We start from the raw sequence: 55958 nt of genomic DNA on the forward strand, positions 1-55958 counted from the left end.
GACAACATCGCCGTCGCGAACATCCCGACCGTGAGCACCGCGGGAATCGTGTCGGGCGCGAAGATCTCGACGATCACCAAGCGTGGCATCGCGGATCTGAAGATCAAGGCGCGGGGGCCGCGCCAGCACGTCGGCGAGCTGTCGGGCGGGAACCAGCAGAAGGTGGTCCTCGCGAAGATGCTCGCCCGCAAGCCGAAGGTTCTGCTCATGGACGAGCCGACCCGAGGCATCGATGTCGGCACCAAGGCAGAGATCTACCGGCTCATCCGGCAGCTCGCTGCCGAGGGCACCGCGATCATCGTGGTCAGCTCGGAGCTTCCCGAGCTGATCGGGATGAGCGATCGGATCATCATCCTCCACGAAGGCCAGATCAGCGGAACCGTGCCCGCCGAGAACGCCGACGACGAACTCCTCCTCTCTTACTGCTACGGGAAGCCACAGTCATGACCTCGACAGACAACCAGAAGTCACCGACGACCACATCGATCGTGGTCGGGCACGCCAGCAATGCGGGGCGATGGATGCTCCAGGGCGGCACCATCGTCGCTCTCGTGCTGCTCGTGCTCTTCTTCTTCCTCATGCGCCCCGACGTGTTCCTCACGTTCGTGAACGTGAAGAACATCCTCTATCAGGTCTCGATCCTCGCGATCATCGCGGGAGCCCAGACCGTGGTCATGGTCGTCGGTGACTTCGACCTGTCCGTGGGCGCGACGTCGGCGCTCGCCGGCGCAACGGCAGGCGCGGCAATGCTCGGCGGATGGCCCGTGCCCGCGGCCATCGCGCTCGCGCTGATCGTGGGCCTGCTGATCGGGCTCCTCAACGGGGTACTCGTCGCGTATCTGAACCTGTCCGCCTTCATCGCGACCCTGGCCATGATGACGTCGGTCGTCGGGTTGGCGTTCCTGGTGACCCAGGGGACGACACTGTTCAACTTCCCCGCGGAGTTCAACGAGCTCGGCCAGGGCAAGCTGCTCGAGATCCCGCTTCCGGTCTACTTCGCGATCGTCATCTCGGTGATCCTGTGGTTCGTGCTCCGCTACACGACTCTTGGTCGGCGGTGGCACGCGATCGGCGGCAGCGTCGAGGTGTCGCGGCTGTCGGGTGTCAACGTGCGCCGGGCGCGCTTGCTCGCCTTCACGATCGCCGGTTTCGTGTCGGCCATCGGAGGCATCCTGTTGGCGGCCCGACTCGGCAGCGCAAGCGCCGTCCAGGGCGAGGACAACATGATGTTCTCGGTCGCCGCGGTGTTCCTCGGCATGACGATCCTCCGCTCCGGCGCCGCGAACCTCGTCGGCACGATGGTGGGCGTCGCGATCATCGGCGTCATGAGCAACGGGCTCAACATCCTCGGCGTGAACGCCTACGTCCAGCAGGTCGTCACCGGCATCATCATCATCGCCGCCGTGACGCTGTCCTCCCTCAAGCATCGGGAGCGGTGACCCCGCCGCTCCCGTGACCCCGAGTCCCGACTCGGATCCCCATCCGGGGAAGCACACAGAGAAAACGCAATACACAACGCAATACACAAAGGAGTAGATAGTGCGTACTTCCATCAAGGCCTTTGCGGCCGCGACCGCGGTCGCTGCTCTCGCCCTCGCCGGGTGCTCGTCAGGTGGCGGCGACAACGGCGGCGGCGACAACACGGAGCCCACGAAGGTCGTGGCGTTCACCTCCGGAAACCAGACGCCGATCGGCGCATGGTGGGTCAAGGACATCGAGGCGAAGGCTGCCGAGTTCGGCTGGGACCTCACGATGATCCAGGGTGACTTCGACTTCCAGAAGATGAACCCCGCGGTCGAGAGCGCCATCGGACAGGGCGCCGACCTCGTCTACAACGGCTACACCGACGTCGCCTCCATCGGGTCGATCGTCACCGCCGCCAAGGACGCCGGCATCCCGATGTTCGCCATCGACTCTGGTGTCGAGCCGACCGATGCCTACGCCCTGAACATCACCACCGACCAGCAGGGCATCGTCGACCAGACGATGGGCGCCATCGCCGACGCTCTCGGCGGCAGCATCGAGGGCAAGAACATCATGGTGATCGGGCACGACCCGCACGCCGGCATCCGCACCCGTGCGGCGCTTGCCGCCGAGGCCGTCGAGGCCGGTGGAGCGACCCTCGCCGGTGGCGAGATCCAGCAGGTGGTCTCGCCCGCGACCGGCCGCACCGAGGCGCTCGCGCTGGTGGCCGACTACCTTTCGGCCAACCCCGGTGGCCTGGACGCTGTCTGGGTCGGATGGGATGACGCTGCTCTGGGTGCGGTCCAGGCCGTGACCGAAGCGGGCGCGACCGTTGCCGTCACCGGAGTCGACGCCACCAGCGAGGCGATCGCCGCCGTCAAGGCCGGCACCATGCTGGCGACGGTCGAGCAGCCGTGGCCGCTCATCAACGACGCGGTGCTCGAGGCGATCCAGGCCTGGATCGAGACCGGCACCATGCCGGCGAGCAACTTCGAGGAGGAAGCGACGACGCTCGTCACGAAGGCGAACGCCGACGACATCACTCCGTCCGACAAGCTCGGCTGATCCACTGAAACCCCGGTGGGGGCGGGAACGCTGCGGCCCCGCCCCCACCGGCACCACCCCCGTCTCCTGTGCGGCTCGCGCCGCTGAGATCGACTGACAGAAAGACATCACTATGCGTTTGGCAGGCAAGGTCGCCCTCATCACCGGCGGCGCGAGCGGAATCGGACTCGCCACCGTCAAGAAGTTCATCGCGGAGGGCGCGCGCGTCGCCGTCGCCGACATCAACGCGCAGCGCGCCCAGGAGGTCGTGGACACGCTGCCCGAGGGCTCGGCCATCGCTGTCGGTGTGGACGTCTCGGTCTACGACGAGGTCGAAGCGGCGGTCAACAGTGCCGTCGATGCATTCGGCAAGCTCGACGTCATCTTCAACAACGCCGGTATCGCCGGCGGCAAGCCGCTCCTCGACCACGATCCCGCTGTCGACTACCACCCCATGATCCGGATCGATCAGGACGGCGTGTACTACGGCATCCTCGCGGCAGGCCGCCAGTTCAAGAAGCAGGGCACCGGCGGCGTCATCATCTCCACCTCCTCGATCTACGGTGAGCAGGCTGCTGAGCTCGCGTTCAGCTACAGCGCGGCAAAGGCCGCCGTGATCTCGTTCACCCGGTCGGCCGCGTACGAACTCGCCGAGTACGGCGTGCGCGCCGTCGCGATCACCCCCGGCCGTGTCGGCACGCCGATGATCAACCAGTTCTCGGACGAGCTGAAGGCGCTCTTCGCATCCGAGCAGATGCGCAACAAGATGACGGAGCCGGAGGAGATCGCGAACGTCGTCGCATTCCTCGCCTCGGACGAGGCCAACGTCATCAACGGCACCGTTGTGCACGTCGACGACGGGTACTCGGCGTTCAAGCAGCGTTTCGACCTCCCGACGTTCTGAGCGATGGTCATGGATCTCGACGTCGCCTGCCACATCAACGTCTTGGTCGACGGACCGGACTCCTCGGCCACGCCCGACGCTCTTCGTCGCGTGGCCGAGGCGGGGTACCGGCGAATCGTGCTGGCTCCGTTCGACCCTGCCGCAACCGACCTTGCGAGCCTGCGTCGGGTCTTCGAGGATGCGGGCCTGACGCCGATCCCGATCGCCGGGCAGATGCCCGGAGCGGATGTGTCGTCGGCGGATGAGGACGAGCGCCGGGCAGGCGAGGCGGCGCTGTACGCCATGGTCGACGCGACAGCCGCCCTCGGCGGCGACCAGCTCAACGGCGTGCCCTACGGCGTCTTCGGACACCCGATGGCTCCGGTGGATCACGCTGCGCGGGAGCGCTCGGCGACCGCTGTGGGCCGTGTCGCGGACTACGCCCACGAGCACGGCATCACGATGACCTTCGAGGTCGTCAACCGGTATGAGACCGCGATGGTCAATACCGCGGCCCAGGCGATGGAGTACGCCGAGCTCAGTGGCTCGGAGCACCTTCGCATCCATCTCGACTCTTTCCACATGGGCGTCGAAGAGGCGGACGCGGCGCAGGCCATCCGTCTGGCGATGCCGCGGCTCGCGTACCTCGAGCTCGGTCAGTCCGGACGGGGGATGCTCTCTACCGGCGCAGTCGACATACCCAAGCTCGTTCAGGGCGCGCTCGACGACGGCTACCAAGGCCGGTGGGGCGTCGAGGCATTCTCGCGGTCGGTCATCCCCGAGTTCGTTGCCGACATGCTCGCGATATGGCGCGAGCCCTACACGGACGGCATCGCACTCGCCGAAGACGCCATGCGGGTCATCCGCGCGGGATGGTCGTCGAGCAGTGTCGGCCGACGGGCACAGCGTCTTGCGCGCGGTGCCGCAGACACGGGTACTATCGTCCGTCCCGCCTGATCCGGGAGCCCGGATCCGAGCGGTCACGACGTCAACGGAATCAAGGAGGAACCATGACGATCGCACAAGCCACCGATCTACTCATCGACCCCGCGACATTCGCAGGAAAGATCTACATCGACGGCGAATGGACCGCCGGTGAAGGAGGACAGATCGACTCGGTCGCTCCCGCGACCGGAGAGGTGCTGACCGCCGTCGGTATGGCCGGGCCCGGGGACGTGGCCCGCGCGGCGAAGTCGGCCGCCGCAGCGCAGAAGGAGTGGGCCGCGATGCCGCATCCAGCCCGCGCGGCTGTGCTTCGCAAGGCCGGGATGCTGTGGGAGCAGTACGCCGACGAGATCGGGAGCTGGAACGTGCGGGAAGTGGGCGCGATCCCGCCGTTGGCCGGCTTCGCCCTCCATGTCACCGCCGCCGAATGCTACGAGGCGTCGGCCTTGCCGTCGGCGCCCAAGGGTGCGGTCCTCTCGTCCGAGGAGCCGCGACTGTCGATGACCGAGCAGGTGCCGGTCGGTGTCGTGGGCGTCATCTCGCCGTTCAATGTTCCGCTGATCCTCGGCATCCGTGCCGTCGCACCGGCATTGGCGCTCGGAAACGCCGTGATCCTCAAGCCGGACCCCCGCACCGTTGTGACGGGCGGCGTGTCGTTCGTGCGCATCTTCGAGGAGGCGGGGCTTCCCAAGGGTCTGCTGCAGTTGCTGCCCGGCGGTGCCGATGTCGGTCAGGCGATGATCGAGGACCCGCACGTCCGGGTGATCGCGTTCACCGGGTCGACTCGGGCCGGGCGTGTCGTCGGGGAACAGGCCGGCCGCCACCTCAAGCGCGCTCACCTCGAGCTCGGGGGCAACTCGGCGTTCATCATCCGTGAGGATGCCGATGTCGACCAGGCCGTCAACCTCGCGACGTGGGGATCGTTCCTGCACCAGGGCCAGATCTGCATGACCGTGGGGCGGCACATCGTGCACGAGGCAGTCTTCGACGAGTACGTGGAAAAGCTCGCCGCCAAGGCCGAGTCGATGCACGTCGGTGACCCGGCCGCCGGACCCGTGCATCTGGGTCCCCTCATCGACGAGGTGCAGCGCGACCGCGTGCACGCCCTGGTGATGGACGCCGTCGCAGCGGGCGCCGAGCTGCGCGCGGGCGGCACGTACGAGGGGCTGTTCTATCGCCCGACCGTTCTCGCGAACACGCCAGCAGAGGCTCCCGCCTACTGCGAGGAGGTCTTCGGGCCCGTCGCGTCAGTCGTGAAGTTCTCGACCGACGAGGAGGCCGTCGCGCTTGCCTCGGCGACGGAGTACGGCCTCTCCCTGGGGATCGTCACCAAGGACGCCCTGGCGGGGTGGGACCTCGCGCAGCAGATCCCCACGGGGATCGTGCACATCAACGATCAGACCGTCAACGACGAGGCCAACACCCCCTTCGGCGGCACCGGATCCTCCGGCACGGGGTCCCGTCACGGTGGTGCTCAGGCCAACATCGATGCGTTCACCGAGACCCGGTGGATCACGATGCGGCGCGAGCCCGGTCAGTACCCGCTCTGACGCGACCGGTACGTCCTCGAGCCCCGGTCAGCGCGGCTCGAGGACGTACCGGTCTCTGCCCGCGAACAGACCCGACACGCTCTGACCGATGAGGATGGCTGCCACCAACAGCAGCGGCAGGGCCCAGGCATCTGTGGCATCATGCAGGGCGCCGAAGAGCACGGGCCCGGATGCTGCCATGAGATAGCCGACCGACTGCGCCATGCCCGACAGGGCAGCTGAAGCGTGGTGGTCGCGTGCGCGCTCGGCCATGAGTGTCAGGGATGTGCCGAGCGACGCGCCGGAGGCCGGCCCCAGTAACGCGATCCACAGGAGGATTGCCGACGGCGCGAGCATGAGCCCCACCGCACCGACCAGGGCCACGAGAGGAAGTGCGCCCGGAACCCAGCGCGCGGCGGGTCCACGGAACAGGAACGGGACGACGAGTGCGCCGACGACCGCTCCCACTTGGTAGAGCATGACGTCGATCCCCGCAGTCACCGGGGACAGTCCCGTCGAGACGGCGATCGTCGCGAGCCAGGTCACGAGGATGTAGAACACCGCCGATTGGAAGCCCATGTACGCGGCCACGAGCCACGCCATGGAGTCGCCCCAGATGCCGGTCGAGTGACGGATGCCGCCCGCGGCCCTGCGGGGTTCTCGCCGTCCCCGGTACGCGACGATCCACGCCACGATCGCGATCGGGAGCAGGATGCCGCCCGTGATCAGCAGTGACAGCCGCCAGCCCTCGGTGCCGGTCACCGCTGCGGCCCATTGCGAGGTCGGCACCGCGACCCCGGATGCGACGGCGCCCGCGCCGCCCAGAAGTGCGGTGTAGACGGCCATCATGGCGGGGACGCGGCCGGGGAAGTCGCGCTTGACTACGGCGGGCATCAGGACGTTCGCCACGGCCAGCGCGACGCCGATCAGCGCCGTGCCGATCCACACGCTCGCGAGTGGACCGGGGAGGGAGCGCACGAGCGTGCCGATCGTGAGGAGCAGCAGCGAACCGAGCACGACCCGGCTCATCCCGAACCGGTTGCTCAACTCGTGGGCGAACGGCGAAACGATCGCCCACGCCGCCAGTGGCACCGCCGCGAGGAGGCCGAGGATGCTGGTCGCCAGTCCGGTATCGCCAGCGATCTGCTCCAGCAACGGGCCGATCGAGGTGATCGTTGGGCGCATGTTGACGGCGACGAGACACACCGCGACGACGAGGGCGACGCGGGCGTGTGGCATCGTTGCGCGCTCATCGCCCATAGAGTTCGGACTATACCTCAGTCCATAGGTATCTGAGGCGGCATTGCCGCTGAGTCGAATCCGAGGCTCCGGCGACTGTACGCGGTGTCGCCGACGACAGTCGCCATGCTCCCTCGCCTCGCCGGAACGACAACGCCCGCGCACCGATGGTGGCGCGGGCGTTGTCTCGAGCAGAGTAGCGGTCAGCCGTTGCCGAACCGGGCGCGCAAATCGGCCTTTCGCACCTTCCCCGACGCGGTGCGGGGGAGTTCATCGACGATGACGACGTTCTTGGGCAGCTTGTAGCGCGCGAGCTTGCCATCGAGGTGCGCTCGCACGCTGGCGGTGTCGAGATCGACGCCTTCCTTGACGGTGATGATCGCCCACGGGACTTCGCCCCACTGATCATCGGGGATGCCGATCACCCCCACTCCGGTGACGCCCTCGATGCTCGAGATGTGGTTCTCCACTTCGGCAGGGTAGATGTTCTCCCCACCCGAGATGATCATGTCCTTCAGCCGGTCAGAGATGTAGAGGTACCCGTCGCGATCGAGGTAGCCGAGGTCGCCCGACCGAAACCAGCCGTCCGCGGTGAACGCGTTCGCCGTCGCCTCGGGCAGGTTCAGATACCCCGCGAAAACGTTCGGGCCGGATATCTCGATCTCGCCCACCGTGCCGCGGGGGACCATTGCGCCGTTCTCGTCCGCGATCCGCACCTCGGTGAAGAAGTGCGCAAGCCCGACGCTTCCCTGCTTAGCCCGGGTCATCGCCGGGGAGAGTGACGTCGCGCCCGGCGAGGTCTCGGTCATCCCGTAGCCCTGAGAGAACGACAGGCCCCGGGACTCGTAGGCGTCGAGGATGCGGGTCGGTACCGCCGAGCCGCCGCAGGTGAGCTTGGCCAGACTTGACAGGTCGGTGCTCGCCCAGTTCGGGTGGTCGGCCATCATCTGGTAGGTGGTCGGGACGCCGCTGAGCATGGTGACCCGGTACTCCTGAATCAGCTCGAGTGCGCGACCGGCCTCGAAGCCCTTCTCCAGCACCATCGTGCCGCCCTTGAGCAGGATGGGCAGTGCGCCCATCCCGAGTGAGGCGACGTGGAACAACGGCGAGATCATCAAGGCGATGTCGGTCGAGACCACGTCGTAGTCCACCACGCAGTTGATGGCGGTCCAGATGAGGTTGCCGTGCGTGAGGACCGCGCCCTTGGGCTTGCCTGTCGTCCCAGAGGTGTAGATGATGGCCGCCGGATCGTTGTGCCCGACCGCGGCGTCGGCGTGGCCGAACGGCGTGCCGCGCAGCAGCGGTGACAGGCCGGGGTGCTCGGGTGTGCCCTCGCCTGTCTGAATCACATGGCTGATGCGGGCCGCTGCCACCCCCTCCGCCGCGCGCTCGAGCAGGGCCGGGTCGACGATGAGCGCGCGCGCTCCAGAGTCGGTGAGCACGTGCGCGACCTCGGGTGGCGCTAGCCGCGTGTTGACCGGGACGAAGACGGCGCCCAGCTGCGCGCACGCGAACATCACCGAGAGGAACTCCGGACTGTTCTCCCCCAGGAACGCGACCGGGTCTCCGATACGTATCCCGCGATGCCACAGGACGGCCGAGATGCGATCAGTGTCGTCGGCCAGTGCGCGGTAGGTCATGGTCTGGCCGCCCTGGAAGATCAGCGCGGTCTTGTCGGGTGTCTTCTGGCGCCGGGTGGTCATCCAGGCGCCCAGTCCGTGGTTGTGCATCGGAGATCTCTTCTTCGAGGAGGTGGATTCGTCGGTGAATCACGCGATGCGGGTGAGGGAAGCGAGGTTCCCCCACCACGTCACGCGTACAGGCGCTGAAGGCTTCGCAGGACGACCGCGGGCTTCGTGCCGCCCTCGATCTCGATCGTTCCGTCGACGACGAGCTGGACTCCCCCGCCGACCTCGTTCGCTTCGGCGATCGTCGCCGTCAGCCGGACCCGGGATCCGGCGGCCACCGGAGAGACGAAGCGCACCTTGTCGAGGCCGTAGTTCACCTTCGTGCCTGCGCCCTGAACATCCAGCAGATCGACCCACATCGGAATGAACAGGGAGAGCGTGAGGAACCCGTGCGCGATCGGTGCTCCGAACGGTCCATCCTTCGCCCGCTCGGGGTCGACGTGGATCCACTGGTGGTCGTCGGTCGCGTCGGCAAACGTGTTAATACGGTCCTGCGTCACGTCGAACCACTCGGAATAACCGAGATCGGTGCCGACGAGGGTATGCAGGTCGGTGAACGCAACGGTTGTGGTCATGATGTCTCCTTGCGGGTGGTACCGGGCGGGGGGTCAGGCGGGCGTGGACAGTCCGAGCAGCCGAGCGGCGTTGTTCTTCAGGATGCCGGGCATGACCTCGGGCTTCAGAGCGGTCTTCTCGGCATCCGCGAGCCAGCGCTCCGGCGTCAGGAGCGGGAAATCGCTTCCGAACAGGACGCGGTTCTTCAGGTACGAGTTCGCGGCGCGCACCAGGGACTCGGGGAAGTACTTCGGACTCCAGCCGGACAGATCGATCCACGTGTTGTGCTTGTGGGTGGCCACCGAGAGCGCCTCGTCCTGCCACGGTACGGACGGGTGGGCCATGATGATCTGCAGCCGCGGGAAATCTGCGGCGACGCCATCCAGCAGCATCGGGTTGGACAGCGCGAGCCGGAAGCCGCGCCCTCCCGGCATCCCTGCCCCGATTCCCGTCTGGCCGGTATGGAACAGAGCGACGACCCCCGACTCCTCAAGGACGGAGTACAGCGGCGCGTAGGCGGGATCGCTCGGGTCGAAGCCCTGCACCGTCGGGTGGAACTTGAACCCGCGGACTCCGTGATCGTCGATCAGTCGCCGGGCCGTGTCGACGGCTGCCGTTCCCTTGCGGGGATCGACCGAGCCGAACGGGATCAGCACGTCGTTGTTGCGGGCCGCGCCCTCGGCGATCTCGACGCTGGAGATCGGAGCGTGCCCCAGCGCGGTCTCAGAATCCACGGTGAACACGACCGCCGCCATCGACCGCTCGCGGTAGTACTGCGCGATCGAGTCGAGGTCGGGACGGGGCCCGTCGGTGCGGAAGTACTTCGAGGCCGCCTCGGCGAGGTCGCTCGGAAGGGAGGAGTGGCCGTGCGCGTCGATCTCGATGTGCACATGCACATCGATTGCGGTGAGGGCGTCGAGGTCGATCGCCGGCTCGTAGCGGGTGCTCACCGCTGCAGCTCCTCCGGAAGCGGAGGGAAGGTCTCGCCGACGGACTGCAGCTTCGCATCGAACAGCTCGTGCGCTTCAGCCTGCAGGGTCTCGCTGCTCCAGCCGCCCTCGTGGTAGGCGGTGACGACGGGCTCGGGGTGCGACCACAACTGGATGCGGTCACCACCCACCCCGATCGCCTGACCGGTGATGTGCGCTGCCTCGTCGGAGGCGAGGTAGGCGATCACGCCGGCGACGTCTTCCGACGTTCCGAAGCCCAAGTCGTGCCGGAAGAACGCAGGCATCGATTCGCCGCGCTCGGTCGCCTCCACGGCGGCGGCGAAGTAGGGGATCGTCGCCGTCATGGCCGTGGCTGCCACGGGGATCACCGCGTTCGCCGTGATCCCTGCCTTCTTCAGTTCGAGGGCCCACGTGCGCACCATCCCGACGATGCCCGCCTTGGCTGCCGCGTAATTGGTCTGACCGAAGTTCCCTCGCTGACCGGTCGGGGAGCCGATGCAGATGATGCGCCCGGGCGTGCCGGTCTCGCGCAGATGGGTCGCCACCTCCCGAACACAGGTGAAGGTGCCGCGAAGGTGCACATTGATGACGGTGTCGAAGTCGTCGTCGGTCATCTTCCAGAGCGTCTTATCGCGCAGGACTCCGGCGTTGGTGACGAGGATGTCGACGCGCCCGAACGCATCGAGCGCGGCGGCGAGGAGCTTCTGCGCTGTCTCTGTGGGGCCCACGGGGGCGACGACGGCGGTCGCGCGTCCGCCTTCGGTCTCGATCGCCGTGACCGCGTCCTTGGCAGTCTGCTCATCGACGTCGTTGATCACGACGGCCGCTCCCTGCCTTGCCAACTCCTGCGCATAGGCGAGGCCGAGACCGCGGCCGGATCCGGTGACGATGGCGACTTTGCCCTGCAGCGACATGGGGGCTCCCTTACTCCTCGAGGCACACTCTCGGCCCTGGCCGAGTACACCTAGTCAAGCCGGTTCAATTGCAAATGTCAACGATTGACGTTTGCCAGGGTGGTGGAGGGAGGGTCAGTCCTCGCGCGTCAGCCGGCGCCCGATGATCTCCTTCATGATCTCCGTCGTGCCGCCGTAGATCGTCGCCACCCGGGAGTCCATGTAGTCGTGGGCGACCGGGTATTCGCGGGTGTACCCGTAGCCGCCGTGCAACTGGAGTGCGCGGTCGATGACCTTCTGATGCAACTCGGTGACCCACCACTTGGCCATGGCGGCGGTGACGGCGTCGAGCCGGCCCGTCGCGGCGTCCAGGATGCAGCGATCGACGAAGACCTGCGCCACCTCGATCTGCGTGGCCAGCTCGGCGAGATAGAAACGATTCGCCTGGAAGTCTGCGATTCGCTGCCCGAAGGCCGTGCGCTCCATCGAGTAGGACAGGGCTTGGTCGAAGGTCGCACGCATCCGCGCCATTGACGTTGTCGCGATGTGGAGACGTTCGATCGGCAGGTTCCGGCGGAGCTGTGTCCAGCCGTCGCCGGGGCTTCCGAGAACATTCGCACGCGGGACGCGCACATCGGCAAACGACAGCTCGGCGGTGTCCTGAGCGCCGAGGCCGATCTTCTTGACCGGGCCGCTGCGAGTGAACCCGGGCATCCCGTCCTCAACCACGAGAAGGCTGAAGCCGCCGCGGCCGGCGGCAGCATCCGTGCGTGCCACGACGATGACGACGTCGGCCAGCAGGCCGTTGGAGATGAAGGTCTTCGAGCCGTTGAGCACGAAGTCGTCGCCGTCCGGCCGAGCGGTCGTCGCGATCGCCGCAAGGTCAGACCCGGTCCCCGGTTCCGTCATAGCGATCGCGCCGATCCGCTCCCCGGCGACCATGGGAGCCAGCCATCGTCGATTCTGTTCGTCCGAACCGAAGTCGATGAAGTACGGCGCGATGAGGTCGTTGAATCCGCACAGCGACATCGAGACGGCCGTGGCGCCGGCGCGCGCGAGCTCCTCGATCACGATGGCGTTGTATCGAAAGTCGTCGACGTCGCCGCCGCCGTAGCGAGCCGGCGCCGATATCCCCAGGAGACCGGTCGCTCCCGCTCTCTCGAACAGCGACCGGTCGACCCGGCCCGCTTCCGTCCAGGCGTCGAGATGGGGCGTGACCTCGCGCTCGACGAATCGGCGCACGATGTCGCGGAAGTCGTTGTGGGACTCGTCGAAGATCGTGCGGGGGAGGGCGACACTGCTCATAGTGAGGATTGTGTCCATCTCGACGATAGTTGTCAAGTTCAACGATTGTGTTCCGCAGTGAATGACTACAATGGCCGGGTGTCCACCGCAAACGATCAGGCCCGGGCGACGGAAACCCCCGTTCGCGCCGAGCGACTCTGGCGCACGACGGTCGCAGACGACCTCGCGTTCCTGCTCGCACAGGCCAACGCGGTCTCAGTTGCCCGTGCTCACTCCGCTCTGCAGTCGGTGGGGCTGCGCGTTCGTCCCTACGCCGTGCTCGCCATCGCGGCCAGTGACGCGCGGCCGTCTCAGCGGGAGCTGTCGGAGTTCCTGCGCCTCGATCCGAGCCAGATCGTCGCGCTCATCGACGACCTGCAGTCACGCGGACTTGTCGAAAGAGAACCCGACCCGAACGACCGACGGGCTAACGTCGTGGTCGCGACGCCTGCGGGTCGTGAACTCTTTGCCCGCGCACTCGAACTGGCGAGGCAGGCGGAGGACGAGATGTTCGCCGCACTCGCTCCCTCGGAGCGCGAAGCTCTCGCGCACGCCCTGCGGGTGATGGCGGGCGCCGTCACTGGTCCCGACAAACGCTGAACCGCGTCTCACGCGATCCCGCGAGGGAAAGCCGCGCGGCGGCGAAGGCGACAGCTCAGGCGAAGGGCCACCCGGTGTACGCCTCGGCGAGGTAGGTCTGGCCTGCCTCGGACTCGACGACCGAGCGCAGCTCCCCGATCTGGCGGCGACGGTCGAATTCGGATGCCTCGGGAGTGAGGTGGAGCATGCTCGTCATCCACCAGGAGAAGTGCTGCGCCTTCCAGATGCGCTTCAGCGCCGTCTCGGCGTAGGCATCCAGCAGCCGCTCGTCGCCGTCGTTCAACAGCGCGCCCAGTGCCCGGTCCAGCAGCACGACATCCGCGACCGCGAGGTTCATTCCCTTCGCGCCGGTCGGGGGAACGGTGTGGGCGGCGTCCCCGACGAGGGCGGCGCGTCCGCGTCGCAGTTCGTAGGCCACGAAGCTGCGGAAGCGCAGGACGTCGCGCTGGAAGATCGGCCCCTCCTGCAGCGTGGTCCCGGGAACGCAGGACTGCAGCTTCTCCCAGATCTCCGCCTCGCTCAAGGCTTGGGGGTCGGTCTCGGGGTCGCACTGGAAGTACATGCGCTGCACGGTGGCGCTGCGCTGACTGATCAGGGCGAATCCGTGTGGCGAGTTGCTGTAGATGAGCTCATCGGAGCTGGGCGGCGCTTCGCACAGGATGCCGAACCAGGCGAACGGGTACTCGCGGAAATCGCCGCCTGTCGAGGAACCGGTGACGGCTGCGCGCACGAGACTGCGCGATCCGTCACCGCCGACGACGAAATCCGCCTCGATCTCGAGGGGGGAGCCATCGGGGTTGGTTGCGATGACCCGCGGCCGGTCCGTCTCGATGTCTTCGACACGGTCGACCGTGACGCCGAAGCGCAGGTCCTGGCCGGCCGCCAATCGCACCCCGATGAGGTCGATGAGGACCTCGTGCTGGGGGAAGAGCCACACACTCCGGCCGGTGAGAGCGGGGAAGTCGATGCGGTGTCCTTCGCCCTCGAAGCGCAGCTCGATTCCGTCGTGGCGCTGCCCGACGGTCTTCACGCGTGGCGAGGCCCCCGTCTGGTCGAGGAGCTCGACGGTGGGATGCTCGAGGATGCCGGCGCGGATCGTCTTCTCGATCTCCTCGCGGCTGCGCTGATCGAGCACGATCGACTCGATCCCCCGGGCGGCGAGCAGGTGGGACAGGAGCAGGCCGGCGGGGCCGGCTCCGACGATGGCTACCTGGGTGCGGACGGCGGACATGGCGTCTCCTTCGACGGATGCGGGTCTTCGCCGAGTCTGCAGCATCTCGACCATCCTCCCGTCAAGATTCCCATTGAATGGGCAGCGGCGAGGAGTGCGCCCGTTCGAGGCGGGCGTCAGTTCGGGTGGCTAGAGACGCTGTCGCCGCAGATCGCGCTCGGTCGCCGTGGCCGCGTCGCGCAGTGCGGCGACGGCCGCCGCCGGGTCGGTGTCCCGGGGCAGGACGACCGAGAGGGCGGCCACGACCTCACCCTCGTGGCGGAGGGGAACGGCGACGCCGGTCGAGACGGACTGAATCGACCCGGGGGCGATCGCGACCCCGTCGCGTCTGATCGTCGCGATCATGCGCTCGAGCGTCCGCGGGTCGGTCACCGTCTCGGCGGACACAGCGCGCAACGGCCGGCTGAGAATCCCGGCGCGGAGATTGGCGGGCGCGTAGGCGAGGAGGATGAGCCCCGACGAGGATGCGTGCAGGGGGAGCCGCCCGGCGATGCGCGTGATGTTGGCGCCGGCATCCGGGTGCGACAGGCGTTCGATGAACAGCGCCTCGTCCTTCTCTCGAACGGCAAGCTGCGTGTGCTCACGGATGACGGACTGCACGGTTTCCATGTGCGGCAGCGCCGCCGTGCGCAGGCGCAGCGCCGACGAACCCCGCAGCGCGAGCTCCCACAGTCGCATGCCGAGCCTGACCTGCGCGTCCTCGTCGCGATCGAGCAGCCCCGCCGAGACGAGATCGTCAACGATGCGGTGAGCGCTCGATGACGGCAGTGCGGCGCGTCGACCGATCTCGGATGCCGATTGCACGGTCCGCTCCGAGGTGAACGTCTCGAGAACGCGGACGATCCGCTCGGTCATCGAGTCACCCGTGGGCGAGTTCGCCATGCTGACAGCTTGGCATGCACGCACGACGGACGCTGTGCGCGGGTCGTGTCGGCGAGCACCGGCCGCGGCCCTCGGCCGGAAGGGCGTCGCTACGCTCGAGGTATGAGCCGCGCAGCGATGTACAACGAGACCGGGGGCCCCGATGTCCTGTTCGTGACGGAGGTCCAGGAGGCGTCACCGGGTGCCGGCAAGGTACTCGTCGCCGTCGAGGCGGCGGGACTGAACCCGTACGACGCCAAAGCCAGGAGCGGGTTCATCCCTTCCAGCGCTCCTTTCCCGCGTCGGATCGGTGGGGACTTCGCAGGGTCGGTCATCGCCGTCGGCGAGGGCGCCGCGTACACCGACGGCACCCCCGTGTCAGTCGGCGATGCCGTCATGGGCCGCGCGTCCGGCGCGGTGGCCGAGCAGGTCATCGCGAACGCCGCGGAGATCGCACTCCGCCCGGAGGCGCTCGCGGTCGAGGTCGCGGGTGGTCTCCACGTCGCCGGACTCACGGCGGTCTCGTGTCTTGCGACCGTCCCGGTAGGCGCGGATGACGTCGTGCTCGTCGGGGGCGCCAGTGGCGCGGTCGGGCTCGTCGCCGCTCAGCTGGCGATCGCGCGCGGGGCGCGGGTCATCGGTTCGGCATCCGTGACCAACCACGAGTTCCTCCGGTCCCTCGGTGTCGAGCCCGTCGCATACGGCGAGGGGCTTGCCGACCGCGTGCGCGAACACGGGGTCCCCACGGCTGTCATGGACTGCCACGGGCGCGAAGCGCTGGATGCGGGTATCGACCTCGGTGTGCCCGCCGACCGGATGGTCGCGATCGCCGCCTACGCGGCGCTGGACGAGCTTGGCGTGCACAACGTCGAGCGCGAGGCCCGCACTCCCGAGAACCTGCGCGCGCTCGCCGACGACATCGCCGCCGGACGGATCGTCTTCCCCATCGTGGCGACCTATCCGCTCGACGACGTCGTCGCGGCGTTCGAGGCCCTCGAGTCCACGCACGCGCCCGGCAAGATCGTGATCATGCCCTGACGCGCAGGCCGGGCGGCGGCTGTTCGGTTGCCGCAAACCGGGGCGCCAGCATCCGCGGCGCGGCGTGTTGCGGCAAACGAACGAGGACGCTCAGCCCCGCCAGACCGTCTTCAGGTTCATGAACTCCCGGATGCCGGCCGCTGCCAGTTCGCGACCGACGCCGGAGTTCTTGATGCCGCCGAACGGCAGCTCAGGGTGCGACACGGTCATGCCGTTGACGAACACGGCGCCGGCCTCGAGGCGGTCGATGAACCACTCGATCTCGTCGTCGTCGGTGCTCCACAGGGACGATGAGAGGCCGAAGGTCGTCGCGTTGGCGATCTCCACCGCCTCCTCGCGCGTCTCGACTCGGAACACCGTGGCCACGGGGCCGAACGCCTCCTCCTGGAACAGGCGCATGTCCCGCGTGATCCCGGCCAGCACCGTGGGCGGGTAGAACCACCCCGCGCCCTCGGGGACCGCTCCGCCCGCCAGCACCTCGGCGCCGCGCTCGATCGCGTCGTCGACCAGCTCGGCCAGTTCGTCGCGGCCGCTCTGGGTAGCCACGGGGCCCACGTCGGTCCCTTCCTCGAGCGGGTCGCCGACACGCAGCGCCTTGGTCTTGGCGACGAAACGCGACACGAAGTCGTCGTAGACGTCGGCGTGCACGATGAACCGCTTGGCCGCGATGCACGACTGGCCGTTGTTCTGATTGCGCGCGGTCACGGCCACGGATGCGGCGGCCTCGAGATCCGCCGTGGGCATCACGAGGAAGGGATCCGAGCCCCCCAGTTCCAGCACGACGTGCTTGACTTCGCTCCCGGCGATGGAGGCCAACGACCGTCCCGCGGGCTCGGAACCGGTCAGCGTCGCCGCGACGACCCGGGGGTCCCGCAGAACGCGCTCGACGCCGGAGGCCGGGATGAGCAGTGTGTGGAAGGAGCCGACCGGGAAGCCTGCCCGCTCGAAGAGTGTGTCGAGGTACAGCGCCGACCGGGGGACGTTGGATGCGTGCTTGAGCAGCCCGGTGTTGCCGGCCATGAGTGCGGGGGCAGCAAAGCGCATGACCTGCCACAGCGGGTAGTTCCACGGCATCACCGCGAGCACGATCCCCAGCGGCGCGTACCGGGTACCCGCCGCGGACGCCTTCACCGACGAGGGGTCGGCGAGGGTCTCATCGGCCAGGAAGTCGGCCGCGTGGTCGGCGTAGAACCGGCAGCCGCGGGCGCACTTGAGCACCTCTGCGCGCGACTGTGCGAGGGGACGACCCATCTCGATCGTGATCGTGCGGGCGAGTTCCTCGACGTCTGCTTCCAGCAGCTCGGCGGCTCGTCGCATCCACTCGGCTCGCTGAGCGAACGTCGTCTCGCGAAGCGCGGCGAACGCTGACTGAGCTGCCGCGATGCGGCGCTCGACTTCGGCCTCGTCGTGCGGCTCGAACGTCTCCACGACCTCGCCGGTCGCGGGGTTCGTCACTGCAATGGCCATGGCCTGCCTCTTCCTCGAGATGTCGGACTCCGCGAGCCTATCCGGCGCCGGCATGCGACGACAATCCAGCCGCTGTGACGGGACGGATCAGAAGACGATCGTGTGATTGCCGTGCCGAATGATGCGGTCCTGCGCATGCCACAGCACGGCGCGGGAGAGCACAGCGCGCTCGACATCGGCGCCGCGTCTTTCGAGGTCGAGTGCCGAGTCGGCATGGGTCGCTCGCACGATGTCCTGCTCGATGATCGGGCCCTCGTCGAGGTCCGTCGTCACGTAGTGCGAGGTCGCCCCGATGAGTTTCACGCCGCGGGCTTTCGCCTGACGATACGGCTGCGCGCCGATGAAGGCGGGCAGGAAGGAATGATGGATGTTGATCACCGGCACTGACACGCGTTCGAGGAAATCGGCACTGAGGATCTGCATGTAGCGGGCGAGCACGACGAAATCGACATCCGCCTCGGCGAGGATCTCCAGGATCCGCGCCTCGCTGACGCTCTTGTCAGGACCCACGATCGACGGCACGTGCACGAACGGGATGCCGAACCCCGCGACATCCGCTTCGGCATCCGTGTGATTCGACACGACGACCGGGATGTCGACCGGAAGCTCGCCCCGGCGGTGGCGCCACAGCAGGTCGAGCAGGCAGTGGTCCTGCCGCGACGCGAGGATCGCCATCCGCTTGGGTACTGACTGGTCCGTGATCGACCACTCGAGGTCGAAGCCGTCGCCGAGCGTCTGGGCAAGGTCTGCCTCGATCGCGGGGAGTGCGTCGCGCAGGCCCGGGCGGTGGAGCACGACGCGCTGGAAGTAGGCGCCTCCCTCCGGGTTGTCCGAGTACTGGTCGAACTGCACGATGTTCGCGCCCTGCCGCGTGATCAGAGCCGAGACGGCGGCCACGATGCCCGGTGAGTCCGTGCCGTGGACGATGAGACAGGCGTGATCCACGGGAAGGTGCGCGGCGGGCATGCATCGATTCTGCCGTGTCCGGCGGGCTCGCCAGGAATCCGAGACCGGCTAGCGAACACCCCTCATGAGGTTCAGGACGGGACGCGCAACCAGGAGGAGGAGGACGCCGAGTGCCATCGCAGCGATACCGAGGCTCGAGAAGTAGGGAACCTCGTTCTGCGGGTCGTAGAACTGGGCGAGCCAGCCCGCGATCGCGGTGCCCAGCGCAATGGAGAGAAAGAAGAGCGCGACCATCTGCGTGTGGAACGCCCGCGGCGCGAGCTTGGTCGTGATCGACAGGCCAATCCCCGGGACGTGGAGTAGGGGAGGGAGATCAGCAGGATCCCCTGCATCCCGTAGAAGCTGAAACGCTCCCACATCTCCACAGCGAAGATGTTGGCCAAGGCGGCCGGCTGACCGAAGAAGCGGGAGTCTCTCGGGCAGTCGGCCGCGACCGACCGCACCGCGCGCATCACCGGTGCGGCCGGGCCGAGGCGATCAGGCGTCGATCGTGTCGCGCAGGCCGGAGTGCACGGCATCCAGCCACGCGCCCACGTTGCGCCTCGCTTCGGGGGTGTCGGGGTACCGGCAGCGCAGGTGCAGCCCGGACTCGTTCGCGATGAACCAGATCATCACGCCGTCGGTCCGCACCACCGCCGAGACGTACTGGATGTCGCGCAACCGGTCAGGTTTGACCGGGAGTCTGCCGGTGTCCAGCCACGAAAAGGCGAACATGCCCGGCGTTGCCGGCATGCCGCCGTACGGAGCGAGGATCGGGCCCAACGGGTGCGATCCGAGGCCGATCGCCTCCTTCACGGCGCGTGCGCACGCGTGGGGCGAGGGGTCGGATGCCTCGATGACGGCGTTCGTGATGAACCACCCCACCGAGTCGTGCCACTGCGGGTCGTGCCGGCTGTGCACGGGGAACACCGCGCGAAGCGGTTGATCTCCCATCGCGAGGCTCACCCGCGTCATGACAGACACCGCCAGCGCGATGGCGCGCACGCCCATGGACGCCGCGCGTTCGCCGAACTCCTCGAACTCCGGTCCGTTCAAGACGTCTCGCACGTCGACGATCTCGGCCTGCGCGGCAGCGACGCTGCCCAGCGTCAGGGGAAACAGCGGCATCTGGCCGCCCTCGGCATCCAGGATCTCAGCCCATCGGGTCGTGATCGCCTCCGGTGCCGGGGGGCGGGCGGCAAGGTCCGCCGAGTGCTCGGCGAACGCTCTGGCTCGGGGCAGGGCCGCACCGGGGGCACGGGCCTCGCGCTCGTCGTCGATGATCTCGGCGAGGTCGCGCCCCAGCACCAGGAGAGACCACATGTCGACATGGGCGTGATCGGAGGCGATCACCACGGTCGGGTCAGCGCCGCCCTCCGGCTCGATCAGGCACAGCCGATGCGAGGGTGTGGCGAAGGGGCGGCATCCGTCGTCGAGCACGTCGCGCAGGACCTCGCGCGTGAGCCGTTCCGGCGCAGCAGGATGCGTCACCCATCGACCCACGCCCAGCCGTGCCGGCCGTACGCGCACCAGTCCCTCCTCGTCCCGATCGAACACGGTGCTGAGGGTGCCGTGCCTGTCGATGACGGTGGCCCAGGCGTCGGCGATCTCGTCGGGAGCCGCGGGGGTGCGCAGCCGGAACGACAGCGCCATCCACGAGCCGGGGCGATCCCCCGCCGAGACGTGGCGAGCCTGATCGAACGACAGCGTCAACGGCTCCGCGTCGGGCACGACCTCGGCGGGAAACACGAGGCTGCGGACCCGGCCCTGGGGCAGCGTCATTCGGGCGACGTTCGTCAAGCGCATCGCGCGTAGTCTAGGCGGCAACCGTTTCGCACAGAGGACGCCCGGGAGGGCACGTGAGCACGCTGCGGATTCGAGGCGCGACCCTCGACTTCGATGTGACCGGTGACGACGGCCCGCTGGTGGTCCAGTTGCACGGACTCATGTCCAGTCGCCGTCGCGACAGCCACCTCGGCCTCGACCTCGGTCGGGCGCTGCGGGATCATCGGATCCTGCGGATCGATGCGCGAGGTCACGGCGGCTCGACGGGCACGGATGATCCTGTCGACTACCGATGGGACAACCTCGCCGAGGACCTGCTGGCTGTCTTGGATGCCCTTGCCCCGGGCGAAGCGGTCCATGGAGTGGGCCCGTCGATGGGGACGGGCACGATGCTTCACGCGGCTCTGAAGGATCCGGCGCGTTTCGCGAGCCTCACGCTCATGGTTCCGCCGACGGCGTGGGGCACGAGGCGGGCCCAGGCCGAGGTGTACCGCACCAACGCCGACCTCATTGAGCGCCAGGGCGTGGAGGCGTTCGTGCAGCTCGGCTCCACGACCCCGGTTCCGCCCGCGCTCGCCGACGCTCCCGAGACCCTGCCCGCCGTTGACGAGGCGCTTCTGCCGATCGTGTTGCGCGGTGCTGCGACCGCCGATCTGCCCCCGAAGGAGGAGCTGTCCCGCATCGACGTGCCGACGCTCATCCTGGCGTGGACAGGTGACCCCACGCATCCGCTTCGCACCGCGACCCGCCTCAACGAGTTGATGCCCCACAGCCGCCTCGTCGTCGCGCGCACGCCCTACGGGGTCATGGCGTGGCCGGGTCTGTTCGCCGAGCACGTCATCACGGCCGGCATCGAGCTCACTCCGACCGGATCGATCCCGGTCGTTCCCGAATCGAGGGCGTCGTGAGCGAAACCGAGCCCGTCGGGCTCAGCATCCGTGAGCTCGACACCGTCGCCGATGTGTTCGCCGCCTCCGCGGTCCTCTCCGAGGTCTGGGGCGGGGATCGCACGGGCATGCCTCCGAACCTCCTGCGGGCACTCGCGCACTCGGGCAACTACGCCGTCGGGCTGTTCGAGGACGACCGCCTGGTCGGAGCATCCGTCGCCTTCTTCGCCGAGCCCGCTGCCCGGTCGATGCACTCGCACATCACCGGCGTGCTCCCCAGCGCCCAAGGCCGGGGGTTCGGCCGGCTGCTGAAGCAGCATCAGCGGGAGTGGGGACTGCGCCGGGGGATCGGGCACGTCACGTGGACGTTCGATCCGCTCGTGGCGCGCAACGCGCACTTCAATCTCGCCGTTCTCGGGGCGCGGGTGACCGAGTATCTCGTGGACCACTACGGGGCGATGGACGACGGGGTCAATCGCGGCGATGAGTCCGACCGGCTGATGGTGTCGTGGGCGCTCGCCGCTCCGCCGGTACCCACGCCGACGGATGACGAGGTGCGCGCATCCGTCTCGATCCCCCGCGACATCGAGTCGCTGCGTCGGCGGGAGCCCGAGGCCGCTGCCGTGGAGCGGCGCCGCGTCCGCGATGCTCTGCTGACGCACCTTTCGGCGGGCCGGCGCATCGGCGGGTTCGATCAGCGCCGCGGCTATCTGATCGTCGACGCCTGAGCCGCCAGTACTCGCTCCGGTCGCGGCTTCCCGCCGGTGGTGTGTCAGGTGACCCACGACACGGCGCGACTGAACGATCGGGCGTGCCGGCTGCGCCGACGGGGATTAGCCTGGCCGCATGCCGATCGCACAGCCCGCTGCCCCGGTGACTCTCGAGGGGATCGAGCTCCGGGTGCTCCACCTGCCGCTCGTGTCGCCGTTCACGACGTCGTTCGGGACGGAGACCGTCCGTGAGGTCATCGTCGTGCGCGCGCTGACCGCCGACGGCGACGGCTGGGGCGAGATCGTCACCCAGGATGCTCCGCTGTATTCGAGCGAGTACACGCAGGGCGCGTGGGATGTTGCCCTCCGATTCCTCATCCCTGCGCTGCTGGACCGCCACACGGTGGCTCCCGGGCACGTGGCCGAGACCCTCGCGCCGTTCGTCGGCCACCGGATGGCGAAAGCGGGTCTTGAACTCGCGGTTCTGGATGCCGCGCTCCGGTCCGTCGGGGTCCCGCTCGGCGCCCACCTCGGCGCCGTGCGCGACCGCGTCCCCTCGGGGGTATCGGTCGGCATCCAGACCGACCCGGCGGCCCTTGTCGAGGCGGTCGGCGGCTACCTGGATGACGGGTATGTGCGCATCAAGATCAAGATCAAGCCCGGCCGGGACATAGCCGACACCGCCGCGGTCCGGGATGCGTTCGGTGCGATCCCCCTGCAGGTCGACGCGAACTCCGCGTACACGCTCGCGGATGCCGACACTCTTGCCGAGCTCGACCGTTTCGACCTGCTGCTGATCGAGCAGCCGCTGCAAGAGGACGATCTGGTCGATCACGCGGCGCTGGCGGCACGGCTGCGCACCCCGGTGTGTCTGGATGAGTCCATCGTGTCGGCCAAGGCGGCCGCCGACGCCCTCGCACTGGCATCGGCATCCATCATCAACATCAAGGCGGGCCGGGTCGGCGGCTACCTGGAGGCGGTCCGTATCCATGACCTCTGTCGCGCCGCGGGTGTGCCCGTCTGGTGCGGCGGCATGCTCGAGACCGGGATCGGTCGCGCGGCCAATGCCGCACTGGCGGCCCTGCCCGGTTTCGCTCTGCCCGGCGATGTGTCGGCATCCTCCCGGTTCTATGAGCGCGACATCGTCACCGAACCCGCCGTACTCGAGGACGGTCACGTTCGGGTTCCGACCGGTCCGGGACTGGGTGTCGAGATTGATCCGGTCGCGCTGGAGGACATGACTGTTGCCCGCGAGGTGCTGCGGCGGTGACTGCGCTCCGCGATCGTGGCGGTCGCGCGCTCCGGTGCGTGGCGACCCTCGCGCTCGCGGGAGCGGCGTCAGCGATCCTCGCGGCCTGCACGCCGCCTCCTGGCCCGTCCGGCGCCGGGCTGCCCGAGGGGGTGAGTGTGCGCTTCATTCAGCAGCGCTCCGATGTCGCGCTGCGCCAGGCCCAGGTCGAGGTCACGAACGCGACCGACGAGGTTCTGGTCGTCGACGACCTCCTCGTGTCCGACGAACGCTTCGCCGCGGATGCAGAGCGGGTGCTGGACCGGCCCAGTCGGATCGCCCCGGGAGTCACTGTCGGCATCCGCATCCAGCTGCCGGACCCCGACTGCGGCGCGCCCGATGACGGCGAGTCACGCGTGAGCTTCGCCTACGAGACGGGCGATGGCCGCGGTGAGGCGGTCGCCCCGCTCCCCGACGTGCTCGATGTGGTCCCCGGTCTGCACGCCCGAGAGTGCCTCGAGGAGGCTCTCGGCGCCGTGGCGGCCGTCACGATCGCCGGTTTCGGCGCCGATGCCGAGACCGGCCCCGGGATGCTGCGGCTTCGGGTCGAGCCGACGGGCGCGGGTGGGGCAGCTCTTCGCGCGATCCGGCCGACGAATCTGCTCGGCTTCGGCAACGCAGACCCAGACGGTACCGCGGCGCTCGGGGTCGCCCTGACCCCGGGCGACCGGGCTGTCCGGGAGATTGCGATCCCGATCGAGCCGTTCCGCTGCGATGCCCATGCCGTGCAGGAGGACAAACGCGGGACGATCTTCACGCTCGACGTCGTCGTCGGTGAGCGATCGGGCCAGATCCAGCTCGCGGCCGACCCGGACCTGCGTGCCACGATGCTGAGCTGGGTCGCCCAACGGTGTGGGTTCGCCTGATCTCGCACTCTTGCGGCGCGCTCCCCGGGTCGCCAGACTCGAAGCGGGAGCCGATCACCGCCGATCACCGCGCCGTGGTGCTCCCGGGGAGAGGAAGAACAATGAAGACCCGAATCGCTGGCGCCGCGCTCATGCTCGGCGTCGGAGCCTTCGCTCTCACCGGGTGTGTGAACCCGGTCGAGCAGCTGATCAACAACACTGTCGAGGATGTCGTCGAAGGCGCCACCGGCGTCGACATCGATGCGGGCGGCGGGGCGAGTGTGCCCGAGGGCTTCCCCTCCGACATTCCCCTTCCGTCCGGTTCCCCCCTCGTTGCGCTCGCGGTGGACGGTGGCTACACGGTCACCTACACCGTGCCGAGCGTCGCCGACGGCGAGAGCATCATCGAGCAGTTGAAGTCCCAATACACAACAGACTCCGAGTCCGACTTCGGCGGGATGAAGATCTGGTCGTTCACGGGCCCGGACTACACCGTCGGAGTGACGCTGCTCGAGCAGGAGGATGGCACGGCGCAGCTGCTGTACGTGGTCGCACCGGTCGCTCAGTAGGCCGGCCGAGGGTCACCTTCCCGAGCGGGCGTCCACGCGGCGGCGGAGCGCGGCCGATAGAATGGCCGGATGTCGCGGCATCCGCGATATCCTCGCGCGCAGCGCATCCCCGACCCAGGAGTCTCTCTGTGGCCGAGCAGTCCCGTCTCGACAAAGTGATCGCCCTCGCCCGTCATCGCGGGTTCGTCTTCCAAGCGGGCGAGATCTACGGCGGATCCCGGTCGGCCTGGGACTACGGTCCGTTGGGCACCGAGCTCAAGGAGAACATCCGCCGGCAGTGGTGGCAGACCTTTGTGCGCGGCCGCGGCGACATGGTGGGGCTCGATTCGTCGATCATCCTGCCCAAGCGCGTGTGGGAGGCATCCGGTCACGTCGCGACCTTCACCGACCCACTCGTCGAGTGCCTGCAGTGCCACAAGCGCTTCCGCGCCGACAACCTCATCGAGGACTTCGAGGCACGCAAGGGTCGCGCAGCCGAGAACGGTCTCGCCGATATTCCGTGCCCGAACTGTGGCACGAAGGGGCAGTACACCGAGCCCAAGGCGTTCTCGGGTCTGGTGAAGACCTACCTCGGTGTCGTGGACGACGAGTCCGGCCTGCACTACTTACGTCCCGAGACCGCGCAGGGAATCTTCGTGAACTTCACGAACGTGCTCACCGCGAGCCGTAAGAAGCCCCCGTTCGGGATCGGTCAGGTCGGCAAGGCCTTCCGCAACGAGATCACGCCCGGCAACTTCATCTTCCGCACGCGCGAGTTCGAACAGATGGAGATCGAGTACTTCACCGCGCCCGCCGAGGCGCAGGAGTGGTTCGAGCACTGGGTCGAGGCGTGCTGGAACTGGTTCACCGACCTCGGGATCGATCCGGCGAACATGCGCCGCTACGACGTGCCCGAAGAGGATCGTGCTCACTACTCGGCGGGCACGATCGACGTCGAGTACCGGTTCGGGTTCCCGGGCAAGGAGTGGGGCGAGCTCATGGGCGTCGCCAACCGCACCGACTACGACCTGAAGAGCCACAGCGAGGCATCCGGCCAGAGCCTGACGTACTTCGACCAGGCTTCGGGTGAGAAGTACATCCCCTATGTCATCGAGCCTTCGTTCGGCTTGACCCGTTCGATGATGGCTTTCCTGGTCGATGCCTACCGCGAAGAAGAGGTGCCCAACGCCAAGGGCGGCACCGACACGCGCACGGTGCTGCGGCTCGATCCGCGCCTGGCCCCCGTCAAGGTCGCCGTGCTGCCGCTCTCACGCAACGAGGCCCTGTCGCCACTTGCCCGCGGGCTCGCCGACCGCCTGCGCGGGCACTGGGCCGTCGACTTCGACGACGCCGGCGCGATCGGGCGCCGTTACCGCCGTCAGGACGAGATCGGCACGCCCCTGTGCGTCACGGTCGACTTCGACTCCCTCGACGATGACGCCGTGACGGTGCGCGACCGCGACACGATGGCACAGGAGCGCGTGCCGCTGGAGAACCTCGACGCCTACCTCGGCGAGCGCCTGCGCGGCGCGTGACGACACCGCGGTGCGAGGGGATCACGCTCATCCCGTGACGGTGATCCGCACGTTCTCGTCGCCGCCGCCCATCGCGAACGCGTAGGTCTTCTCGAGGATGCCGCGCAGCACCGTTTCGTCCACCGTCGTGAGGTCAGAGATGTACAGGCATCCGACGCCCGTCTTGTGAGGACCCAGCCTTGCGAGCGCATCGGCGTGGGCCTGGGTCGAGGTCAGGTAGATCGTCGACGCGCTCCTGCGGGGTGCGAAAGCGAGGAGGGCCATATCGCCCTCGTTCCCGGTCGGGTAGCGATAGTGGCAGCTGCCGAACCCGATGATCGTTCCCCACAACTGAGGATCGTGCCCCGTGATCGCGCTCATGATGCCGATCAGAGTGTCGGCGTCGCGCTGGCGCCGCGCCGGCGTGACACCCGCGATGAACCCGGCGACGCTTCCTGCTGTCGGCTTCACGGTCAGCTCTTCTTCGCGGCGGCTTTCATCGCCTTCTTGTATTCGCGGACCTTCGCGAGGGACTCCGGACTGGTGATGTCGGCCACGCTCCGGAAGGAGCCCTCCTCCCCGTAGGGGGCCGAGGCCTCGCGCCATCCGTCGCCGGTGAAGCCGTACTGCTTGCCCAGCAGTGCGAGGAAGATCTTCGCTTTCTGCTCCCCGAACCCGGGCAGCTTCTTCAGGCGGGCCAGGACCTCGGCCCCGTCGGGGTCACCCTTGGTCCAGATCGCGGCGGCATCGTCATCCCAGTCGGTCGCGACGGTCTCGCACAGCGTCTGCACCCGCCCCGCCATCGACCCCGGGAAACGGTGGACCGCAGGAGTCTCGCGGAACACGTCGACGAGCGCCTCCGGATCGTACGCGGCGAGGGCGGATGCCGACAGCGACCCCGTGCGCTCCTGGATCTTCTTTGGACCGGTGAACGCGGTTTCCATCGCGATCTGCTGATCCAGCAGCATCCCGATCAACAGAGCCAGCGGATCGTCGCTGAGCAGACGATCGGCGGCGTCATCACGCGTGATGTGCAGCTCCATGTCCACAGTCTTCCATGCCACGCCCGCGGGCCCGAGACACGGGGATTCGCTCGAGCCGAGGATGCGTCGTCCCCGGATGCCCTCGCGCGGGCCGCGGCTCCTCGCCTCGGTGCGCGAGGAGCTGGTGCGCGGGAGGCTGGTGCGCGGGAGGCCGCTGCGCCGGCGTGGGATACCCACGGATGCGGGAGGATGGGGGAATGGCCGAATCCGCGTTCGAGAAGCTCGTTGCCCGCGCGAGATCGGAGCAGGTGGTCGTGGTCGGCGGCGGCGTCGCGGGCCTGGTCGCGGCGCTCGAGTGCGCGAAGGTCGGGTTGCGGGTCACGCTGTTGGAGGCATCCGGCCGAATCGGGGGCGCCGTCGCCGAGGGGGAGGTCGCGGGCCGGCGCGTCGCTCTCGGAGCGACCGGGTGGGCAACGCGCGGCGGCGCCGTAGACGCTCTCGTCACCGAGCTGGGCCTCGGCGGTGAGATCGTCGAACCGGCCAACGCGGATGTCTGGGTCGCGACACCCGCGGGAGTGCTGCCCTTCCCGTCGGACACCGTCGCCGGCATCCCTGCCAACCCGTGGCACCCTGCGGTGCGCCGCATCATCGGGTGGGCAGGCACATGGCGTGCCTACCTCGACAGGCTGCGGCCCCCACTGACCATCGGACAGGAGCACGACCTCGGGGCGCTGGTGCGCCGTCGCATGGGCGCTCTTGTGCACGATCGGCTTGTTGCCCCGTTGACGCGGGGCCGGTACGGGCTTGCGCCGAGCGCGGTGGATGTCAGCGCGATCGCCCCCGGTCTGAGCGCTGCCCTCACGCGCACCGGTTCGCTCGCCGGGGCGGCGGGGGAGCTGACCTCGGTGGCCGCCGAACGTGATGACCCACCCATCCGGGGACTTGCCGGAGGTGTCCCGCGCCTCGTGGATGGGCTTGCCGCTCGTCTGCACGATTACGAGGTCACGGTGAGCACCGGCTCCCGTGTCTCGGACGTCGCGCACGCCGGCCACACCTGGACGGTGACGGTGGAGACGGACGGTGGCGTGCAGCGGATGCCCGCGGATGCCGTCATCCTCGCGACCGGAGCCGCTGAGGCTGCGCGCCTCGCGCCGTTCGAGATCCCGGAGGTGCTGCGGACAGAACTCGTGCAGGATGTCGTCACCCTCGTGGCGGCAGTCCCGCCATCCGTGCCGCCTCGTACGACCGTGTTCGCACTGGACCCCGAGACCGCGCCGGTCGCCGTATCCGACGAGACGGCGCGCTGGGAGCCGGCAGGGACCGCGCCGCGCACAGTTCGCCTCACCTACGGAGCCCTGGATGTCGCGGGTCCCGTTGCTGCGCTGTCGGACGATGCGGCCCTCGCGCGGGCAGCCGAGGATGCCCAGACACTGCTCGGCATTCCTGCCAGCGCAGTGGTCGGCGCCCGACGCGACCGGTGGACGCAGCCGCCGAGCGCCCTCCTGCGGGGGCGCAGCGACGCCGTGGAGACGCTGCGCCGTCGGGGTGAGAGCGCCCGCGGGCTTGCGTTGGTCGGGGCGTGGGTCGCTGGACCCGGCCTCGCGCGCGTCGTCGCGCACGCGCGCGAGGAGGCCGAACGGCTTCGTGTCAACCTCCTGTGGGAGACGCATGCCGATGGCGTTACGCTGGGAACGGACCACCCGCTCGACAAGCGTGAGGAGACCCCATGAGGGGCAAAGCAGGACTCGTCGTCGGACTCGCCGTGGGCTACGTGCTCGGATCGCGTGCCGGTCGCGAGAGGTACGAGCAGATCAAGGCGCAAGCGCTGAAGGTGTGGAACCTCGACCCGGTACAGAAGCAGGTCGGCAAGGCGAAGGAGTTCGCCAAGACCAGTGCGATGGCGCTGCCGAGCACGCTGTGGGATTCGGCGGTCAAGGTCACGAAGGCCGCCACCTCGAAGGGAACACCCGGCGAGCGCCTGGATGCTGCCGTGAAGGCGGGCAAGGATTCTGTCGACGCTGTCAGCAGTGCGGCCGATACGTCGGCCGAGGCGGTCAAGCAGGCCGCCGACGAGGCGATCGATGACATCGCCAAGGCTGCCGGCAAGGAGTGACATGACGGCCCCTCGAGAGTTCCGTGACCGGGCGAACGACTCGCTGCTCACACTTCTCGGAGAGCTTCCCGAGCTCATCCGGAACCTGATCGTCGCCGAGGTCGATGCGGCCAAGGCGTGGGCGCGCCAAGCGGGAAAGGATGCCGGCGTCGGCGTCGCGCTGTTCCTTGTCGCCCTGTTCCTGCTGTTCTGGTCGCTTCCCGTATTCGGCACGTTCCTCATCGCAGGACTCTCGTCCTGGTGGCCTGTGTGGCTGTCAGCGCTCGTGGTGTTCGGCGTCCTGCTGGTGGTCACGATGCTGTTCGCGCTGCTCGGGGTGCTCCGGTTCCGCAAGCTCACCCGTCGACGCAACCCCGCCCAAGCCGTCGCCCACGACATCAAGGAGATCCGCGATGAGCTCTGAGATCGGTGTCCCCCGCACCGCGGTTGACCTCTCGCTGACCGACCCGGTCGAGAAGGCGCGCGCCGAGTTGAAGGCCGCGCTGGCCGCGATCGAAGATAAGACGAACGTGCCGCGGCAGCTGTCGAAGGCCACCGACACCGCGATCCTGAGACTGCGTCGATTCTCGCGGGAGCACCCGGTCGCAACGGTCGGTCTCGCCGTTGTCAAAGCGGCCGCGGTGGGCGCACTGGTGTGGTGGGGCGTCAACTCCTACGTCAACAAGTAGCGCCGCGGTCACCACGAGGTGACCATCTCGTGACCTTCTGCCCGCGACATTGCGTGAGCCAGGGGGCTATGCTCGGACAACAGGCAGCGCGATGATGCGGAGGCTGCCGACGACGTGGATGTACCCGCACCGTGACCCGAGGTGCCACGTCGATCGGCTGCCCGAACGTCGGGCGGTCGATTCCGCATCGACGAGTCGATCATGAACCGAGCAGCGACAGATACCGCCACGAAGCCACTCTCCGGGTGGCGCGTTCTGGTCCCCCGCGGGGGACCCTGGGGGGACTCCGTGGCCGCCACGCTGCGCCGTCAGGGCGCCGTGCCGGTTATCGCGCCACTGATCAACTTCGCACCGACGACCGACCACACGGAACTGGAGTCTGCCCTCGCGGCGCTCGCCGACGGTGCGTTCGACTGGGTCACGCTCACGAGCGCGACGACGGTCGATGTGCTCTACGCGTACCGTGCCGTCATCCCCCCGCGCACCAAAGTCGCCGCTGTCGGCGAGACGACTGCCGCAGCGCTGCAGGCTGTCGGATATCGGGTCGATCTGGTACCCGACCTCGACAACTCCGCTGCCGGGCTCGCCGAACAGATGATTGCGCTCGAACCCGAGCCGCGCGACATCCTGACCCTGCGCAGCGAGACCGCCAAGCCCGTGCTGACCGGGAGGCTTACCGAGGCCGGTCATCGGGTGCGCAGCGTCGTGGCCTATCGCACCGTGGGCGTCCCGGTCACCGATCGCATCGCCAACGACGTGCGCAGCGGACGCATCAACGCCATCCTCATCACGAGTGGTTCGGTCGCCGAGCAAGTGCGAGAGCAGTTCCCGGAGATCCCCCCGTCAACCGTGATGGCCGCTATCGGCCCGCGGACGGCCACCGACGCTCAGGCCGCCGGACTCACGGTCGACGGTGTTGCAGACCGGCAGACCGTCGACGCTCTCATCGAGGTCGTCGCCCGGTTCCCGCTCCTCTACGCGACCGACGAAGCGGCTCCCTGACCCGCTGTCGCGACCTGCCAGAGGGCAGCGGTGCGGATGCCGAGCCCGAGCCGAGCGGCCGCACGCAACTGCTCGATCGTGTCCACGTCGCGGCGGGCGGTCCACGCTCCGGGGCGCCCGTCGTCGGTGACCAGTGCGGGGGCGAGATCCGAGAACCCGGCGGCCAGATGCCGCGCGAAAGAGCCGGCGCCGAACGCGGGCGACAGCGTCCCGGCAGCGGTCCGCGTGATCAGCGTCGTGCCCGTGCCCTCCGCGTCTGCCAGGGCACCGGCATCCTCACCGCGCGCCGCGTCCAGCACCATCGAGAGGTGATCGGAGCGAAGCGCAGGAAGGTCCCCGAGCATCGCCGCTCTCGGCCTTGCCGGGTCCGTCGCGGCAAGGCCCGCTGTCACGGCGCCGTTCAGTCCGGTCCCCGGGTCGGTGACGACCTCGCAGTGCTCAGGAAGAGCCTCGGCGATCAGGGTGTCCGACGTCACGACAATGACGCGCGCGACAGCGCGGCACTCTCGCGCTGCGACGATCGTGTCGATCCCGATCGATCGTGCGAGCTCTGCACGATCGACGCCGGGCACCACGAGTCGGCTCTTGCCGGCACCGCCCCGGACCGGGACGACGATGCTCCAGTCGTTCATGTCCCTAGACGCTCGCGCAGGCGGGGGAGGATGTCGCGCCGGTAGCGCTCGATGAACTCTGCCTGATCGTGCCCCGGATCGTGGAACACGAGGTGGCGGAAGCCGCGCTGGGCGACCTCGACGATGCGCTCGACGTGCTCGTCGGGGTCGGACGAGACGATGAACCGCTTCGCGACCCGCTCGATGGGCAGCTCCGCTGCCCGGCGCTGCATCTCGATCGGGTCGTGGATGCCGACCTTCTCGTCCGGGCTCAGTGCGAGCGGTGCCCAGAACCTGGTGCGCTCCAGCGCCTCGTCGGGATCGGGGTGGTACGAGACCTTCACCTCGATGAGCGTGTCGATGTCCTCGCGCGTGCGTCCCGACTTCTCCAGTCCCTCATCCAGGGCCGGGAGGAGGGTGTCGGTGTACAGTGCCGGGTCCTTGCCGCTGGTGGTGATGAATCCGTCGGCGACACGGCCTGCCAGGCGGGTGGCAGCGGGGCCGGCGGCACCGATGTACACCGGCACCGGGGTATCGGGACGGTCGTAGATGGTTGCATCGCGCACCTGCCAGAACTCACCCTCATAGCTGACACGCTCGCCGGTCCACAGCTTCTCGAGGAGCGCCAGGGACTCCTTGAGGCGCCGGAAGCGCTCCGGCGGCTCGGGCCAGGGGATGCCGAGGGTCACCTCGTTCAGGGACTCTCCCGTGCCCACCCCCAGGATGATGCGCCCCGGGTACATCACCCCGAGCGTCGCGAACGCTTGCGCGATCACACCCGGGTGATAGCGGAACGTCGGCGTCAGCACCGAGGTTCCGAGGAGGACGCGGGAGGTGCGGGCGCCGACCGCTCCCAGCCACGGGATCGCTGCCGGGGCGTGCCCGCCCTCGTGCATCCAGGGCTGCAGGTGATCGGACACGAACACCGAGTCGAAGCCTGCGTTCTCGGCATCCACCGCGAAGTCGGCGAGCTCGTTCGGACCGAACTGCTCCGCGGATGCCTTGTATCCCAGGCGCAGGGGGATCGTCATGGCGTGGTGCTCCTCTCGGTGGCGGGTTCGCGCAGGAATTCCGTTCCGTCGGCGGCGCGTAGCTGGGCGCGGAACTCGGTGACGGTACCGGGCCACAGCAATGTGAGGCGGCCGGATCTCTCATCGACGTACCAGCTGCGGCATCCGCCGGTGACCCAGGCCGTCGTTCTGGATCGCCGCACGATCATGTCGGTGTACGCCTGCTCGGCGACCGGATCGGGCCGAAGAATCGCGCCGGTCGGCCGCGCGGCGATGGTGCGCGCGGCATAGGCGGCCTGTTCCTCCAGCATGAGGAGCGAGGAGTTGTGGCCGAGGGAGGCGTTGGGTCCGTTGAGGATGAACAGGTTGGGGAAGCCGCTGACGATGGTCGACAGCGCGGAAGACATGCCGGTCGCCCAGTGCTCGTCGAGGGAGATTCCGTCTTCTCCCGTGATGAGGTCGGCATACGGTTGGCGGGTCGCGCGGAACCCCGTGGCAAGGACGACGGCGTCGACCGTGTGCCGTCGACCGCTCGCCGCGACCAGCGTGTCGGCGTCGGCGCGCGCCAGTGCCGACGGTTCGAGGGTCACGGCATCCGAGGCCACGGCCGGGTAGAAGTCGTCGGAGAGCAGCACCCGCTTGCAGCCGAACGCGTAGTTCGGAGTCAGCGACGCGCGCAACGCCGGGTCCGTCACGTGCGCGCGCAGGTGTGCGAGCGCCTGGTCGGATGCCGCGGCCGCCGCTGCGGCATCCCCTGCTCGCGACGCGTGCCGTGCTTCGCCCTCCTGAAAGAGGTCCTCGCGCAGCGCGGCAAGCACATCGGGGCGTGATGCGAACCGGCGACGCTCCGCATCCGTGTAGGTTCTGCCGCCGCGGGGAAGCACCCAGGGGGCCGAGCGTTGGAACAGTGTCACCGCCGCGCCACGGCGCACGAGCTCGGGCACCATCTGCACTCCGCTTGCGCCGGTGCCGACGACGGCGATCCGCGTGCCGGCGACCGCCAGCGTCGGATCCCAGCGGGCTGAGTGCACGACGGGCCCGGGAAAGGCCGCGAGCCCGTGCACCTGCGGAATCGACGGCTCCGTGAGCCTGCCGCACGCGAGGATCAGCATCCGTGCTCGACGCGCACCTCTCGTGGTCTGCAAAGCCCACGCGTCGCCGTCCCAGTGGGCTTCCACGAGCGCGGTGTCGAAACGGATGCGACCGTCGATGCCGGTCGAGGCGGCGACGCGGCGCAGATAGGCCTGGATCTCGGCTCCGGGCGCGAACTCACGCGACCAGTGCGGCCACGGGTGGCGCGCGAGCGTATAGAGGTGCGCCGGCACGTCACACGCCACACCCGGGTAGGTATTGTCGCGCCACGTGCCGCCCAGGTCTCCCGCGCGCTCCAGGATGACCACGTCGGCGATCCCCGCCGCCTCCAGCTCCAGCGCCGCGGCGATTCCGGCAAAGCCGGCTCCGACGACGACGACCTCGTGCTCGGCGGTCACTGCGGCACCCCGTTGCGCGCGGGGCCGCTGCGCGACTCGGCATCCCGGTAGTCCGTCGTCCGGCGCCGCAGCGGGCGCATGAGGCGCTGGGCGATGCGCTGAGCCTGCGCGACGGGCAGCTCCCGCCCATACTCGACGCCGGCACGCGGAAGCACGCGGCCGTCCAGAAGCGTTCCGCCGAGGTCGTCGGCGCCCGAACGCAGGAGGACCGGGAGGGTCTCGGGATCCAGGCGAGGCCATGGCGCCTGGATGTGGGAGATCACCCCCGACAGCAGCAGGCGCGAGACCGCGACCATCGCGCGATGCTCGTCGACCGGGGACCTACCCTCCGCGAGGGGAACGCCGTACCCGGGCAGCGGAATCGGCACGAACTCCGTGAACCCGCCCGTTTCGTGCTGGAGACGGCGAAGGGCCTGAAGGTGCGCTATGCGGTCCGCCGCCGATTCCACATGGCCGTAGAACAGCACGGATGTCGACCGCAGCCCCGCGCCGTGCGCGGCGCGGATCGCGGCGATCCATCGCTCGATGGGGATGTCGGTCGGAGCGACGCGGGCGCGGATGTCGTCGTCGAGGACCTTCACGCCGGTGCCGGGAACCGTGTCGACGCCCGCGGCCTTGAGCGCGCGGTACGCCTCGTCGATCGACAGTCCGCTGCGATCGGCGAGATCCCACACATCCTGCGGACGGAACGCGTGCAGGTGCAGTGTCGGCGCCGCATCCGCGAGAGTCCGGATGAGCTCGGTGTACGACTCCGGGTCGCCCGGGATCATGCCCTGGACGCACAGTTCGGTCACGCCGAGATCCGCGGCATCTCGTGCGATCGTCGCGGTGTCCGCGAGCGTGAACGTCTCGCGGTCCGGGTCGTCGCTGTCGAGAACGCTTCGCAGTCCCGTCGTGGTGAGGTTGCGGTTGACGACGACGCTGATCGCCTCCCCCACCGTGTACCGCCGCACATCGTCCGCCGCGCGAACGACGGCGTCGAGATCTGCGCCGGTTGCGGTGAGCAACCGCTCCCACTCCGCCGGGGCGAGGGACGCGGGATCGGTGGCGGCCTCCGTGATGAGCCCGTCGAGCGACGCGCGCCGAGGATGGCCCGCCGTTCGTGCCGTGGCGGGCCTGACCTCGCCGGATCGTGCGAGGCCTGTCACCGGGTCGGCGAGTGCGGCGACCTCGGCATGAAGCTCGGGGGCGATCCAGGTCTGGGGGTCCCGCACGTACTCAGGATGCGCGGTGAGACGCTCCCGCAGGTCGAAGCCGAGCTCTGCCGTGTGCGCGGCCAGGTCGTCCAGGTGCGGCCACGGGCGCTCGGGATTCACATGGTCGGCGGTGACGGGGGAGACGCCGCCCCAGTCATCCGCCCCCGCACGTACGAGCAGAGCGAACTCGGCCGGGTCGCTCAGGTTGGGGGGTACCTGGATGCGGGCGCGAGCGCCCATCGCGAGACGCGCGGCCGCGACCGCGGCGACGTACTCCTCCAGCTCCGCGTCCGCCGCATCCCGCATCGCCGTTCCCGGCTTGGCGCGGAAGTTCTGCACGATGATCTCCTGCAGATGTCCGTGCCGGCGGTGCGCGTCCCGGAGGGCAAGCAGGGACTCGGCCCGGTCGGCGATCGTCTCGCCGATCCCGACCAGGATGCCGGTCGTGAACGGGATGCGGTGGATGCCGGCATCCTCGATCACCCGGAGACGGGTCGCGGGATCCTTGTCGGGGGAGCCGTAGTGCACCTGGCCGGGCGTCTCGAAAAGATGCCGGGACGTCGTCTCGAGCATCATGCCCATCGACGGTCCGACCGGGCGCAGTCGCTCAAGCTCGTCGGCGCTCATGACGCCGGGATTGAGGTGCGCGAGCATTCCGGTCTCGGCCGTGATGAGCGCCGCCACGTGTCCGACGTAGTCGAGCGTCGAGGCGAACCCGTGGTCGTCGAGCCATCGGCGGGCTTCGGGCCATCGGTGCTCGGGGCGATCGCCGAGCGTCAGGAGGGCCTCCTTGCACCCGTGACGCTGACCCGCGCGGGCCACCGCGAGGACCTGCTCTGGACTCATGAACACGGGCTTGCCCGCCCGCTGCAGCTGTCCAGGGGTGTCCACGAACACGCAGTAATGGCACCGGTCCCGGCAGAGCGTGGTCACGGGGATGAACACCTTGCGGGAGTATGTGACGACTCCCGGGCGACCCGCCTCACGCAGGCCGCGGTCGCGCAGCTCACCGGCAACATCGAGCACGGCATCCAGGTCCGACCCTCGCGCGGAGAGCACCGCGATCACGTCCTCGCGGGTGAGGTCCTCATCTACCTCGGCTCGTGAGAGGGCGTCGGCGAGGCTCGCGGCAGGGGGGCGAGTCGGTGTCCGATTGAGCGTGCCCACCACCCCAGTGTTGCACCGTCGCCGGGGTGGGTGGCCAGCCGGGTCACGCGCTCCCCTTGGAGGCAGCATGCAGATGGATCGTTGCGGGCTTGTAAGCAAACTCCCCGCGTCGCGTCGAAGGGCGCTGGCAAACTAGCCTCATGGTCACGCTCCTGCTCGACTCCTCCCAGCTGGAGGTGGCGCTGTCGGGCTCGGAACGGCTTCTTACATTCCGTCGTCAGAATGTAGACGTCCCTCGAGACACGATCGCGAAGGTCCAGCTGACCGACGACGTGTGGACCTGGCTTCGGGGAGTCCCCAGTCCCGGGACTCACGTGCGCGGCGTCATCGCGATGGGCACGTGGAAGTCGGCGGGCAACGACGACTTCGTCGTCGTGCGGGGGCGGCGTCCGGGTGTTGTCATCGATCTTGACGGCCACCCCGAATACCAGCGGATCGTCCTCACGACCCGCCACGGCCTCGCGCTCGTGCAGGCGCTACGCCTCGACGTCGACGGACCCGCCGAAGACGTGGCCGACATCGTCAGCTGACGTCGCGCCGCCAGCTGACGACATAGCCGAGTACGAGGAGCACTGCCGCGTAGGCGAGCAGAACGGCACCGCCGGCCCACCAGTCGAGCCCGCCTGATGCGCCTGCTCCCGCGACCTGGAAGATGCTCGACCCGACGAGGGCATCGCTGGCCGCGCCGGGAAGGTAGTTCGTGACAGTGTCGAGTCCGTCGACGAACGCGCCGGCGGTGCGCGCGATCGGCTCGAGGAACTGCGTGAACACGAGCACGCCGACGACAGCCGCGACCTGATTGCGCACGAGCACGCCGACGCCGATCCCGACGATCACCCAGATCGTCAGTGCCAGGACGAGACGGCCGATGAGCGCCCAGGTTGCCGCCGCGCCGAGGTCGGTCTCGAGCCCGAACACCGCGAGCACGCCCGCCGAGGGAGCCACCGATGACAGCGCGCCGACGATTCCGAACGCGACGCCGATCAGGAGGCCCGCGACAACCTTCGCCCACAGGACGGTTCCTCGTCGAGGTGTCGTCAGGAACGTCGCGGTGAGGGTCTTGTGGCGAAACTCGGCGGTCACCATGAGGGTGCCGAGGATGAGCGGGACAACGTACCCGATGCTTGCCGCCAGCGAGTACAGCACCGACGCGAGGCCCTCGGAGGGAACCGGCGCGCCGTCATTGGGTAGAGTCCCGCTGCTCACGGCGCCGAAGACGAACGCGAGCGAACCCGCCGTCGCGGCGACGTAGAGGACGAGGACGAGTCCGAGTATCCACCACATCGAGGTGGAGAAGAGCTTCGTGAACTCCGAGCGGGTCACCGCGGCGACGGTCATCGGGCTCCCCCTTCCAGGGCGTCGTCGGATCTCGCTTCGCTGATGCCCGCCGACACCGCAGGCTCCGTGTCGCGGATCAGCGGAGGCCGCACGCCGTTGACGTAGTCGAGGAAGATCTCCTCGAGCGCGGGGCCGCGGTCGGTGAGCGCCGACAGGGCGATCCCCGCGGAGGCGGCGATCGCTCCGACGCCGGCGGCGTCAAGACCCCGCACCTGGATGCCGGTGCGCAGCTGTTCACACGGCAGTGCAGCTGCCTCCAGGGCAGCGAGGAGCGCGTCGCGGTCCGGGGCGTCGACCAGCGTGACCGGCTCGTCCTGATGGGCGAGATCGGCAAGTGAGCCCTCGAAGACGAGGCGCCCGCCGGAGACGATGAGCGCGGCATCGACCGTCTGCTGTACTTCGCCGAGCAGGTGGGACGACACCAGGATCGTCCGTCCCTCGGCGGCGAGCGTCCGCAAGAAGACCCGCATCCATCGGATGCCCTCGGGGTCCAGTCCGTTCGTCGGTTCGTCCAGCACGAGCACGCCGGGATCACCGAGCAGGGCGAACGCGAGCCCGAGTCGCTGGCGCATGCCGAGGGAGTAGCCGCCCACCTTGCGGCCGGCCGCGTCGGCCAGGCCCACCAGCCCCAGAACCTCGTCGACGCGCGCGCGAGGGATGCCCGCGGCGTGCGCGTAGACCGCCAGGTGGGAGGCGCCCGTTCGGCCGGGGTGGAACCCTGTCGCCTCGAGCACGGCACCGACGGTGCGCAGCGGGTCGGCGAGTTCGTCGTAGCGGCGTCCGCCGATCGTCGCGGAGCCTGCGGTCGGGCGGATCAGCCCCAGCAGCATCCGCAGCGTCGTCGTCTTGCCGGCCCCGTTGGGCCCGAGAAACGCGGTGATGCGTCCGGGGTGGATGCGGCAGGTGAGATCGGCAACCGCCGGGATCGCCCCGAAGCGCTTGGTGAGCCCCGAGAACTCCAGAACCTGTCCGTCGGGCATGAAGAGCGGCCTCTCTACGAGTGGATTGCGCACCAGTCTGGCCGACAGGTCCACCGGCGATGCGGCACCACGCCCGAGCGTCGCCCAAGCCGGCTCCCGGCTGCAGATTCGTGTCGCTAACGTGGACCCGTGGAGACGGCGCCGACGAAGGTGGATTCCGAGCGGCGTGGCCGGATCGGCATCCTGACCCTGCAACGTCCGCGTGCCCTGAACGCCCTCGACCTCGAGATGGTGCGGGATCTGACCGCCGCGCTGGATCGGTGGGACCGGGATGACCGCATCGACGCGGTTGTGCTCCGCGGCGCGGGTGATCGCGGGTTCTGCGCGGGGGGCGATGTCCGAGGACTGTACGACACCCTCACGGGCGAGCACCCGGAGCAGGTCGACACGTTCTTCCGCGCCGAGTACGCCCTCAACGCGCGCATCGCGGAGTATCGGCATCCGATCGTCGCGTTCGCGGACGGGATCACGATGGGCGGTGGCATCGGCCTCGCCGGGCACGCGTCGCACCGCGTGGTCACAGAGCGCTCGGTGCTCGCGATGCCCGAGACGCGGATCGGGTTCACGCCCGACGTCGGCGGATCGTGGCTCCTGGCTCGCACGCCTGGCCGCATCGGAGAGTACCTGGCGCTGACGGGCCAGTCGGTGGGGGCAGCCGACGCGATCGCGGCAGGCCTCGCCGATCACCACGTCCCGAGCGGTCGGCTCGACGGGCTGCTGTCGGACCTGGCCGGCGGCGTCGACCTCGAACGGGCAATAGGTGCGGTAGCCATCGATCCGGCTCCCGGGCGCCTGCACGTGGACCGCCCGTGGATCGATGTCGCGTTCGCGCAGCACACGGTCGCCGACATCGTCGATGCCCTCCGAGAGCGACCCGAGGATGCCGCACAGGACACCGCCGCCCAGCTGGAGTCGCTTCCTCCGACGGCGCTCGCGGTCACGCTGGAGGCCGTCCGGCGGGCGCGGGAGCTTCCCGACATCCGGTCAGCGCTGACGCAGGAGTTCGGCCTCGTCATGTGGTTCGCTATGACGCAGCCGGACCTCATCGAGGGAATCCGCGCGCAGCTGGTCGACAAGGATCGCTCGCCGCGCTGGAGTCCCGGGACGCGTGAGGAGCTCGACGATGACCTTCTCGACCAGGCTTTCGCGTTCACACCGCCCGTGCCGCTGGGGCTCTGACGGCGCGGCCACGTCGGCGGGGGAGCTTCAGTCGATCAGGCCGAACAGCTCCAGCGGATGCGTCAGCCTCCACCACGGCGAGGGCTGCTCGATCTCGCTCGTCAGTGCGGCCTCAACAGTCGTGGAACCGAGTGGACCGCTGAGAGTGAACGTTCCCGCGGGTGACCCGGCATCCCACTCGCCGACGGTGAGTGCGGCAGTGGAGCTGGACGCAGCCCCGTTCCAGAGCACGACGGTCGCGTCGGTTGCGGTACGGATCTCCGGTGCTGACCCCCACGCCGTCTGGATGGTTCCGACGACGGTTCCGGCGGGGACGACGTAGGGCGTTGTCAGCTCCGCCTCGAGCTGCGCGAGCAGGGATCGTGCCGCGCTGTCGCGCTCCTCATCCGTCGGCTGCGCGAGCACCGTGGCGTACATCCGCACCGTCGTGTCGCCGAGCATGACGTCCTTCGCGGTGGCCAGGTCGTCAACCTCGCGGCCGTTCACGAACAGGGTTCCCGTCTTGATCCCGACAACGCCCGGATCGGCCAGCAGATCATTCGTGTTCTCGACCTCGCCGGCGCCCGGGAGTGTGACGACGGGTGTCGCAACGATCTCGGCGATGACCGGGTTCGCCATGGCTTTGCGGCTGAGCGCGATGACTCCCGCGGGGGTGCCCACGTTGTCGGCGTCGATGCCCGTGGGTTCCACGACGGTGATGCCGCTGATGCCGTGGGTTCTGAGCCAGTCAGCGGCGGCGCTCTCGAAGACGGCGTCAGTGGGCCAGAACTGGTCGGCCAATCGCGACGCGTAGTTGTTCGCCGACCCGATCAGCATCCCCTGGAGCATCTGGTACTCGGTGAGCGATTCGCCGACCGGGACGTCGAGAGCTGATTCGCCGCGTGCTCGGTAGTTCCAGTACGTCGATCTGTCTCGCGAGCCGAAGGCGTACTCCGGGCCGCTCTCGCCGATCGCGAGAGGCTGTCGATCGAGCACCATGAGCGCCGTGACGAGCTTCGTGATGCTCGCGAGAGGCGCCTCCTCGCTCGTCGAGGCGATCGTGCCGTCGGGTGCCGTCGACTCGAACCCGTCGACGGCGACCGCTGCAGATCCTTCGGCAGGCCATGCCGGTGCGGCGAGAGAGGCGGTCATCGGCGCCACCTCGGCGGACTGCGCGGTCGGCATCACCGCGGTCAGTGGCCACAGCAGCGTGACCCCCGCGTATGCCGCGACGACGGCGAGGACGATGAGCGTCGGCCCGATGACGGTCCCGCGAAGCAGTGAGCGGCGCGGCATCCCCTCCAGCAGATCGCCGGGGTCCGAGTCGCTCACCGGTCGACGTGGGCCGGCGGGGCTCGCAGGCCGAGCCCACTGCAGGGCCGCGGTGTCCGAGCGCTGCACGGCGGCGCTCGCGGCCGCACCTGAGACCGCATCGGTGTCGGTCGGGCCGGGAGCGGTGGGCGCTTCCGTGTCAGTCATCCCGCCCAGGTTATCCGCACCGGACCCGTATAATCGGCATCACGTACCACGGGAGTCCGGTGTTCCGGGCTGAGAGGAAGCGAATCCACGCTTCGACCGTCGAACCTGATCTGGGTCATGCCAGCGCAGGAAGGAGAACAATGTCTGTTTCGTCGTCCCCCGCAACCACCAAGGCTCCGCGCAGCTTCCGTTGGCGGATCGTCGACATCGTCGTCGCCAGCGTCATCGGTGTCGCTTCCGGTCTGATCTTCCTGGCGTGGAATGTCGGCTATGTCGGACCGAGCACGCTGCTCGAACCGCTCCTGCCCGGGCTGCAGGGCCTGCTGGACGGACCGTGGCTGTTCGCCGGAGTCCTCGGGGCTCTCGTGATCCGAAAGCCCGGCGCCGCGATCTACACCGAACTGCTCGCCGCCGTCGTCTCGGCGCTCGTGGGCAACCAATGGGGAGGATTCCTGACCCTGGAAGCCGGCTTCGTTCAGGGGCTCGGCGCTGAGATCGTCTTCCTGATCTTCGCCTATCGGGTGTGGTCACTCCCGGTCGCGATCCTCGCGGGAGCCGGGGCGGCTCTTGCGGGCGGGATCAACAACCTGATCCTCTGGTTCGCCGGAGCCGACGTGACCTTCACGATCATCTACCTGATCAGCACCGTCATCTCCGGTGCCGTGATCGCCGGACTGCTGTCGTGGCTGCTGGTGCGAGCGCTCGCCGCGACGGGTGCCCTGGATGCGTTCCCCGCCGGGCGCGAGGTCCGGCAGCGCGTCTGACGTGACGTCGCAGCCTCCTCTCACCTCACCCGTCGCCGTTCACCTCTCCGGCTGGGGGTGGCGTCACGGAAGTCGACGCGCATGGGCTCTGCGCGATCTCGACCTGCGCATCGAACCCGGTGAACGCGTGCTGCTGCTCGGGGCGTCGGGGTCGGGAAAGTCCACGCTCGCACGAGGCATGGCCGGCGTGCTCGGCGGCGACGAGGGCGAGAGCGCAGGCTCGCTTCGGCTGGATGGCGCGCTGCCGACAGCCGCGCGCGGCCGCGCGGGCCTGGTGCTGCAGGACCCGGACTCACAGGTCGTGCTGGCCCGCGTCGGCGACGAGGTCGCCTTCGGTTGTGAGAACCTCGGTGTGCCTCGCGACGAGATCTGGGGGCGGGTGCGTGAAGCCCTCGAACTCGTCGGGCTGGATGTGCCGCTGACCCACTCCACGAGCGCGCTCTCAGGTGGGCAGAAGCAACGGCTCGCGCTCGCCGCGATCGTGGCGATGCGGCCGGGCCTGATCATCCTCGACGAACCGACCGCGAACCTCGACCCCGACGGTGTCTCGCAGGTGCGTGACGCCGTGGCCCGCGTCGTGAGCGCCACCGGTGCGACGCTCGTGGTCGTCGAGCACCGGGTGGCGGCCTGGGTGCCGCTGGCCGATCGGGTCATCGTGCTCGCCGAGGGTCGGGTCGTTGCCGATGGAGCTCCCGATGCGGTGCTGGAGGGCCGCGGCGACGAGCTCGCCGCGGCGGGCGTGTGGGTGCCGGGACACCGCCCCGCGTGGCCGCCGCGAGCTGCGCGAGCCCCCGGCGACGTGCTCATATCGGCGAGGGACCTCGCTGTCCAGCGCCGGCCCGGCCAGGTCGTCGCCGAGGTGACCGGGCTCGAGGTCCGGGCGGGGGCGGCCACCGCGATCACGGGGCCCAACGGCGCCGGCAAATCGACGTTGGGCCTCACGCTCGCGGGGCTGATTCCGCCGGCCCGGGGCACCGTGACCGCGTCCCCGGAGCTTGCGGCCGGCGAGCGGGGGCATCCCCATGAGTGGGCCTCCCGTGCTCTGCTGACGCGCCTGGGCATGGTGTTCCAGGACCCGGAGCACCAGCTGCTCGCGGGCACGGTGCGCGCAGAACTCGAGGTGGGACCGCGTGCCCTGGGTATCTCGGACTCCGAGATCGCGGCCCGCGTCGACGAGCTGCTGCATCGGCTGCGACTGGATCGCCTGGCCGACGCCAACCCGTACACGTTGTCGGGAGGCGAGAAGCGACGGCTCACCGTGGCGGCGGCGCTGGCTACCCGACCGAGAGTCCTCGTCCTGGACGAGCCGACCTTCGGGCAGGACGCGCGCACGTGGGCGGAGCTTGTCGCGCTGCTGGCGCGGGTGCGTGACGAGGGCTCCGCGGTCGTTGCCATCACGCACGACCTCGACGTCGCGACGGCGCTGGATGCGGAGCGCATCGTGCTGGGCGTAACGCCATGATCGGCATCCAGACCGCGGCGCCCTCGCGGATGGCGCGACGCAATCCCGTCGCGAAGCTGCTCGCGATCATGGCGCTCACCATCCCCCTCGTGCTGACGCTCGATGCCGTGTCGGCGGGTGTGGCTCTCGCGATCGAACTCGCCCTGTTCCCCGGTGCCGGGCTCGGGTGGCGCCAGTTCTGGCGACGCACGTGGATCGTGTGGCTGCTGGCCCCGCTGACGGGGCTCACCATCGCCCTCTACGGGCAGGAGAGCGGGCAGGTGTACGCGGAGTGGTTCGTCGTGCGCATCAGCGAGGGCTCGCTCGAGCTCGCCGTCGCCACGACGCTGCGCGTGCTTGCCATCGCGCTGCCCTCTGTCGTCTTGTTCGCCACTGTCGATCCGACGGACCTGGCAGACGGGCTCGCGCAGGTGCTGCGGGTACCCTCGCGCTTCGTTCTCGGCGCGCTCGCCGGGCTGCGGATGATCGGGCTGTTCATGGACGATTGGCGCGCCCTCGAACTCGCGCGCAGATCCCGTGGCGTCGCAGACCGAGGGCGCATCCGGCGATTCCTCGGGATGGCCTTTGCGCTGCTGGTCCTCTCCATCCGGCGCGGCACGAAGCTCGCGGTCGCGATGGAGGCGCGGGGCTTCGGGGCGCCGGTCGCGCGCACCTGGGCGCGGGAATCCCGGTTCGGCGGCGCCGACTGGATGCTGGTCCTGCTCGGTGCAGCCGTCGCGGCGGTGGCTGTGGGTGCAGCCGTCGTCACCGGCAGCTGGAACTTCATCCTCGGCCCGCGCTGAGGGGCGGGTCCGCCGCGTAGGGTGGGCGCGGGGAGGATCTGCTCGAAGGAGAGACGGATGAGAATCAGCGCAGCGGCGGCCCTTGTCACCGGTGGTGCGAGCGGCCTGGGTGCGGCGACGGCCGAGCGGCTCGCCGACGGCGGAGCGCTCGTCACGATTGTCGACCTGCCCGGTTCGCCCGGCGCGGACGTCGCGGCGCGTGTGGGGGGCACCTTCGTTCCGGCGGATGTCACTGACGCGCGACAGGTGCGAGACGCCGTGGCGACGGCCGCGGCGTCCGGTCCGCTGCGGGTCGTGGTGAACTGTGCGGGAATCGGTACCCCGGCCAAGGTGCTGGACCGGGACGGTGAGCCGGCGTCGATCGACCTCTTCGAGAGGATCGTGCGCGTGAATCTCGTCGGCACGTACACCGTCGTCGCCCATGCTGCCGCCGCGATGGCGCGAACCGATCCGGATGCCGAGTCCGGCGATCGGGGCGTGATCGTCAACACCGCCAGTGTCGCCGCCTTCGATGGTCAGATCGGGCAGCCGGGGTACGCCGCGAGCAAGGGCGGCGTGCACGCCATGACGCTCCCGATCGCGCGGGAGCTGGCCCGTCACGCCATCCGTGTCGCGACGATCGCGCCAGGCATCATGGAGACGCCCATGCTCGCGGGGTTGCCGCAGGCGGCACAGGATTCCCTCGGGCAGCAGGTCCCCTATCCGGCTCGTCTAGGGCGGCCCGAGGAGTACGCCGCACTCGTGATGGCCATCGTCGAAAACGGCTACCTCAACGGCGAGACCATTCGGCTCGACGGCGCGATCCGCATGGCACCGCGCTGAGCAGGCGGAGCGTCCGCGCCGAGCAGGACTAGCTCCGGTGTCTGCGTTCGCGGCGGCGTGAGTAGGCGGCGGCGCTGCGGCTGGAAAGAGCCAGAAGGATCAGCACATCGAGGCCGACCGCGAGGAGCGATGTCTGGAGGGTGATCTCCTGCTCGCGAAGGAACCAGGTCGTGAACGCCGTGGAGATCGAGATGACGGCGAAGACCATGACGGTCAGACGCGCCCAGTTGCGACCCCACCACAGTGAGAGCAGCACGCCCAGCTGCACGGCAAGGCTCACCGCCATCAGGGCCACGACGAGCCAGAGGGCGAACTGCTCTTCCTCAGCCGTGAGCATGTCGTCGCCCAGCGCGAGCTCGGCACTGTCCATGAGGTCCGGCCACTCAAGCCACAGCCCCGCGATCATGATCACGCCCGCGAGGACTCGCAGCAGGAGCAGCAAGGTTCCCGTCGTGATCGTGGCGGGTCGGCGCATGTGAGGGTCCCGGTTCAGGGGAGCGAACAGCGACGTCGGCGGTTCGAACGCCGCGCGCTTTCGCGGCGCGACCGGAGGCGCCTCGGTGGCCGTCGCCGCCGCGCTTGCTGCAACACGGCGCACCGCGGGCTCCGCACGGCGGTCCTCTACCGTGACTGCCCCGTCGGTCACCGCCATCGCCGCGGCAGGTCGGAGGTCGAGGATGGGGAGGTCTCCGTCGGTGCGGATCGAGTCGCCGCCGCCGTTGCGGGAGTGGTAGCTCGTCGAGAAGTCCTCGATGACCTCGACACGGATCGTCGGATCGGCGGCCAGGAGCGAACTGACGATGTGATCGCGTTCCACGTCGGTGTCTGCGTCGATGCGATGGGTGACCTGGAGCGTGAACAGCGAGAGCCCGACGGCGCTGTCGAAGGTGCCGGCCGCGAGCCACTCCACGCGGCGACCTCCGGGGAGCGGCCAGTCGTCAGGGCAGCGCCAGAACCGGACATGGTGGCGCTGCGCGGGGTTTCCGGCGACTTCCTGCTGGTACGCGAAGTCCTGCATCCGTCCGAACAGGAACAGCGGACTGACAGGTGCTTCGTGGTAGCTGCGGCGGCGCAGGGTCGAGGTCACGATCCGGATGGACGAGCGCAGCGTCACGGGGTCGGCCAGAGTCCAGCCCGCTTTTCGCATCGCCTCATGGATGGCGGCCTCATCGCCCATGAACGCGAGGTTGACCGGATCTCCGAGGAGACCGTCGCTGGTGCGCGTGCGCCCGATGAAGTAGCCGGGCACATAGATCGTCGTGAGGATGCGGTGGATGCGCGGCAGAACGAGATAGGCCAGCAGCACCCAGAACACGATCGCGCCGAGCAGTCCCCACCAGCCGACGCGGAAAGACTCGGTGAAGCTCAGATACGCCAGCCAGAGCGCCGCGATGCCGGCGAAGACGAAGAAGAACCAGTCCAGCGCCACTCCGATCGAGTAGCTGCGGCGCCGTTCGTCCGTCACGCCGCCACCCTACAACCGCCGGTCGAGCCGATGAGCGCGCCGCCGCGGTCGACATCCGACCGTGAGACTCCGTGTCGCCGGCGTTGGGACTGCGGATCCCGGCTCAGATCACGCAGAGTAGAGTGACGGGAGGTTTCGAAGGGGAACGCCGTCAGGCCGCACCCTCGTGTGGAGCAAGGAGGCCGAGATGAGCGAGTCCATCCTGGTCGAGGTCGAGGACGGCCTCGCGCACGTGACGCTGAACCGTCCGGCACGCTTGAACGCCGTCGACTTCGAGATGGGGCAGCGGTGGCGGGATATCGCCGTGCAACTGGCTGGTGACCCGACCGTGACGGCGATCCTGCTCGATGCCGCCGGACCCGCGTTCTGCGCCGGCGGCGATGTCGTCGCGATGTCGGAGGCCGACCCCGGTGATGGCTCGGCAGGTGACGCGGTGACCGCGATGGCCCGGACCATCCACGAGGGGATCCTCACCCTGGTGTGCTCGTCCACGCCCATCGTCGCGGCGGTGCAGGGCGCGGTAGCCGGAGGCGGGCTCGGGATCATGCTCTGCGCGGACTACATCGTCGCGTCTGACGCCGCGCGCTTCGTCAGCAAGTACGCCAACATCGGTCTCACGCCCGATCTCGGGGTCTCGACGCTGCTTCCCGCGGCGGTTGGCCAGCGCCGGGCGCTGACCCTGCTCCTGCAGGACCGCAGCCTCTCGGCGGACGAGGCGCTCGACTGGGGCCTCGTGAACGAGGTGGTTCCCGCCGCGGATGTGGCAGCCCGCGCCCGAGGTGTCGCCGAGTTCTGGCAGTCCGGGGCCGTTGCCGCGTTCGGAGAGGCGAAGCGGCTCGTGCGTCTGGGACCAGGCCGCGCGTTCGCGCAGAACCTCGAAGACGAGGCGCACACGATCGGCGAGCAGTTCGCGACGCACGAGGCACGCACTCGCATCGCCGCGTTCGTGGCGGCATCCCGCAGCCCGAAGCACGGTGCCGGCTCCCGAAAGGACGCAGAATGACCGAGAAGAAGCTCGCCGGAAAGACCGTCCTCCTGTCGGGTGGGAGCCGGGGGATCGGGCTCGCCATCGCCTTGCGCTGCGCCGCAGACGGGGCGAACGTCGCGATCCTCGCGAAGACCGACGCGCCGCACCCCAAGCTCGAGGGGACTGTGCACACGGCAGCGGAGGCGATTGAGGCTGCCGGCGGGCGGGCGCTTCCCCTCGTCGGAGACGTGCGCAACGACGACGACATCACCGAGGCCGTGCTGAAGACCCAGGGCGAGTTCGGCGGCATCGACGTCGTGGTCAACAACGCGAGCGTGATCGACCTGTCGGGATCGGTGGATCTTTCCGCCAAGAAGTACGACCTCATGCAGGACGTCAATACGCGCGGCACCTTCATGCTCTCGCGTGCGGCAGTTCCGATTCTGCGTGAGGCGCACAACCCTCACATCCTGTCGTTGTCCCCGCCGCTGAACCTGTCGCCGCGGTGGCTGGGTGGTCACACGGGCTACACGCTCGCGAAGTATGGGATGACGATGGCGACGCTCGGCATCGGAGCCGAGTTCGCCCGGGACGGGATCGCCGCGAACACGCTGTGGCCGCGCACGACGATCGCCACGGCTGCTGTGCAGTTCGCGCTCGGCGGTGACCAGATGATGAAGGCCAGTCGCACTCCGCAGATCTATGCGGATGCCGCCTACGAGGTGATCACGAAGCCCTCGCGGGAGTACACGGGCCAGACGCTGATCGTCGAGGATGTCCTGGAACAGGCCGGTGTCACAGACTTCTCTCGTTACGCGGCAGTTCCCGGAACCCCCGACGATCAGCTGTTCCCCGACATCTTTCTCGACTGATCGCCGACGTGGCAGTGACCGGTGTCAGTGTGTACTTCCGGTCAGCAGCAGGATGCCGCCCAGCACGATCATGAGCGAGCCGCCGACCGCCGAAAGTGTCGCCATGCGCCGCGGTGAGCGGCCGAACCACGCGCGGGCAGCGGCGGCGATCAGTGCCCAGGCGCCGTCGGAGACCAGCGCGATCGCGAAGAAGATGAGGCCGAGCTCGATCATCTGCAACGGCACGGCACCCGCGCCGACGTCGACGAACTGGGGGAGTACGGCGACGAAGAACGCGATCGTCTTCGGGTTGGTGACTCCGACGACGAAGCCCTCGGCCAGTTGGCGCCAGGGGGAGCTGGCCGCGGCGCCCTCGAGCGCGAGAGCCGCCGCCCGGCCCCGATGCCGGATCGCCTGGATCCCGAGGAAGACGAGGTAACCCGCCCCCGCGATCTTCACGATCGTGAACAGCACGACCGACTGGGCGATGAAGCCCCCGACGCCGATCGCGACGAGCGCGACGATCGGCAGCAGGCCGAGAGCGTTTCCCAGCACGCTGAGCAATCCGCCCATGCGTCCCAGCGCGAGACTGCGGCCGATCGTGAAGAGCACGCTGGGCCCTGGGATGACGATGAGAACGAGCGCCGCGAGGGTGAAAGCGAGCAGGTTCTCGAGGGGGACCACCACCACACGATAGTCGCCGGCGTCCCACGGATGACGACTCGGTCAGCGAAGCGGTTTGCGCAAGAACACTTGCTCGATGCCGCCATCGCCGGGTACGCGCTCGCTCTCGGCGTATCCCTGTCGCTGGTACAGGCGCAGGTTCGCCTCCGACAACGAACCGGTGAACAACTCGGCGACGGTGGCTCCCGCATCCATGCCCCGTCGTTCGACGGCATCCAGCAGCGCCGTGCCGATCCCCCCGCCCTGCTGGTCGGGAGCGATCGCGAGCCTGCCGATGAGCAGGAGCGATCCGTCCTGCCGAGCGCGCACGGCACCGACGATGCGGGATCCGCGCAGCGCGACGCAGCCGAGATTCTCTCCCAGCTCGGCCGTGATCTCGTCGAGGGTCTGCGTCAGCGGTGGCATGTGGGGAGTGCCGTAGATGAGCGCCTCCTGCACGAAAGCCGCGCGCTGAAGGGTGAGAACCTCGCCCGCGTCGTCGGGTGCGATCGGGCGGATGTCGAGGTCGTCGCGGGGCACGAGTTCACGGTAGCGGCCGGGGGTCGAGGGTGGGCAAGGGGTTGACGCTGCGCGCGAGACAGACCCGGGCCCGGGGGCGTCGGCTGTCAGCTCGCCTACTCTGGAGGCATGGCTCGCGCACTTCCTCCCACCTCATCCGGTGCGCCGCACGTGCGCCCGAAGACAGCGCCCGCGGATCCCGGTGCCCCGCGGGTGCGCCCGAAGACAGCGCCCGCGGCCTCCGGCGTACCGCAGGTGCGCCCGAAGACAGAAGGATGGCAGCAGAAGAAGGATGCCGAGGGCCGCCCGCTCCTGCAGTTCGCGAGCCCCAAGCGCGGCAAGCCTCCCGTGCACCTTGCCGACCTCACTCCCGAGCAGCGCGTCGAGAAGGCGAAGGAGCTCGGCCTGCCGGGCTTTCGCGCGGGGCAGATCGAGCGCCACTACTTCACCCGATGGACGAGCGACCCCGCCGAGATGACCGATCTGCCGGCGGCAGGTCGAGACGAGCTCGTCTCGGGGCTGCTGCCGCCCCTGCTGACCGAAGTGCGGCGCCTGGACACCGACAAGGGGGACACGATCAAGTTCCTCTGGAAGCTGCACGACGGTGCGCTCGTGGAGTCCGTGCTGATGCGATACCCGGGCCGCATCACGCTCTGCGTGTCCAGCCAGGCAGGATGCGGTATGAATTGCCCGTTCTGCGCCACCGGCCAGGCGGGACTGACCCGCAACATGTCGGCGGCCGAGATCGTGGATCAGGTCGTGCGCGCCAACCAGGTCATCGCCCGCGGTGAACTGGGCGGCAAGCGACGCACCGATCTCTCTCTGGAGCGCGTGTCGAACATCGTCTTCATGGGGATGGGTGAGCCCCTCGCCAACTACGCGCGCGTCATGCAGGCGGTGCGGGTGATGACGGACAAGAAGCACGGCATGGGAATGAGTGCCCGGGGCATCACCGTGTCCACGGTCGGCCTCGTCCCCGCCATCACCAAGCTCGCGGCAGAGGACATCCCCGTCACCTTCGCTCTTTCGCTGCACGCGCCCGACGATGAACTGCGCGACGAGCTCATCCCCGTGAACTCCCGCTGGAAGGTCGACGAGGCGCTCGACGCGGCGCGGGGCTACTTCGAACGGACCGGGCGCCGGGTCTCGATCGAATACGCCCTCATCAAGGACATGAACGATCACGCGTGGCGGGCGGACCTTCTCGCGCAGAAGCTCAACGAACGCGGACGCGGGTGGGTGCACGTCAACCCGATTCCCCTCAATCCGACGCCCGGTTCGATCTGGACGGCATCCGAGGTGGCTGTGCAGAACGAGTTCGTCCGCCGCCTGAACGCGGCAGGCATTCCCACCACCCTCCGCGATACCCGCGGCAGTGAGATCGACGGTGCCTGCGGTCAGCTGGTCGCGACCGAGGACGACGAGGCAGCCGCCGCGCAGGCGTAGACCGGTCAGGATCCGGGGTACGCGTCCACCGCGTCGGCGCGGGGGAGCACAGCTGTGCGCGATGGCGCATCGAACACGCGGACGAGCCGGTCGTGCCCGAATGCCGGCCACCCGGGGTTCCCGTCGCGGATCATGCGCATCCACGCATCGTGCATGTCGTCGGCGAGCGACTGCGGAGCCGCCTCGCCGGCGAGCGCTTGACTGTCGTCACCGTCGAGGCCGTCGAACACGAAGCCGAGTTCGACGGCGTGCGCGGCGCGGAGGTCTCGCACGGGGCTCGACCATGCGAACTCGTACACGAATGTGGGCGCGCTGCGGCGAGATGCCGCCTGCACCATCGGCACGCGCAGCATGGCGTCGGTGAGGGCCTGGCCCAGCCGCTCGCCCTCGTTCTGGTCCGGAAAGAGGCGCCGGTAGGCGCGGGCAGCTGCGCGGGGCACCCGCAGGGCGAGGCGGGCGAGCCGGGCCTGCCAGGTCGTGATCGTCGCGAGGGAGGCGGGACTGAACCACAGGCGGTACTCGTCGGTGTTGGTTCCGATCACCAGCGGCACGTCGACGGACGTCAGCGCATCGCGCGGCGCTCGGGGAAGGCTCGCGTCATCTCGCGCGAGGACGAATCCCGGGGCGCCCCGCAGCGGCGAGCTCCCCGCAGCCTGCGCTGCGCGGGCGGCGAGGAGCTCGGCGGGCGGTACTGCCGCGAACGCGTCACGGGTGGCGGAGATACCGAGTCGCTTCGCGATCGCCCGGGTGACGCGCCCGGCGCGCTCGGGCTCAGCGGCGGTGAGGGGACCGGACTGGACGATCCCCCCGGCGATGAGTGGCCGGGTGTCGTCGCGACACAGGAGCGCGGCGGCCAGTGCTCCACCCGCGGACTCGCCCATCACGGTGATGCGGTCAGGATCGCCCCCGAACGCGGCGATCTCGGCGTGCGTCCACCGCAGGGCGGCTGCCACATCCTCCAGGCCGAGATTTCGGGGGGCATCCTCGAGCACGGAGAATCCCTCGGAGCCGAGCCGGTAGTTGACCGACACGAACACGACGTCGTCACGGGCGAAGGTCGTGCCGTCGTATCCTTCGAGCGCGGATCCGCCGCGCTCGAAGGCGCCGCCGTGGATCCACACGACCACGGGGAGTGCGCGGGCATCCTCTGGCGACCACACGTTGAGGGTCAGGATGTCCTGGGCGCGGCCATCGGCGACAAGACTCGGGAGGAGCTCGCCGATCGGCCCGCGATAGGGATCCTGCGGTGCGGGCGGGCCGAACGTCTCTGCGTCGCGGACCCCCTCCCAGGCGGTCACGGGCTGCGGCAGGTGGAACCGGCGCGGACCGAAGGGCGGCTGGGCGTACGGCACCCCGGCGAAGCGACGGATGCCGTCCGTCGTCGTACCGCGCAGCCTGCCCGTGCCGACCGTGACCTCGCATGCCTCCGTGCCCACGGGAATCAGCCTACGGCGAGAGCCTCGACATGGATCTGCGCGCCCGTGCCACGCGACGGGAGCTAGCGTGGAGCAATGGTCAACTATCGCTACCTCGGCAACAGCGGCTTCAAGGTCACGGAGATCACCTACGGAAACTGGATCACCCACGGGTCCCAGGTCGAGAACGACGCCGCGATCGCCACCGTCCACCGCGCACTGGATCTCGGCATCACGAGCTTCGACACCGCAGACGTGTACGCCAACACGGTCGCCGAAGAGGTCCTGGGCGAGGCGCTGAAGGGTCAGCGTCGGGAGTCCCTGGAGATCTTCACGAAGGTGTACTGGCCCATCGGGCCCGCCGGCGCCAACGACTCCGGGCTCTCGCGCAAGCACATCATGGACGGCATCAACGGGTCGCTCCGCCGACTCGGTACCGACTACGTCGACCTCTACCAAGCCCACCGGTACGACTACGAGACGCCGTTGGAGGAGACGATGCAGGCCTTCGCCGACGTCGTACGCCACGGCAAGGCGCTCTACATCGGCGTCAGCGAGTGGACGGCCGAGCAGTTGCGCGCCGGGCACGAGCTGGCCACCGAGCTGGGCATCCAGCTCGTCTCGAACCAGCCGCAGTACTCCGCCCTGTGGCGGGTCATCGAGGGGAAGGTGATCCCGACCTCTCACGAGCTCGGGATTTCGCAGATCGTCTGGTCGCCGATGGCGCAGGGAGTGCTCAGCGGCAAGTACCGTCCCGGCCAGCCGGCGCCTGCCGGTTCCCGGGCGACGGATGAGAAGAGCGGCGCCGGGTTCATCAAGCGCTTCATGACCGATGACGTCCTCGAGGCCGTGCAGAAGCTGCATCCGATCGCCGAGCAGGCCGGGCTCACTCTGCCGCAGCTCGCGATCGCGTGGGTGCTGCAGAACCCCAATGTCTCGGCAGCCCTCGTCGGAGCATCGCGACCGGAGCAGCTCGAGGACACCGTCAAGGCTTCGGGTGTGGTGCTGGATGCCGACACCATGGCAGCCATCGACCAGGCCCTGGGCTCGGTCGCCGTGACCGACCCGGCACTGACCGAGGAGTCCTCGCCGAAGACCCGCTCGTAGTCCCGGCTCAGGGGAAGGCGAGGACCTCGTCACCCCAGCCTGCACGCAGCTCCAGATCGAGGTCGGCGACCACACGGTCCTCGGCCTCGATCACGAGCGTCGCCCGACCGTTCCTGTCGAACGGGGGCCACGCCACGCCGCCGTCGGCGTTCGGAGCCTCCCCTCTGGCGAATGCGGTCCAGCGCTGTTGCATCCGGGCTGAGATCCGTTCGGCCTCGTGGCGACCGCCCAGCCGGAAGGTGAGGTCGTGCGCGCGGCGCCCGAACGTCCCCCACACGTACGGGAGCTCGGTCGCGTGCGTCGCGCCGATCCGCAGGAGGTGCAGCATGGGAGTCGCGTGGTCGAACCGGTACAGCCACACCGGCGCGGCGTCCGAGTGGCCTTCGGCGGCCCACAGGGTCGGCATCCGAAATCCGATGTCGCGCGCGATGCCCAGCCCGACGGCGTGGTGACGAACTCCCTCGTAGGCCGTGAGTACCTGCGCCATCGACGGCAGGTCGACCCCCGGTCGCTCGGTCCCGAGCTCGGCGAGCATCTGCTCGATCTGCTCCTCCCGGATCGGCATGAGGGGCGATTTCATCATCCGGAACAGCGAAGCCTCGTCCTTGTTGGTGCCGATCAGCAGCGGTACCGGCAGCCCGCGACCCTCGGCCAGGACCGTCGCGGGAGCCTCGGGGAGGAGCTCGCCGTCGATGACAGGACCGAACGCGATGGTACCCGGATGCTGCGCGGGCACCTGAGCGAACACCGTCATACCCGCCTCGACGATCGCGTCGGCCGGCAGGGATCGCAGCGTCGCGGCATCCGTTTGCCCCACGGCCGCGAGGAACAGTTCCGTGACGCTCGCGGCCCGCGCCGCGTCGTACACACTCGAGACCGGCGAGGATTCCGCGATCGCCCGCGAGAACAGGCCCTCCGCGCTGGGGACTGCCAGAAGCGTGGTGACCAGTCCCGCGCCGGCGGACTCGCCGAAGACGGTGACCCGCTCCGGGTCGCCTCCGAACGCGGCGATGTTGCGCTGCACCCAGCGCAGCGCGAGCAGCACGTCCTTGAGAGCCAGGTTGCCGTCGAACGGATGGTCCGGGCCGGACACGCTCGACAGGTCGAGGAACCCGAGGGCTCCGATCCGGTAGTTGATCGTCACCACCACGACGCCGTGCGCGGCAAGAGATTCGCCGTCGTAGACGGGCTGGCTGCTGGAGCCGAAGGTATATGCGCCGCCATGCAACCACACCATGACCGGCGCCGGACTGTCGGCATCCGCTGCGCTCCAGATGTTGAGGAACAGGCAGTCCTCCGACATCTGGGGATCGGGTCCGAGATCCATGGCGGGGTTCGCCTTCTGCGGCGCAATCGCGCCGAACCGGGTGGCCTCGACCACCGTGTCGGCGGGCGCTGGTGGGGCAGCGACCGGGTCCCGCCATCGCGCATCGCCCGTGGGGGCCTGCGCGTACCGGATGCCGCGCCAGACCCGCATCCGGTCGTTCAGTGCTTCGCCGGCGAAGCGCCCCGCGGGCGCTGCAGCAACGGTCGTCTCTTCCATCGGTCTCTCCCGGGCCGGTCAGAACCGCCGCGGCGGCACGGCGTCGCGACACAGCGTAGACGGTCGAGGTGGACACCCCAGGGCTCGCGGCATCGGACCATGCGCGCCGGAGCCCCGCCTGACACAATCGGGGCATGCCGGTATGGCTCGCTGTTCTTCTGCTCACGGTCGCCTTCGCCATGCTCTCGGCATGGGTCAGCAGACGGCTCCTTGACGCGCAGATCGGGTGGATCCGAGCGCTCGTGACCTCCGCGGTCGTCTTTCTCGGGTCGCTTCCGCTGACCGGCTGGGTGTTCGAGCAGACCGACGTCATCGACGGGGACCGGGTGCTCGTCGACAGCCCGATCGTGCTCGCGTTCGTCGCTCTCGTTCTGGGCTGGATCTTCGCCGTGGTCGTGATCGTGTTGGTCACGCTGGAGTTCCTGTGGCCCAGTCGCCCCCTCGGGAATCCCGTCACGATGGTGCGCGACGCGTTCCGGCGGCGCGATCGCGCGCGGCGTTATGCGCAGATCGTTGCGATCGCCTCCCGTCACGGTCTCGGGATGTACCGCGGCCGCTCGCATGCAGCGCGCGACGCGCTTCCGCAGGCGCTGGTCGCAGCCCTCGCCGAGGCGGGCGTCACATTCGTGAAGCTCGGACAGGTGCTGTCCACCCGGGAGGATGTGCTGCCCCGGGATCTCATCGATGCGCTGGCCACGCTGCAGATGGACTCCACGCCGATCCCGTGGTCGGATGCCGAGGCGGCGATCCGTGCGGAGCTGGGG

56 protein-coding genes and 1 riboswitch (1 of these 57 running past the window's edge) are annotated in these 55958 nt (G+C 69.0%); of the genes, 30 read left to right on the forward strand and 26 right to left on the reverse strand.

Annotated features, from left to right (window positions below; translation table 11 throughout):
* From AC3ENO_RS00005 to AC3ENO_RS00030, 6 genes are all read left to right on the forward strand, one after another.
* Positions 1-447, forward strand: a 447-nt coding sequence (locus tag AC3ENO_RS00005; protein WP_434968573.1) for an ATP-binding cassette domain-containing protein, incomplete at its 5' end; no start/stop codon positions are given.
* Positions 444-1439: an ABC transporter permease gene (locus AC3ENO_RS00010; protein WP_434968574.1), complete on the forward strand. Its 996-nt coding sequence runs from the start codon at positions 444-446 to the stop codon at positions 1437-1439. The genes AC3ENO_RS00005 and AC3ENO_RS00010, both read left to right, overlap by 4 nt.
* Positions 1440-1539: 100 nt before the next feature.
* Complete coding sequence (locus tag AC3ENO_RS00015; RefSeq protein WP_434968575.1) at positions 1540-2529, forward strand: sugar ABC transporter substrate-binding protein; 990 nt, start codon at positions 1540-1542, stop codon at positions 2527-2529.
* 112 nt (positions 2530-2641) lie between these two features.
* Positions 2642-3412: an SDR family NAD(P)-dependent oxidoreductase gene (locus AC3ENO_RS00020; protein ID WP_434968576.1), complete on the forward strand. Its 771-nt coding sequence runs from the start codon at positions 2642-2644 to the stop codon at positions 3410-3412.
* 9 nt (positions 3413-3421) lie between these two features.
* Positions 3422-4348, forward strand: a complete 927-nt coding sequence (locus AC3ENO_RS00025; protein WP_434968578.1) for a sugar phosphate isomerase/epimerase family protein — start codon at positions 3422-3424, stop codon at positions 4346-4348.
* A 53-nt stretch (positions 4349-4401) separates the two neighbouring features.
* Entirely contained in the window at positions 4402-5886 is a 1485-nt protein-coding gene (locus AC3ENO_RS00030; RefSeq protein WP_434968579.1) for an aldehyde dehydrogenase family protein, read from the forward strand.
* Between the two features lie 27 nt (positions 5887-5913).
* On the opposite strand, the gene AC3ENO_RS00035 is transcribed toward AC3ENO_RS00030, so the two are convergent.
* The 6 genes from AC3ENO_RS00035 to AC3ENO_RS00060 all read right to left on the reverse strand — a co-directional run bounded on the left by AC3ENO_RS00035 (position 5914) and on the right by AC3ENO_RS00060 (position 12495).
* Positions 5914-7125 (reverse strand): MFS transporter, encoded by a 1212-nt coding sequence (locus AC3ENO_RS00035; RefSeq protein ID WP_434968580.1) that lies wholly within the window; start codon positions 7123-7125, stop codon positions 5914-5916.
* Positions 7126-7307: 182 nt separating this feature from the next.
* On the reverse strand, positions 7308-8834 hold the full coding sequence (menE, locus tag AC3ENO_RS00040; protein ID WP_434968581.1) for an o-succinylbenzoate--CoA ligase: 1527 nt from the start codon (positions 8832-8834) through the stop codon (positions 7308-7310).
* 80 nt (positions 8835-8914) lie between these two features.
* Complete coding sequence (locus AC3ENO_RS00045; protein ID WP_434968856.1) at positions 8915-9370, reverse strand: MaoC family dehydratase; 456 nt, start codon at positions 9368-9370, stop codon at positions 8915-8917.
* A gap of 30 nt (positions 9371-9400) precedes the next feature.
* Positions 9401-10297, reverse strand: coding sequence for an amidohydrolase family protein (locus tag AC3ENO_RS00050; RefSeq protein WP_434968582.1), 897 nt, complete (start codon positions 10295-10297; stop codon positions 9401-9403).
* On the reverse strand, positions 10294-11211 hold the full coding sequence (locus AC3ENO_RS00055; protein ID WP_434968583.1) for an SDR family NAD(P)-dependent oxidoreductase: 918 nt from the start codon (positions 11209-11211) through the stop codon (positions 10294-10296). Before AC3ENO_RS00055 ends, AC3ENO_RS00050 begins: the two co-directional genes overlap by 4 nt.
* A 114-nt stretch (positions 11212-11325) precedes the next feature.
* Positions 11326-12495: an acyl-CoA dehydrogenase family protein gene (locus AC3ENO_RS00060; protein WP_434968584.1), complete on the reverse strand. Its 1170-nt coding sequence runs from the start codon at positions 12493-12495 to the stop codon at positions 11326-11328.
* Positions 12496-12573: 78 nt separating this feature from the next.
* Here AC3ENO_RS00060 and AC3ENO_RS00065 point away from each other — a divergent pair, with 78 nt between their 5' ends.
* A complete protein-coding gene (locus AC3ENO_RS00065) occupies positions 12574-13074 on the forward strand; it encodes a MarR family winged helix-turn-helix transcriptional regulator (protein WP_434968585.1) in 501 nt (166 codons plus the stop codon).
* Positions 13075-13129: 55 nt separating this feature from the next.
* Here AC3ENO_RS00065 and AC3ENO_RS00070 read toward each other — a convergent pair whose 3' ends face one another.
* Together AC3ENO_RS00070 and AC3ENO_RS00075 are read right to left on the reverse strand one after the other, a co-directional pair.
* Positions 13130-14305: a 4-hydroxybenzoate 3-monooxygenase gene (locus AC3ENO_RS00070; protein WP_434968586.1), complete on the reverse strand. Its 1176-nt coding sequence runs from the start codon at positions 14303-14305 to the stop codon at positions 13130-13132.
* Positions 14306-14434: 129 nt separating this feature from the next.
* Complete coding sequence (locus AC3ENO_RS00075) at positions 14435-15187, reverse strand: IclR family transcriptional regulator (RefSeq protein ID WP_434968587.1); 753 nt, start codon at positions 15185-15187, stop codon at positions 14435-14437.
* A gap of 102 nt (positions 15188-15289) precedes the next feature.
* On the opposite strand from AC3ENO_RS00075, the gene AC3ENO_RS00080 reads away from it, so the two are divergent.
* On the forward strand, positions 15290-16204 hold the full coding sequence (locus AC3ENO_RS00080; RefSeq protein WP_434968588.1) for an NADP-dependent oxidoreductase: 915 nt from the start codon (positions 15290-15292) through the stop codon (positions 16202-16204).
* Between the two features lie 90 nt (positions 16205-16294).
* On the opposite strand, the gene AC3ENO_RS00085 is transcribed toward AC3ENO_RS00080, so the two are convergent.
* The 4 genes from AC3ENO_RS00085 to AC3ENO_RS00100 all read right to left on the reverse strand — a co-directional run bounded on the left by AC3ENO_RS00085 (position 16295) and on the right by AC3ENO_RS00100 (position 20422).
* Positions 16295-17671, reverse strand: coding sequence for an NADP-dependent succinic semialdehyde dehydrogenase (locus tag AC3ENO_RS00085; RefSeq protein ID WP_434968589.1), 1377 nt, complete (start codon positions 17669-17671; stop codon positions 16295-16297).
* Between the two features lie 87 nt (positions 17672-17758).
* Positions 17759-18637 (reverse strand): formyltetrahydrofolate deformylase, encoded by an 879-nt coding sequence (gene purU / locus AC3ENO_RS00090; RefSeq protein ID WP_434968590.1) that lies wholly within the window; start codon positions 18635-18637, stop codon positions 17759-17761.
* A gap of 48 nt (positions 18638-18685) precedes the next feature.
* Positions 18686-18994 (reverse strand): hypothetical protein, encoded by a 309-nt coding sequence (locus tag AC3ENO_RS00095; RefSeq protein ID WP_488185746.1) that lies wholly within the window; start codon positions 18992-18994, stop codon positions 18686-18688.
* A gap of 120 nt (positions 18995-19114) precedes the next feature.
* Positions 19115-20422: a peptide synthetase gene (locus AC3ENO_RS00100; protein ID WP_434968592.1), complete on the reverse strand. Its 1308-nt coding sequence runs from the start codon at positions 20420-20422 to the stop codon at positions 19115-19117.
* Between the two features lie 53 nt (positions 20423-20475).
* Here AC3ENO_RS00100 and AC3ENO_RS00105 point away from each other — a divergent pair, with 53 nt between their 5' ends.
* From AC3ENO_RS00105 to AC3ENO_RS00130, 6 genes are all read left to right on the forward strand, one after another.
* Positions 20476-21309, forward strand: coding sequence for an alpha/beta fold hydrolase (locus AC3ENO_RS00105; RefSeq protein WP_434968593.1), 834 nt, complete (start codon positions 20476-20478; stop codon positions 21307-21309).
* Positions 21306-22016: a GNAT family N-acetyltransferase gene (locus tag AC3ENO_RS00110; protein WP_434968595.1), complete on the forward strand. Its 711-nt coding sequence runs from the start codon at positions 21306-21308 to the stop codon at positions 22014-22016. The genes AC3ENO_RS00105 and AC3ENO_RS00110 overlap by 4 nt, the downstream gene beginning before the upstream one ends.
* Positions 22017-22134: 118 nt before the next feature.
* Complete coding sequence (gene menC / locus AC3ENO_RS00115; protein WP_434968596.1) at positions 22135-23268, forward strand: o-succinylbenzoate synthase; 1134 nt, start codon at positions 22135-22137, stop codon at positions 23266-23268.
* Entirely contained in the window at positions 23265-24152 is an 888-nt protein-coding gene (locus AC3ENO_RS00120; protein WP_488185747.1) for a hypothetical protein, read from the forward strand. Before menC ends, AC3ENO_RS00120 begins: the two co-directional genes overlap by 4 nt.
* Before the next feature lie 101 nt (positions 24153-24253).
* The gene (locus tag AC3ENO_RS00125) at positions 24254-24700 is read left to right on the forward strand and encodes a hypothetical protein (RefSeq protein WP_434968598.1); all 447 of its coding nucleotides are present in this window, start codon (positions 24254-24256) and stop codon (positions 24698-24700) included.
* Positions 24701-24828: 128 nt separating this feature from the next.
* Positions 24829-26214, forward strand: coding sequence for a glycine--tRNA ligase (locus AC3ENO_RS00130; protein ID WP_434968599.1), 1386 nt, complete (start codon positions 24829-24831; stop codon positions 26212-26214).
* 27 nt (positions 26215-26241) lie between these two features.
* Here AC3ENO_RS00130 and AC3ENO_RS00135 read toward each other — a convergent pair whose 3' ends face one another.
* Together AC3ENO_RS00135 and AC3ENO_RS00140 are read right to left on the reverse strand one after the other, a co-directional pair.
* Positions 26242-26664, reverse strand: coding sequence for a DUF1801 domain-containing protein (locus AC3ENO_RS00135; protein ID WP_434968600.1), 423 nt, complete (start codon positions 26662-26664; stop codon positions 26242-26244).
* Between the two features lie 2 nt (positions 26665-26666).
* Positions 26667-27236, reverse strand: coding sequence for an HhH-GPD-type base excision DNA repair protein (locus tag AC3ENO_RS00140; protein WP_434968601.1), 570 nt, complete (start codon positions 27234-27236; stop codon positions 26667-26669).
* Positions 27237-27433: 197 nt separating this feature from the next.
* Between AC3ENO_RS00140 and AC3ENO_RS00145 the strand changes: the two genes are divergently transcribed.
* From AC3ENO_RS00145 to AC3ENO_RS00165, 5 genes are all read left to right on the forward strand, one after another.
* Positions 27434-28906 carry a protoporphyrinogen/coproporphyrinogen oxidase gene (locus AC3ENO_RS00145; protein WP_434968602.1) on the forward strand — a complete coding sequence of 491 codons (1473 nt, stop codon included), beginning with the start codon at positions 27434-27436 and terminating at the stop codon, positions 28904-28906.
* Positions 28903-29289 (forward strand): hypothetical protein, encoded by a 387-nt coding sequence (locus tag AC3ENO_RS00150; RefSeq protein WP_434968603.1) that lies wholly within the window; start codon positions 28903-28905, stop codon positions 29287-29289. Before AC3ENO_RS00145 ends, AC3ENO_RS00150 begins: the two co-directional genes overlap by 4 nt.
* Position 29290: 1 nt before the next feature.
* On the forward strand, positions 29291-29692 hold the full coding sequence (locus AC3ENO_RS00155) for a phage holin family protein (protein ID WP_434968605.1): 402 nt from the start codon (positions 29291-29293) through the stop codon (positions 29690-29692).
* The gene (locus AC3ENO_RS00160) at positions 29682-29957 is read left to right on the forward strand and encodes a hypothetical protein (protein ID WP_434968606.1); all 276 of its coding nucleotides are present in this window, start codon (positions 29682-29684) and stop codon (positions 29955-29957) included. The genes AC3ENO_RS00155 and AC3ENO_RS00160 overlap by 11 nt, the downstream gene beginning before the upstream one ends.
* 201 nt (positions 29958-30158) lie before the next feature.
* Complete coding sequence (locus AC3ENO_RS00165) at positions 30159-30959, forward strand: uroporphyrinogen-III synthase (RefSeq protein WP_434968607.1); 801 nt, start codon at positions 30159-30161, stop codon at positions 30957-30959.
* Here the strand turns inward: AC3ENO_RS00165 and cofC are convergent.
* From cofC to cofG, 4 genes are read right to left on the reverse strand one after another with little or no spacing between them, the layout of a single operon-like run.
* Entirely contained in the window at positions 30932-31591 is a 660-nt protein-coding gene (gene cofC, locus AC3ENO_RS00170; protein WP_434968608.1) for a 2-phospho-L-lactate guanylyltransferase, read from the reverse strand. The genes AC3ENO_RS00165 and cofC overlap by 28 nt on opposite strands.
* Positions 31588-32601: a glucose-6-phosphate dehydrogenase (coenzyme-F420) gene (gene fgd, locus AC3ENO_RS00175; RefSeq protein WP_434968609.1), complete on the reverse strand. Its 1014-nt coding sequence runs from the start codon at positions 32599-32601 to the stop codon at positions 31588-31590. The genes cofC and fgd overlap by 4 nt, the downstream gene beginning before the upstream one ends.
* Positions 32598-34070 (reverse strand): flavin-containing monooxygenase, encoded by a 1473-nt coding sequence (locus tag AC3ENO_RS00180; RefSeq protein ID WP_434968610.1) that lies wholly within the window; start codon positions 34068-34070, stop codon positions 32598-32600. Before AC3ENO_RS00180 ends, fgd begins: the two co-directional genes overlap by 4 nt.
* The gene (cofG, locus tag AC3ENO_RS00185) at positions 34067-36433 is read right to left on the reverse strand and encodes a 7,8-didemethyl-8-hydroxy-5-deazariboflavin synthase CofG (RefSeq protein WP_434968611.1); all 2367 of its coding nucleotides are present in this window, start codon (positions 36431-36433) and stop codon (positions 34067-34069) included. The genes AC3ENO_RS00180 and cofG overlap by 4 nt, the downstream gene beginning before the upstream one ends.
* Before the next feature lie 140 nt (positions 36434-36573).
* On the opposite strand from cofG, the gene AC3ENO_RS00190 reads away from it, so the two are divergent.
* A complete protein-coding gene (locus AC3ENO_RS00190; protein WP_434968612.1) occupies positions 36574-36963 on the forward strand; it encodes a hypothetical protein in 390 nt (129 codons plus the stop codon).
* On the opposite strand, the gene AC3ENO_RS00195 is transcribed toward AC3ENO_RS00190, so the two are convergent.
* A complete protein-coding gene (locus AC3ENO_RS00195; protein ID WP_434968613.1) occupies positions 36956-37771 on the reverse strand; it encodes an ABC-2 transporter permease in 816 nt (271 codons plus the stop codon). The genes AC3ENO_RS00190 and AC3ENO_RS00195 overlap by 8 nt on opposite strands.
* Positions 37768-38751 carry an ABC transporter ATP-binding protein gene (locus AC3ENO_RS00200; protein ID WP_434968614.1) on the reverse strand — a complete coding sequence of 328 codons (984 nt, stop codon included), beginning with the start codon at positions 38749-38751 and terminating at the stop codon, positions 37768-37770. The genes AC3ENO_RS00195 and AC3ENO_RS00200 overlap by 4 nt, the downstream gene beginning before the upstream one ends.
* A 129-nt stretch (positions 38752-38880) precedes the next feature.
* Between AC3ENO_RS00200 and AC3ENO_RS00205 the strand changes: the two genes are divergently transcribed.
* Complete coding sequence (locus tag AC3ENO_RS00205) at positions 38881-39930, forward strand: enoyl-CoA hydratase/isomerase family protein (RefSeq protein WP_434968615.1); 1050 nt, start codon at positions 38881-38883, stop codon at positions 39928-39930.
* Between the two features lie 27 nt (positions 39931-39957).
* Here AC3ENO_RS00205 and AC3ENO_RS00210 read toward each other — a convergent pair whose 3' ends face one another.
* Positions 39958-41388, reverse strand: a complete 1431-nt coding sequence (locus AC3ENO_RS00210; RefSeq protein ID WP_434968616.1) for a D-alanyl-D-alanine carboxypeptidase family protein — start codon at positions 41386-41388, stop codon at positions 39958-39960.
* A 38-nt stretch (positions 41389-41426) separates the two neighbouring features.
* Positions 41427-41537: riboswitch (TPP riboswitch) on the forward strand.
* Between AC3ENO_RS00210 and AC3ENO_RS00215 the strand changes: the two genes are divergently transcribed.
* The 4 genes from AC3ENO_RS00215 to AC3ENO_RS00230 all read left to right on the forward strand — a co-directional run bounded on the left by AC3ENO_RS00215 (position 41529) and on the right by AC3ENO_RS00230 (position 45218).
* Positions 41529-42152, forward strand: a complete 624-nt coding sequence (locus AC3ENO_RS00215; protein ID WP_434968617.1) for an ECF transporter S component — start codon at positions 41529-41531, stop codon at positions 42150-42152. (Overlaps the previous riboswitch by 9 nt.)
* A complete protein-coding gene (locus tag AC3ENO_RS00220; RefSeq protein WP_434968618.1) occupies positions 42112-43614 on the forward strand; it encodes an ABC transporter ATP-binding protein in 1503 nt (500 codons plus the stop codon). The genes AC3ENO_RS00215 and AC3ENO_RS00220 overlap by 41 nt, the downstream gene beginning before the upstream one ends.
* Positions 43611-44396, forward strand: a complete 786-nt coding sequence (locus AC3ENO_RS00225) for an energy-coupling factor transporter transmembrane component T family protein (RefSeq protein WP_434968619.1) — start codon at positions 43611-43613, stop codon at positions 44394-44396. The genes AC3ENO_RS00220 and AC3ENO_RS00225 overlap by 4 nt, the downstream gene beginning before the upstream one ends.
* A 57-nt stretch (positions 44397-44453) precedes the next feature.
* Positions 44454-45218 (forward strand): SDR family NAD(P)-dependent oxidoreductase, encoded by a 765-nt coding sequence (locus AC3ENO_RS00230; RefSeq protein ID WP_434968620.1) that lies wholly within the window; start codon positions 44454-44456, stop codon positions 45216-45218.
* Between the two features lie 28 nt (positions 45219-45246).
* Here the strand turns inward: AC3ENO_RS00230 and AC3ENO_RS00235 are convergent, their stop codons facing one another.
* Positions 45247-46683 (reverse strand): LssY C-terminal domain-containing protein, encoded by a 1437-nt coding sequence (locus tag AC3ENO_RS00235; protein WP_434968621.1) that lies wholly within the window; start codon positions 46681-46683, stop codon positions 45247-45249.
* Positions 46684-46870: 187 nt separating this feature from the next.
* Here AC3ENO_RS00235 and AC3ENO_RS00240 point away from each other — a divergent pair, with 187 nt between their 5' ends.
* A complete protein-coding gene (locus tag AC3ENO_RS00240) occupies positions 46871-47686 on the forward strand; it encodes an enoyl-CoA hydratase/isomerase family protein (RefSeq protein ID WP_434968622.1) in 816 nt (271 codons plus the stop codon).
* Positions 47683-48522, forward strand: a complete 840-nt coding sequence (locus AC3ENO_RS00245) for an SDR family oxidoreductase (RefSeq protein WP_434968623.1) — start codon at positions 47683-47685, stop codon at positions 48520-48522. The genes AC3ENO_RS00240 and AC3ENO_RS00245 overlap by 4 nt, the downstream gene beginning before the upstream one ends.
* A gap of 24 nt (positions 48523-48546) precedes the next feature.
* Here AC3ENO_RS00245 and AC3ENO_RS00250 read toward each other — a convergent pair whose 3' ends face one another.
* Together AC3ENO_RS00250 and AC3ENO_RS00255 are read right to left on the reverse strand one after the other, a co-directional pair.
* Positions 48547-49185, reverse strand: a complete 639-nt coding sequence (locus AC3ENO_RS00250; protein WP_434968624.1) for a LysE family translocator — start codon at positions 49183-49185, stop codon at positions 48547-48549.
* Between the two features lie 42 nt (positions 49186-49227).
* Complete coding sequence (locus AC3ENO_RS00255) at positions 49228-49704, reverse strand: GNAT family N-acetyltransferase (protein WP_434968625.1); 477 nt, start codon at positions 49702-49704, stop codon at positions 49228-49230.
* 108 nt (positions 49705-49812) lie between these two features.
* Here AC3ENO_RS00255 and rlmN point away from each other — a divergent pair, with 108 nt between their 5' ends.
* Positions 49813-51129: a dual-specificity RNA methyltransferase RlmN gene (gene rlmN / locus AC3ENO_RS00260; protein ID WP_434968626.1), complete on the forward strand. Its 1317-nt coding sequence runs from the start codon at positions 49813-49815 to the stop codon at positions 51127-51129.
* Positions 51130-51134: 5 nt separating this feature from the next.
* Here rlmN and AC3ENO_RS00265 read toward each other — a convergent pair whose 3' ends face one another.
* Positions 51135-52565 carry a carboxylesterase/lipase family protein gene (locus tag AC3ENO_RS00265; protein ID WP_434968627.1) on the reverse strand — a complete coding sequence of 477 codons (1431 nt, stop codon included), beginning with the start codon at positions 52563-52565 and terminating at the stop codon, positions 51135-51137.
* Between the two features lie 75 nt (positions 52566-52640).
* On the opposite strand from AC3ENO_RS00265, the gene AC3ENO_RS00270 reads away from it, so the two are divergent.
* A complete protein-coding gene (locus AC3ENO_RS00270) occupies positions 52641-53651 on the forward strand; it encodes an aldo/keto reductase family protein (RefSeq protein ID WP_434968628.1) in 1011 nt (336 codons plus the stop codon).
* Positions 53652-53658: 7 nt separating this feature from the next.
* Here the strand turns inward: AC3ENO_RS00270 and AC3ENO_RS00275 are convergent, their stop codons facing one another.
* Entirely contained in the window at positions 53659-55194 is a 1536-nt protein-coding gene (locus tag AC3ENO_RS00275) for a carboxylesterase/lipase family protein (protein ID WP_434968629.1), read from the reverse strand.
* Positions 55195-55328: 134 nt separating this feature from the next.
* Here AC3ENO_RS00275 and AC3ENO_RS00280 point away from each other — a divergent pair, with 134 nt between their 5' ends.
* Positions 55329-55958: the 5' end (the start) of an ABC1 kinase family protein gene (locus tag AC3ENO_RS00280; protein WP_434968630.1), read on the forward strand. 1347 nt of this gene lie beyond the right edge of the window; only the first 630 of its 1977 coding nucleotides appear in the window; its start codon is at positions 55329-55331; its stop codon lies beyond the right edge, outside the window.

Source organism: Microbacterium sp. bgisy207 (assembly GCF_057706855.1).

Coding starts and splice junctions, on each gene's coding strand:
- AC3ENO_RS00010 (WP_434968574.1), top strand. CDS start 444: ATGACCTCGACAGACAACCAGAAGTCACCGACGACCACATCGATCGTG.
- AC3ENO_RS00020 (WP_434968576.1), top strand. CDS start 2,642: ATGCGTTTGGCAGGCAAGGTCGCCCTCATCACCGGCGGCGCGAGCGGA.
- AC3ENO_RS00025 (WP_434968578.1), top strand. CDS start 3,422: ATGGATCTCGACGTCGCCTGCCACATCAACGTCTTGGTCGACGGACCG.
- AC3ENO_RS00030 (WP_434968579.1), top strand. CDS start 4,402: ATGACGATCGCACAAGCCACCGATCTACTCATCGACCCCGCGACATTC.
- AC3ENO_RS00035 (WP_434968580.1), bottom strand. CDS start 7,125: ATGGGCGATGAGCGCGCAACGATGCCACACGCCCGCGTCGCCCTCGTC.
- menE (WP_434968581.1), bottom strand. CDS start 8,834: ATGCACAACCACGGACTGGGCGCCTGGATGACCACCCGGCGCCAGAAG.
- AC3ENO_RS00055 (WP_434968583.1), bottom strand. CDS start 11,211: ATGTCGCTGCAGGGCAAAGTCGCCATCGTCACCGGATCCGGCCGCGGT.
- AC3ENO_RS00060 (WP_434968584.1), bottom strand. CDS start 12,495: ATGAGCAGTGTCGCCCTCCCCCGCACGATCTTCGACGAGTCCCACAAC.
- AC3ENO_RS00070 (WP_434968586.1), bottom strand. CDS start 14,305: ATGTCCGCCGTCCGCACCCAGGTAGCCATCGTCGGAGCCGGCCCCGCC.
- AC3ENO_RS00075 (WP_434968587.1), bottom strand. CDS start 15,187: ATGGCGAACTCGCCCACGGGTGACTCGATGACCGAGCGGATCGTCCGC.
- AC3ENO_RS00080 (WP_434968588.1), top strand. CDS start 15,290: ATGAGCCGCGCAGCGATGTACAACGAGACCGGGGGCCCCGATGTCCTG.
- AC3ENO_RS00085 (WP_434968589.1), bottom strand. CDS start 17,671: ATGGCCATTGCAGTGACGAACCCCGCGACCGGCGAGGTCGTGGAGACG.
- purU (WP_434968590.1), bottom strand. CDS start 18,637: ATGCCCGCCGCGCACCTTCCCGTGGATCACGCCTGTCTCATCGTCCAC.
- AC3ENO_RS00100 (WP_434968592.1), bottom strand. CDS start 20,422: ATGCGCTTGACGAACGTCGCCCGAATGACGCTGCCCCAGGGCCGGGTC.
- menC (WP_434968596.1), top strand. CDS start 22,135: ATGCCGATCGCACAGCCCGCTGCCCCGGTGACTCTCGAGGGGATCGAG.
- AC3ENO_RS00125 (WP_434968598.1), top strand. CDS start 24,254: ATGAAGACCCGAATCGCTGGCGCCGCGCTCATGCTCGGCGTCGGAGCC.
- AC3ENO_RS00140 (WP_434968601.1), bottom strand. CDS start 27,236: ATGGAGCTGCACATCACGCGTGATGACGCCGCCGATCGTCTGCTCAGC.
- AC3ENO_RS00145 (WP_434968602.1), top strand. CDS start 27,434: ATGGCCGAATCCGCGTTCGAGAAGCTCGTTGCCCGCGCGAGATCGGAG.
- AC3ENO_RS00150 (WP_434968603.1), top strand. CDS start 28,903: ATGAGGGGCAAAGCAGGACTCGTCGTCGGACTCGCCGTGGGCTACGTG.
- AC3ENO_RS00155 (WP_434968605.1), top strand. CDS start 29,291: ATGACGGCCCCTCGAGAGTTCCGTGACCGGGCGAACGACTCGCTGCTC.
- AC3ENO_RS00160 (WP_434968606.1), top strand. CDS start 29,682: ATGAGCTCTGAGATCGGTGTCCCCCGCACCGCGGTTGACCTCTCGCTG.
- AC3ENO_RS00165 (WP_434968607.1), top strand. CDS start 30,159: ATGAACCGAGCAGCGACAGATACCGCCACGAAGCCACTCTCCGGGTGG.
- cofC (WP_434968608.1), bottom strand. CDS start 31,591: ATGAACGACTGGAGCATCGTCGTCCCGGTCCGGGGCGGTGCCGGCAAG.
- fgd (WP_434968609.1), bottom strand. CDS start 32,601: ATGACGATCCCCCTGCGCCTGGGATACAAGGCATCCGCGGAGCAGTTC.
- AC3ENO_RS00190 (WP_434968612.1), top strand. CDS start 36,574: ATGGTCACGCTCCTGCTCGACTCCTCCCAGCTGGAGGTGGCGCTGTCG.
- AC3ENO_RS00195 (WP_434968613.1), bottom strand. CDS start 37,771: ATGACCGTCGCCGCGGTGACCCGCTCGGAGTTCACGAAGCTCTTCTCC.
- AC3ENO_RS00200 (WP_434968614.1), bottom strand. CDS start 38,751: ATGCCCGACGGACAGGTTCTGGAGTTCTCGGGGCTCACCAAGCGCTTC.
- AC3ENO_RS00210 (WP_434968616.1), bottom strand. CDS start 41,388: ATGACTGACACGGAAGCGCCCACCGCTCCCGGCCCGACCGACACCGAT.
- AC3ENO_RS00215 (WP_434968617.1), top strand. CDS start 41,529: ATGTCTGTTTCGTCGTCCCCCGCAACCACCAAGGCTCCGCGCAGCTTC.
- AC3ENO_RS00220 (WP_434968618.1), top strand. CDS start 42,112: ATGCGTTCCCCGCCGGGCGCGAGGTCCGGCAGCGCGTCTGACGTGACG.
- AC3ENO_RS00225 (WP_434968619.1), top strand. CDS start 43,611: ATGATCGGCATCCAGACCGCGGCGCCCTCGCGGATGGCGCGACGCAAT.
- AC3ENO_RS00230 (WP_434968620.1), top strand. CDS start 44,454: ATGAGAATCAGCGCAGCGGCGGCCCTTGTCACCGGTGGTGCGAGCGGC.
- AC3ENO_RS00240 (WP_434968622.1), top strand. CDS start 46,871: ATGAGCGAGTCCATCCTGGTCGAGGTCGAGGACGGCCTCGCGCACGTG.
- AC3ENO_RS00245 (WP_434968623.1), top strand. CDS start 47,683: ATGACCGAGAAGAAGCTCGCCGGAAAGACCGTCCTCCTGTCGGGTGGG.
- rlmN (WP_434968626.1), top strand. CDS start 49,813: ATGGCTCGCGCACTTCCTCCCACCTCATCCGGTGCGCCGCACGTGCGC.
- AC3ENO_RS00270 (WP_434968628.1), top strand. CDS start 52,641: ATGGTCAACTATCGCTACCTCGGCAACAGCGGCTTCAAGGTCACGGAG.
- AC3ENO_RS00275 (WP_434968629.1), bottom strand. CDS start 55,194: ATGGAAGAGACGACCGTTGCTGCAGCGCCCGCGGGGCGCTTCGCCGGC.